Source organism: Arcticibacterium sp., assembly GCF_055134445.1.
In genome coordinates, this window is sequence record NZ_JBSRVI010000062.1 from 57,672 (window position 1) to 115,342 (window position 57,671).

The 57,671-nt window shown below is 37.8% G+C and carries 53 protein-coding genes and 1 pseudogene (2 of these 54 cut by a window edge); 45 read left to right on the forward strand and 9 right to left on the reverse strand.

Features of this window, described 5'->3' with window-relative positions; all coding sequences use genetic code 11:
• Positions 1 to 2,146: the 5' portion of a SusC/RagA family TonB-linked outer membrane protein gene (locus ACTBZY_RS08430; protein ID WP_463045947.1), read on the reverse strand. The gene continues 1,001 nt to the left of window position 1, outside the view; the window shows 2,146 of its 3,147 coding nt (coding positions 1-2,146); it begins with the start codon at positions 2,144 to 2,146; the stop codon falls past the left edge of the window.
• A gap of 347 nt (positions 2,147 to 2,493) precedes the next feature.
• Between ACTBZY_RS08430 and ACTBZY_RS08435 the strand changes: the two genes are divergently transcribed.
• From ACTBZY_RS08435 to ACTBZY_RS08490, 12 genes are all read left to right on the forward strand, one after another.
• Positions 2,494 to 3,312 carry a 3-keto-disaccharide hydrolase gene (locus ACTBZY_RS08435; protein WP_463045889.1) on the forward strand — a complete coding sequence of 273 codons (819 nt, stop codon included), beginning with the start codon at positions 2,494 to 2,496 and terminating at the stop codon, positions 3,310 to 3,312.
• 32 nt (positions 3,313 to 3,344) lie between these two features.
• Entirely contained in the window at positions 3,345 to 4,007 is a 663-nt protein-coding gene (locus ACTBZY_RS08440; protein WP_463045890.1) for a heme exporter protein CcmB, read from the forward strand.
• Between the two features lie 39 nt (positions 4,008 to 4,046).
• The gene (gene ccsA, locus ACTBZY_RS08445) at positions 4,047 to 4,715 is read left to right on the forward strand and encodes a cytochrome c biogenesis protein CcsA (protein ID WP_463045891.1); all 669 of its coding nucleotides are present in this window, start codon (positions 4,047 to 4,049) and stop codon (positions 4,713 to 4,715) included.
• Complete coding sequence (locus tag ACTBZY_RS08450; protein ID WP_463045892.1) at positions 4,716 to 4,904, forward strand: CcmD family protein; 189 nt, start codon at positions 4,716 to 4,718, stop codon at positions 4,902 to 4,904.
• 5 nt (positions 4,905 to 4,909) lie between these two features.
• Complete coding sequence (locus tag ACTBZY_RS08455; protein ID WP_463045893.1) at positions 4,910 to 5,350, forward strand: cytochrome c maturation protein CcmE domain-containing protein; 441 nt, start codon at positions 4,910 to 4,912, stop codon at positions 5,348 to 5,350.
• 9 nt (positions 5,351 to 5,359) lie between these two features.
• The gene (locus tag ACTBZY_RS08460; RefSeq protein ID WP_463045894.1) at positions 5,360 to 6,556 is read left to right on the forward strand and encodes a chorismate-binding protein; all 1,197 of its coding nucleotides are present in this window, start codon (positions 5,360 to 5,362) and stop codon (positions 6,554 to 6,556) included.
• A 246-nt stretch (positions 6,557 to 6,802) separates the two neighbouring features.
• On the forward strand, positions 6,803 to 8,305 hold the full coding sequence (gene rpoN, locus ACTBZY_RS08465) for an RNA polymerase factor sigma-54 (protein WP_463045895.1): 1,503 nt from the start codon (positions 6,803 to 6,805) through the stop codon (positions 8,303 to 8,305).
• A 70-nt stretch (positions 8,306 to 8,375) separates the two neighbouring features.
• Entirely contained in the window at positions 8,376 to 8,999 is a 624-nt protein-coding gene (locus tag ACTBZY_RS08470) for a phosphatase PAP2 family protein (protein WP_463045896.1), read from the forward strand.
• A gap of 2 nt (positions 9,000 to 9,001) precedes the next feature.
• Positions 9,002 to 9,922 carry a hydroxymethylbilane synthase gene (hemC, locus tag ACTBZY_RS08475; protein WP_463045897.1) on the forward strand — a complete coding sequence of 307 codons (921 nt, stop codon included), beginning with the start codon at positions 9,002 to 9,004 and terminating at the stop codon, positions 9,920 to 9,922.
• The gene (locus tag ACTBZY_RS08480; protein WP_463045898.1) at positions 9,919 to 10,641 is read left to right on the forward strand and encodes a peptidylprolyl isomerase; all 723 of its coding nucleotides are present in this window, start codon (positions 9,919 to 9,921) and stop codon (positions 10,639 to 10,641) included. Before hemC ends, ACTBZY_RS08480 begins: the two co-directional genes overlap by 4 nt.
• A gap of 14 nt (positions 10,642 to 10,655) precedes the next feature.
• Complete coding sequence (locus ACTBZY_RS08485) at positions 10,656 to 11,555, forward strand: SDR family oxidoreductase (RefSeq protein ID WP_463045899.1); 900 nt, start codon at positions 10,656 to 10,658, stop codon at positions 11,553 to 11,555.
• A gap of 87 nt (positions 11,556 to 11,642) precedes the next feature.
• Entirely contained in the window at positions 11,643 to 13,262 is a 1,620-nt protein-coding gene (locus ACTBZY_RS08490) for a M1 family metallopeptidase (protein ID WP_463045900.1), read from the forward strand.
• Between the two features lie 61 nt (positions 13,263 to 13,323).
• Here the strand turns inward: ACTBZY_RS08490 and ACTBZY_RS08495 are convergent, their stop codons facing one another.
• Positions 13,324 to 13,995, reverse strand: coding sequence for a porin family protein (locus ACTBZY_RS08495; protein WP_463045901.1), 672 nt, complete (start codon positions 13,993 to 13,995; stop codon positions 13,324 to 13,326).
• Positions 13,996 to 14,196: 201 nt separating this feature from the next.
• Between ACTBZY_RS08495 and ACTBZY_RS08500 the strand changes: the two genes are divergently transcribed.
• From ACTBZY_RS08500 to ACTBZY_RS08530, 7 genes are all read left to right on the forward strand, one after another.
• Positions 14,197 to 14,628, forward strand: a complete 432-nt coding sequence (locus ACTBZY_RS08500; protein WP_463045902.1) for a MarR family winged helix-turn-helix transcriptional regulator — start codon at positions 14,197 to 14,199, stop codon at positions 14,626 to 14,628.
• Positions 14,629 to 14,856: 228 nt separating this feature from the next.
• Positions 14,857 to 16,164 carry a gluconate:H+ symporter gene (locus ACTBZY_RS08505; RefSeq protein WP_463045903.1) on the forward strand — a complete coding sequence of 436 codons (1,308 nt, stop codon included), beginning with the start codon at positions 14,857 to 14,859 and terminating at the stop codon, positions 16,162 to 16,164.
• 446 nt (positions 16,165 to 16,610) lie between these two features.
• Entirely contained in the window at positions 16,611 to 17,567 is a 957-nt protein-coding gene (locus ACTBZY_RS08510; RefSeq protein WP_463045904.1) for a Fic family protein, read from the forward strand.
• 56 nt (positions 17,568 to 17,623) lie between these two features.
• Entirely contained in the window at positions 17,624 to 18,238 is a 615-nt protein-coding gene (locus ACTBZY_RS08515; RefSeq protein WP_463045905.1) for a Pr6Pr family membrane protein, read from the forward strand.
• Between the two features lie 150 nt (positions 18,239 to 18,388).
• Positions 18,389 to 19,390 (forward strand): sugar phosphate isomerase/epimerase family protein, encoded by a 1,002-nt coding sequence (locus ACTBZY_RS08520; protein ID WP_463045906.1) that lies wholly within the window; start codon positions 18,389 to 18,391, stop codon positions 19,388 to 19,390.
• A 161-nt stretch (positions 19,391 to 19,551) separates the two neighbouring features.
• Positions 19,552 to 19,920, forward strand: a complete 369-nt coding sequence (locus ACTBZY_RS08525) for a VOC family protein (protein WP_463045907.1) — start codon at positions 19,552 to 19,554, stop codon at positions 19,918 to 19,920.
• 25 nt (positions 19,921 to 19,945) lie between these two features.
• Positions 19,946 to 21,880: an SGNH/GDSL hydrolase family protein gene (locus tag ACTBZY_RS08530; RefSeq protein WP_463045908.1), complete on the forward strand. Its 1,935-nt coding sequence runs from the start codon at positions 19,946 to 19,948 to the stop codon at positions 21,878 to 21,880.
• Between the two features lie 7 nt (positions 21,881 to 21,887).
• On the opposite strand, the gene ACTBZY_RS08535 is transcribed toward ACTBZY_RS08530, so the two are convergent.
• On the reverse strand, positions 21,888 to 22,484 hold the full coding sequence (locus ACTBZY_RS08535; protein WP_463045909.1) for a trimeric intracellular cation channel family protein: 597 nt from the start codon (positions 22,482 to 22,484) through the stop codon (positions 21,888 to 21,890).
• A gap of 175 nt (positions 22,485 to 22,659) precedes the next feature.
• On the opposite strand from ACTBZY_RS08535, the gene ACTBZY_RS08540 reads away from it, so the two are divergent.
• The 3 genes from ACTBZY_RS08540 to nadE all read left to right on the forward strand — a co-directional run bounded on the left by ACTBZY_RS08540 (position 22,660) and on the right by nadE (position 26,045).
• Positions 22,660 to 23,433: a carboxylesterase family protein gene (locus ACTBZY_RS08540; RefSeq protein ID WP_463045910.1), complete on the forward strand. Its 774-nt coding sequence runs from the start codon at positions 22,660 to 22,662 to the stop codon at positions 23,431 to 23,433.
• 38 nt (positions 23,434 to 23,471) lie between these two features.
• A complete protein-coding gene (locus tag ACTBZY_RS08545; RefSeq protein WP_463045911.1) occupies positions 23,472 to 23,933 on the forward strand; it encodes a RidA family protein in 462 nt (153 codons plus the stop codon).
• Between the two features lie 87 nt (positions 23,934 to 24,020).
• A complete protein-coding gene (gene nadE, locus ACTBZY_RS08550) occupies positions 24,021 to 26,045 on the forward strand; it encodes an NAD(+) synthase (RefSeq protein WP_463045912.1) in 2,025 nt (674 codons plus the stop codon).
• Here the strand turns inward: nadE and ACTBZY_RS08555 are convergent.
• The gene (locus tag ACTBZY_RS08555) at positions 26,042 to 27,073 is read right to left on the reverse strand and encodes an endonuclease/exonuclease/phosphatase family protein (RefSeq protein ID WP_463045913.1); all 1,032 of its coding nucleotides are present in this window, start codon (positions 27,071 to 27,073) and stop codon (positions 26,042 to 26,044) included. The two genes, nadE and ACTBZY_RS08555, sit on opposite strands and share 4 nt — an antisense overlap.
• Before the next feature lie 253 nt (positions 27,074 to 27,326).
• Between ACTBZY_RS08555 and ACTBZY_RS08560 the strand changes: the two genes are divergently transcribed.
• From ACTBZY_RS08560 to ACTBZY_RS08595, 8 genes are all read left to right on the forward strand, one after another.
• Entirely contained in the window at positions 27,327 to 27,788 is a 462-nt protein-coding gene (locus ACTBZY_RS08560; protein ID WP_463045914.1) for a ribosome maturation factor RimP, read from the forward strand.
• A 17-nt stretch (positions 27,789 to 27,805) separates the two neighbouring features.
• On the forward strand, positions 27,806 to 29,050 hold the full coding sequence (nusA, locus tag ACTBZY_RS08565; RefSeq protein WP_463045915.1) for a transcription termination factor NusA: 1,245 nt from the start codon (positions 27,806 to 27,808) through the stop codon (positions 29,048 to 29,050).
• 64 nt (positions 29,051 to 29,114) lie between these two features.
• Positions 29,115 to 32,105, forward strand: coding sequence for a translation initiation factor IF-2 (infB, locus tag ACTBZY_RS08570; RefSeq protein WP_463045916.1), 2,991 nt, complete (start codon positions 29,115 to 29,117; stop codon positions 32,103 to 32,105).
• A 132-nt stretch (positions 32,106 to 32,237) separates the two neighbouring features.
• Entirely contained in the window at positions 32,238 to 32,879 is a 642-nt protein-coding gene (locus tag ACTBZY_RS08575) for an O-methyltransferase (RefSeq protein WP_463045917.1), read from the forward strand.
• 1 nt (position 32,880) lies between these two features.
• Positions 32,881 to 35,004 carry a LysM peptidoglycan-binding domain-containing protein gene (locus tag ACTBZY_RS08580; RefSeq protein ID WP_463045918.1) on the forward strand — a complete coding sequence of 708 codons (2,124 nt, stop codon included), beginning with the start codon at positions 32,881 to 32,883 and terminating at the stop codon, positions 35,002 to 35,004.
• 59 nt (positions 35,005 to 35,063) lie between these two features.
• Positions 35,064 to 35,627, forward strand: coding sequence for a DUF3109 family protein (locus tag ACTBZY_RS08585; protein ID WP_463045919.1), 564 nt, complete (start codon positions 35,064 to 35,066; stop codon positions 35,625 to 35,627).
• The gene (locus tag ACTBZY_RS08590; protein ID WP_463045920.1) at positions 35,578 to 35,940 is read left to right on the forward strand and encodes an MGMT family protein; all 363 of its coding nucleotides are present in this window, start codon (positions 35,578 to 35,580) and stop codon (positions 35,938 to 35,940) included. The genes ACTBZY_RS08585 and ACTBZY_RS08590 overlap by 50 nt, the downstream gene beginning before the upstream one ends.
• Before the next feature lie 130 nt (positions 35,941 to 36,070).
• Positions 36,071 to 36,541 (forward strand): Lrp/AsnC family transcriptional regulator, encoded by a 471-nt coding sequence (locus tag ACTBZY_RS08595; protein ID WP_463045921.1) that lies wholly within the window; start codon positions 36,071 to 36,073, stop codon positions 36,539 to 36,541.
• On the opposite strand, the gene ACTBZY_RS08600 is transcribed toward ACTBZY_RS08595, so the two are convergent.
• A complete protein-coding gene (locus ACTBZY_RS08600; RefSeq protein ID WP_463045922.1) occupies positions 36,538 to 37,764 on the reverse strand; it encodes a tetratricopeptide repeat protein in 1,227 nt (408 codons plus the stop codon). The two genes, ACTBZY_RS08595 and ACTBZY_RS08600, sit on opposite strands and share 4 nt — an antisense overlap.
• A gap of 95 nt (positions 37,765 to 37,859) precedes the next feature.
• Here ACTBZY_RS08600 and hpt point away from each other — a divergent pair, with 95 nt between their 5' ends.
• Entirely contained in the window at positions 37,860 to 38,390 is a 531-nt protein-coding gene (gene hpt / locus ACTBZY_RS08605) for a hypoxanthine phosphoribosyltransferase (protein ID WP_463045923.1), read from the forward strand.
• On the opposite strand, the gene ACTBZY_RS08610 is transcribed toward hpt, so the two are convergent.
• Entirely contained in the window at positions 38,391 to 39,371 is a 981-nt protein-coding gene (locus ACTBZY_RS08610; RefSeq protein ID WP_463045924.1) for an ABC transporter ATP-binding protein, read from the reverse strand. It lies immediately after the preceding gene.
• A gap of 100 nt (positions 39,372 to 39,471) precedes the next feature.
• Here ACTBZY_RS08610 and ACTBZY_RS08615 point away from each other — a divergent pair, with 100 nt between their 5' ends.
• Positions 39,472 to 40,179, forward strand: coding sequence for an NUDIX hydrolase (locus tag ACTBZY_RS08615; protein WP_463045925.1), 708 nt, complete (start codon positions 39,472 to 39,474; stop codon positions 40,177 to 40,179).
• A 305-nt stretch (positions 40,180 to 40,484) separates the two neighbouring features.
• On the opposite strand, the gene ACTBZY_RS08620 is transcribed toward ACTBZY_RS08615, so the two are convergent.
• A complete protein-coding gene (locus tag ACTBZY_RS08620) occupies positions 40,485 to 40,640 on the reverse strand; it encodes a hypothetical protein (RefSeq protein WP_463045926.1) in 156 nt (51 codons plus the stop codon).
• Positions 40,641 to 40,875: 235 nt separating this feature from the next.
• On the reverse strand, positions 40,876 to 42,078 hold the full coding sequence (locus ACTBZY_RS08625; protein ID WP_463045927.1) for an OmpA family protein: 1,203 nt from the start codon (positions 42,076 to 42,078) through the stop codon (positions 40,876 to 40,878).
• Positions 42,079 to 42,193: 115 nt separating this feature from the next.
• Between ACTBZY_RS08625 and ACTBZY_RS08630 the strand changes: the two genes are divergently transcribed.
• The 11 genes and pseudogenes from ACTBZY_RS08630 (at position 42,194) to ACTBZY_RS08680 (ending at position 51,757) form a co-directional block, all read left to right on the forward strand.
• Entirely contained in the window at positions 42,194 to 43,921 is a 1,728-nt protein-coding gene (locus ACTBZY_RS08630; protein WP_463045928.1) for an IlvD/Edd family dehydratase, read from the forward strand.
• Between the two features lie 89 nt (positions 43,922 to 44,010).
• Complete coding sequence (locus ACTBZY_RS08635; RefSeq protein ID WP_463045929.1) at positions 44,011 to 44,985, forward strand: GSCFA domain-containing protein; 975 nt, start codon at positions 44,011 to 44,013, stop codon at positions 44,983 to 44,985.
• 86 nt (positions 44,986 to 45,071) lie between these two features.
• Positions 45,072 to 46,163, forward strand: coding sequence for an Mrp/NBP35 family ATP-binding protein (locus ACTBZY_RS08640; protein ID WP_463045930.1), 1,092 nt, complete (start codon positions 45,072 to 45,074; stop codon positions 46,161 to 46,163).
• A 68-nt stretch (positions 46,164 to 46,231) separates the two neighbouring features.
• The gene (locus ACTBZY_RS08645) at positions 46,232 to 46,480 is read left to right on the forward strand and encodes a NifU family protein (RefSeq protein ID WP_463045931.1); all 249 of its coding nucleotides are present in this window, start codon (positions 46,232 to 46,234) and stop codon (positions 46,478 to 46,480) included.
• 99 nt (positions 46,481 to 46,579) lie between these two features.
• Positions 46,580 to 47,024, forward strand: a pseudogene (locus ACTBZY_RS08650) (D-alanine--D-alanine ligase); the annotation flags it as partial.
• Between the two features lie 32 nt (positions 47,025 to 47,056).
• Positions 47,057 to 48,343, forward strand: coding sequence for a D-alanine--D-alanine ligase family protein (locus ACTBZY_RS08655; RefSeq protein ID WP_463045948.1), 1,287 nt, complete (start codon positions 47,057 to 47,059; stop codon positions 48,341 to 48,343).
• A gap of 1 nt (position 48,344) precedes the next feature.
• Positions 48,345 to 48,974, forward strand: a complete 630-nt coding sequence (locus ACTBZY_RS08660) for a ribonuclease H1 domain-containing protein (RefSeq protein WP_463045932.1) — start codon at positions 48,345 to 48,347, stop codon at positions 48,972 to 48,974.
• Positions 48,974 to 49,672, forward strand: coding sequence for a tRNA1(Val) (adenine(37)-N6)-methyltransferase (locus ACTBZY_RS08665; RefSeq protein WP_463045933.1), 699 nt, complete (start codon positions 48,974 to 48,976; stop codon positions 49,670 to 49,672). Before ACTBZY_RS08660 ends, ACTBZY_RS08665 begins: the two co-directional genes overlap by 1 nt.
• Before the next feature lie 30 nt (positions 49,673 to 49,702).
• On the forward strand, positions 49,703 to 50,662 hold the full coding sequence (locus ACTBZY_RS08670; RefSeq protein ID WP_463045934.1) for a glycosyltransferase family 2 protein: 960 nt from the start codon (positions 49,703 to 49,705) through the stop codon (positions 50,660 to 50,662).
• Positions 50,634 to 51,206, forward strand: a complete 573-nt coding sequence (locus tag ACTBZY_RS08675; protein ID WP_463045935.1) for a hypothetical protein — start codon at positions 50,634 to 50,636, stop codon at positions 51,204 to 51,206. Before ACTBZY_RS08670 ends, ACTBZY_RS08675 begins: the two co-directional genes overlap by 29 nt.
• A 14-nt stretch (positions 51,207 to 51,220) precedes the next feature.
• Positions 51,221 to 51,757, forward strand: coding sequence for a hypothetical protein (locus ACTBZY_RS08680; protein ID WP_463045936.1), 537 nt, complete (start codon positions 51,221 to 51,223; stop codon positions 51,755 to 51,757).
• 45 nt (positions 51,758 to 51,802) lie between these two features.
• Here ACTBZY_RS08680 and ACTBZY_RS08685 read toward each other — a convergent pair whose 3' ends face one another.
• A complete protein-coding gene (locus tag ACTBZY_RS08685) occupies positions 51,803 to 53,068 on the reverse strand; it encodes a replication-associated recombination protein A (RefSeq protein ID WP_463045937.1) in 1,266 nt (421 codons plus the stop codon).
• Positions 53,069 to 53,200: 132 nt separating this feature from the next.
• Here ACTBZY_RS08685 and ACTBZY_RS08690 point away from each other — a divergent pair, with 132 nt between their 5' ends.
• A complete protein-coding gene (locus tag ACTBZY_RS08690; RefSeq protein ID WP_463045938.1) occupies positions 53,201 to 54,862 on the forward strand; it encodes an AMP-binding protein in 1,662 nt (553 codons plus the stop codon).
• Positions 54,863 to 54,977: 115 nt separating this feature from the next.
• On the forward strand, positions 54,978 to 57,671 hold the 5' portion of the coding sequence (locus ACTBZY_RS08695; protein ID WP_463045939.1) for a ThuA domain-containing protein. The gene runs 609 nt beyond the window's last position; only the first 2,694 of its 3,303 coding nucleotides appear in the window; the start codon lies at positions 54,978 to 54,980; its stop codon lies beyond the right edge, outside the window.

The following is a 57,671-nucleotide window of genomic DNA, read 5'->3' on the forward strand; positions in this document are numbered from 1 at the left end:
GAACTCGCGTTTCAAACAACGTTTTGGTTTCTGAGTTATTAATAATGTAACTGTTAAAACCATAAGTAGACAAGAACTGATACTCTTGTAGAACGCCAAAGTATTCAATATTATCATTCCCCATTTGTCCCCAAGAACCTCTCAATTTCAAGAAGCTAATGGCAGGAATATTTTTAATAAAGCTTTCTTCAGACATCACCCAACCCGCCAAGAATCCAGGAAAAAACCCAAATCTTGTCTGCTCTGGGAAGATATAAGAACCGTCATTTCTCCAAAGAAACTCAGCTAAATACTTCTCTTTATAATTATAGGCTATTCTACCAAAATAATTTAAACGTGCTTTCTCAAAAGCACCACCGCCATTATTCTTCTCTAAGTCACCACCAGCAAAAATTTGGTCAATGGCTGGCGAAAGGAAATATCTTCTATAAGCATTAAAGTTATCTCCCTCAATGGTCTCTCTGTTAACCCCCGCTAATATAGTAGCAGAATGCTCGCCCCATTTCTTCTCATAAGTACCAATTCCTCCTAATAAGATATTAAGCTGATTTGAATTACTTTGAGACAAGTTAGGCTCGGCAGGTCCTCTTTTATTAGGAACCAACACTGGCGTCACACCATCAGCTTCAAAACCATTTCCTTTTTCATATAAGGTCCAAGGTATTTGCCATCTTTTTGTTGTTGTTATAGACTTATCAATGGCCGCAGTACCTGTAAACTTAAGACCTTCAACGCCCGGAATTCTAATGTTTAAAGAGCCGTTAGTTTGAATATAGTCTCTTCTGTCTCTATCATAACCCGTCAAATCTGTGGTAACAACCACTGGGTTTTGACCGTTCTCTATATCTGGACCTGGCTTACCATTTGGCCAAAATGCTGGCTGATTTGGCTTACCTCTCATTGACATTCTAAAGATAGCATTGGCAGACTCTGTAGGATAATGTCTATATTCTTCACGAAGAGCCGCTCCAATTTGTAAATCAACATACTTATTAATATTGGCATCCAAATTAATTCTCATGTTGTACTGCTCGTAACCTGTCGCAGAGTTTTTATAATAGGCATCCTGCTTCTGATAACCAAGAGATGTCATGTATTTCACATTCTCTCCACCACCTATAAGCTGAATGTTATGCTTCGACTGTGGAGACCATTTTTTCAATGTTTCACCATACCAATCGGTATCTGGATGTCCCCATGGGTCAGAACCATTAGAATAAAGCTCCATATCTTCCGGAGAATAAGGTGCAGTACGGTCACCATAAGCACCCGTAGCTTTGTAGGCATCGTTTGCAGCTTGCCATTGAGAAGTAGGAAGCTCATACACACTTAAATCATTGAGCATCTCTGCGTATTGTCTGGCATTGGCTAAGTCTGGCACCTTTGTAGGTTGCGAAAAACCTTGGTTAAACTGATAAGATAAAGCAGGCTTACCGTCTTTACCTCTTTTAGTTGTTACCAGGATAACGCCATTGGCAGCTCTAGCTCCATAAATGGCCGCTGAAGCATCTTTAAGTACAGAAATGCTTTCGATGTCGTTTGGATTTAAACGCTCAAATCCACCTGCTCTGTCTGGAATACCATCAATGACCACTAAGGCACTGTTGTTTCCTAAAGTATTGGAACCACGAATCCTGATTTGAGAACCATCTGCACCAGGCTCACCGCTTCTGTTCACAGCCACGACACCTGGTATTCTACCAGCAATAGAGTTGGAAACATTGACAGCAGGCGATTTAATCAAGTCTTCTCCTTTTACAGAAGCCACAGCCCCAACCACGGTCTCTTTCTTTTGGGTACCATAACCTACCACAATAACCTCATCTAAATGAGAAGCGTCAGGCTCTAAAGAAAGATTGATTTTTGTTTGGTTACCAACCACAATTTCTTGCGTTCTGTAACCAATAAAAGAAAACACCAGTACAGATTTGGAATCCGAGGCTTCGAATTTGAAATTACCTTCCAAATCAGTAGATGTCCCTCTGGTGGTTCCTTTTTCAATAACGGTAACGCCGGGAAGGCCTTCACCATTTTCGTCGGTTATTTTTCCAGTAACGCTTTGAGCAGCATTAACCTGAAACACAATCAATAGAAGGCATAGAACAGAAAATAAATTCTTGAGGGTTGAACTTTTACAAGAATGCATTACAAGTCCTCTACCTACTTTAAATAAAGTAGTTTTTTTTGTCATATCAACAAATGTTTAGAGTGTATTTATTGTCTTGTAGGCCCTCTTAAGTAGTAATAGGTGCCACAAAGATAGTAAGATTTCAATATAAAAGAAGACTTTTTACATACAGGTGTAAGCTAATGAGATACCTATCTAGTTTCCATACAGATAGCACCTTTAATATTTATATGTTGATAAAATTCACTTATAATTGCGGTTGTAATGAGTTAATAGTTACTCTTACTCGCTAACTCTACCTGTATACGTAAGCCTATTTGTCTTTATTTTTCAATTCGTTCTCAAAAGCCCTTAAAACAATATTCATGAAATATTTAAGTATTCTTTCACTGCTCTTTCTTTTCCTAACTGCTTGCCAAAATGAAGAACCTAAAGAGGAATGGGTATCTCTTTTTAATGGTAAAAATCTAGACGGATGGGACATTAAAATATCTGGTCATGAACTCAACGACAACTATAAAAACACTTTTATTGTAGAAGACAGCATCATTAAAGTTAATTATGCTGAATATGATACTTTCACGCATGAATTTGGGCACCTATACTACCATGTACCTTATTCAAAGTATAGATTAAGAATGCAATACAGGATTTTTGGAGAGCTAACACCCGGTAGCCCATTTTATGCTGAGGCCAACAGCGGCGTAATGCTTCATGCCCAATCTGCCGCTAGCCAGCAATTGAATCAAGACTTTCCTGCATCTATAGAAATGCAGTTCCTCTCAAGAATAGATAGCAACGATAGAGCCACAGGTAATCTGGCATCACCTGGAACACATGTAGTACGTGACAACAAACTTTATACGGACCATATGATGTATTCCAGTGGTAGAACATTTGAAGATCAATGGGTCAGTGTGGAAGCCATAGTGTTAGGAGATTCCATAGTTCATCATGTGGTAGAAGGAGATACGGTACTGACCTACTATAAACCTCAAATTGGCGGTTGGGAATTGGACGAAACCGACCGATGGTTAAAGGACAAAACATGGGCTAAAAAAATGGCTGGGACTCTTTTAAAGGAAGGTTATATAGCACTTCAAGCAGAAGGTCATCCAGTCTGGTTTAGAAATATAGAAATATTAGATCTATCGAAACCTGCTAAAAGTAATGGTTCAAAGTAATTTGTGAAGTACATTTGCCCTCAGAAGAGCGTATGAAAGAGATATTGGCACTTTTGGGAAAAGAATTCACTTTGGAATGGCGGAACAAATATGCCTTTAATGGCATGATTCTGTACTTAGTTTCCACTGTTTTCATCTGTTATCTTAGTTTCAGAATAAAGTCAAACTCCTTAACACCACCGGTTTGGAACACACTTTTTTGGATAATCATTTTATTTACGGCCATTAATGCTATTTCTAAGAGCTTTGCTCAGGAACATAAGAATAGACACCCTTACTACTACTCTTTAGCAAACCCAGAATCCATCATTCTTTCCAAACTTATTTATAATTTCCTTTTGATGCTTCTCTTGGCATTTATGGGCTTCGGAATTTATACTTTATTTTTAGAAAATCCGGTACAAGACCTACCTTTGTACTTACTCTCTTTGGTTCTTGGAGCATTGGGCTTTTCTGGTGTTTTAACTTTGGTGGCGGGAATTGCCTCAAAAGCAGAAAATTCAGGCTCCCTTATGGCACTTTTAAGCTTCCCTATTATCATACCGATGCTTTTAATGCTGATGAGGCTTTCCAAAAACGCGATGGACGGCTTGGCTTTTTTTGTAAGCAAAGATGAAATTTTCACTTTGGCAGGAATAGACGCTATAGTGATAGCGTTAAGTTATATACTCTTCCCTTTTCTATGGAAGAGCTAAATTGTTTTTTAGACTTAAGAAATTTGTAATAATACTCATATGACGTTTAAAAATACTTGGTGGAAAATCCTAGGATCCGTAATACTGGTTTATGTTTCAGTGGCTGGATTAACTGGTGTAGTTCCCCGCCTACCCATCCTCAACGAAACCATTAGAAATACCTATTTCCATGTACCGCTCTGGTTTGCCATGATGACCTTAATGACCGTTTCTATGGTTAAATCATTTCAATATCTATTTAAAGGAGATATTAATTTTGACCATGCTGCTTTGGCACATGCTAATGTGGCGTTCGTTTTCGGAATTCTTGGTTTCCTTACAGGTGCCGTATGGGGTTACTTTACTTGGGGTTCTGCATTACCTATAGATCCAAAACTAATAGCCGTAGAAATAGGTATGCTTATTTATGCAGCATATTTTATCCTTCGTGGGTCTTTTGAAGACGAGCAGAAAAAAGCGAGACTTTCAGCGGTTTATAACATTTTTGCCTTTGCCGCATTTATGCCCTTAGTCTGGATTTTACCTAGAGTTACAGATTCATTGCATCCCGGAAACGGAGGGAACCCCGCTTTTGGAAAATTTGACATGGATAACGACATGAGAATCGTTTTCTATCCCGCTATCATTGGTTGGATATTAATTGGTTTATGGATAAGCAATTTGAAATATAGAATACAAAAATTAGAATACGCTAAACAAGATAAATAGATGTTATTATCAATATTATTAAGCTTAATGCTTCAGCAAGACGTGGAAATGGCCGACCAACTTCGTTCAGACGGAAAGTTTTGGGTGGTTATAGCAGTAGTTGCCGTGGTTACTATTGGAATTATGGTGTACTTATTTATGTTAGATAAGAAAGTTAGAAAACTAGAAGAGCAAGCTAAAACGAATTAGTAGATATGAAAAAATCACATATTATAGCATTGGGTGTCATTGCTGTTGCCATTGTCATGATTATCTCCACTGTAGGAGATGCTAGTACTTATTCAGACTTTAATGAGGCCAAGATAATGGCCGAAGAAGGCTCAAGTGGTTCTGTACATGTGGTGGGAGAACTAAAAAAAGACCAGGCTGGAAATATTCAAGGCATGAAATATGAGCCTTCTATAGACCCAAACAAGTTTGAGTTTATGATGGTAGACTCTATGAATTTCGAATCTAGGGTGGTTTATCTTAAAGCCAAACCTCAAGACATGGAGCGTTCTGAAAAGGTAGTAGTGGTCGGAAAAATGAATATTGAAAAGAACTACTTCTTAGCAGAACAGATTCTTCTTAAGTGCCCTTCAAAGTATAATAATGGGGATATGGATTCAAATCAACAAACAGCAATTCTTCGCTAATCATCTTCAATGACGGAAGAAAATATCAAGGAAATATCTCAATTAGCCATCCAAGATGTTTTTGAACAACTTATAGTTGGCCATTTACCTTTTGCCATTTGGCGTATGCCAAATGCCGAAAACGTTTATAACTGTGTAATTTCTACAAATAAAGAAGCCGTTTGGCGTAAAATTGATTTAGAAGAACTAGGCTCAGGCTTCGCTTTTGCTCCGTTTAATTACGCTGATTCTAACAAATCTTTGTTTATCCAAAACGACCTGTCTTTTAGTTTTTCTAGTTTTGATGATGCCTTAAGTCAGGAAGCGGAAGATGCCTTAGCATCCTATATTGACATCCATATAGGTGCTAAACCAAAGAAAAAACCACAAAACGCATTCCGCTTTATTCTGGATGAAAATACGGACGAAAAGAACAGATTTATTCAAAATGTAGCTAAAGCCATTAAAACGATTAAGGAAGGTTTTTTCGACAAAGTGGTGCTTTCTAGACAAAAAGAAATAGCTAGAACTGAAGATTTTTCGCCTATAAAACATTTCATTAAACTTAGTCAGAAGTATAGTAGCGTTTTTTGTTCTCTTACTTATTTGCCCTGGCAAAATGAGATCTGGATGGGTGCCACGCCAGAAAGCTTAGTAGAACAAGACGAAAGCGGCATTTTTAGAACTATGGCTCTTGCCGGAACCCAATCTTCAACCGATACCGATGGTCAGGAAATTTTAACCGCTGATGCACTTTGGCGACAAAAAGAAATAGAAGAACAGGCGTTTGTATGCCGATATATTATCAATTGTTTAAAGAAAATAAGAGTTAGAGAATTCACAGAAATTGGCCCTAAAACCATTAAAGCAGGCAATCTACTCCACCTTCAAACCGCTTTTGAAATAGACACCAAAGCCATAGAGTTCCCACAGCTTGGCTCGGTGATGATTGACCTGCTTCATCCCACATCGGCCATTTGCGGAATGCCAAGAGAAGCTGCTCATACTTTCATACTGGAGACTGAAGATTATAATAGATCTTTTTACAGCGGCTTTTTAGGCCCTGTAAACATCCAAAATAAAACCAATCTTTTCGTAAATCTTCGAACACTCAAGGCCTCATCTGATAAAATCACCCTGTATGCAGGTTGTGGAATCACTGGCGATTCTAACCCTGAAAAAGAGTGGAAAGAAACCGAATTTAAGCTGAAAACAGTTATCGCCTAAGGGGATAATTGTGCTATAAAGTGACAAAATCCCTTTTTTTTTGTATCATTATGAAAGAAATAAGGCACGGATTTTGATTATTTCATAACACACTATAAATGAGAGTAATAAATAAATTCACTATACCTAAACCCGAAGAAATACATCAAATATATCGCCTAAAAAAAGGGTTTGAAAAATATTTGGCATGGTTCATGTGAAAGTGTTGGTATCCAACTTACTTATTTACTCAATAAATGACTTACGATGCAAAAACTTTCCTTAAATCAATCTTTACAGCAGCGACTTTCTCCGCAGCAGATTCAGTTTATAAAGCTCTTGCAAATTCCTACAGCAGAGTTAGATCAAAGAATTGAAGAAGAGTTAGAAATCAATCCAGCCCTTGAAGAAGGAATGGAATTTCAGGAAAAAACTAAAGAAGAAGAATACGGGTCTTCGGACGAATATGATTCTGACGAGTATAGTTCTGAATATGATGAATATGGTGATGACTTCACAGATTACGAAAGCTTGAATTATCAAGAAAAAGTAGATGTGTCGGATTACCTGAACAAGGACGAATATGCAGGTTATAAGATGCAAAGTGATACATGGGATGAAGATAGAGAAAGCATGCCGGTTATTGCGATGGATACTTTGACGGAGACCTTAAATCAGCAGCTTGGATTTCTTAAGTTAGATGAAAAACAAACCGCTATTGGTTTACAATTAATAGGAAGTATTGAGGATGACGGCTACATCAGAAGACCCATCAGATCTATCTGTAACGATTTAGCCTTTGGTCAGAACCTTTATGTGTCTGAAGAAGAAGTTATCAATGTATTACACAAAGTTCAGTTATTTGAACCAGCGGGTATTGGCTCTAGGACATTACAAGAGTGCCTTCTACTCCAGATTGAGCGTTTAAATTGTCAAACGGTAGCATGTGTAAATGCAAAGAAAATTTTAGAAAGCTATTTCGATGAGTTTACAAAAAAGCATTTTGATACGATTCAAAAGAAGCTCGACACGGACCACGACACCTTAAAGGATGCCATTGCTCTTATTACAAGATTAAATCCTAAGCCAGGAAGTGTTGGAGCTTCCGGAGCCACCGCCACCTATCTGATGCCAGACTTTATAGTTACGCAAGAGAATGGCAAACTAGACATAATTCTAAATTCTAAAAATGCTCCAGAACTAAGAGTAAGCAGATCTTTTTCAGATATGCTAGACACTTATGACAAAAGCGACAAAAAAAATAAGCAAATAAAAGAAACGGTCACTTTTGTAAAACAAAAGTTAGATGCCGCCAAATGGTTTATTGATGCCATAGTGCAGCGTCAACAAACGCTTTTAAGAACCATGGAGGCCATTGTAAAATATCAGCAAGAGTTCTTTTGGGAAGGCGATGAAAGCAAACTAAAACCAATGATTCTTAAGGACATTGCAGAGAAAATTGATATGGATATTTCTACCGTTTCTAGGGTAGCAAATAGTAAAGCGGTTCAAACAGACTTTGGAATTTATCCCTTAAAATACTTTTTCTCTGAAGGTATCTCTACAGAATCTGGCGAAGATGCGTCTAGCAGAGAAGTTAAAAACATACTGAAAGAGCTAATAGACTCTGAGCCAAAACACGCACCTCTTTCTGACGACAAGTTAGAAAAGCAGCTAAAAAAACGTGGGTATCAAATTGCCAGAAGAACAGTGGCGAAATACCGTGAGCAACTGAACATTCCAGTAGCTAGACTTAGAAAACAATTATAAAATTTAGGCTTTAATAGTTAATTCTGATGCTATATTTGCAGAAATACAAGCATCAGAATTTTTACTTTTTGTGAGCAAAAAACTGGCTAATTTCTTTTCCTACGCATTTCATCCTGGCATTATGCCTGCGGTCTTACTGGCTATATTATACTTTTTCACGCCGTATATAGTCGGAATAGATGGCACCTCACCCAAAGCCAAAATCATTTTATTAGGTTTTGTTTTTGCATACACTTTTTTGTTTCCCTCATTACTCATTTTTTGGCTTTATAAAAGAGGTGTTGTAAAAAGCATTAAACTAGAGCATTTATCGGACAGAAGAATCCCCTATTTATTCTCTATAGCTAGCTCTGGCTTTTTAAGCTACTTTCTATTTCAAAAAGGCCCACAGTTAGAGGCCACGGGAATTATCATTGGTTTTATAACGCTGGTTATCATATTGGTGGCTTTAATAAGTCTCAAATGGCAAATTAGTGCACATTCTGCCGGAATTGGTGGTGTTTTGGGAGCATTATTGATGCTCAAAATTAGATATGACGAAAATCTACTCACCATACCTTTTCTTATCGCTCTTTTAGCAGCTGGGCTTATCATGTCTGCAAGACTGAGATTAAACGCTCACACCTTACTACAAGTTATTGCGGGCTTATTTATTGGATTATTTATTAGTATTATTGGCTCTATATTTATTTAGATATGCATATTAAAATAGGAACAAGAGGAAGTAAACTAGCCTTGTGGCAGGCATATCATGTGGAAAACAAACTGAAGGCTGCTGGTGCCACCACAGAGGTCATCATCATACATACTAAAGGTGATAAAATTCAAGATAGATCTCTATCAAAAATTGGTAGCAAAGGAGTTTTCACAGAAGAATTAGAAGAGCAGCTACTCGATGGGAGTATTGATATCGCAGTACATAGTGCTAAAGATTTACAATCCGACATTGGTGAAAATTTCAATATCATAGCTTTCTTAGAAAGAGAAAAAGTAAACGATGTGTTGGCTAGCCATAAGAAGTTAAGCCTATCCGACGAAATAGTGATTGGCACTTCCAGTACAAGGAGAATTGCGATGTTAAGAGCATTTTATCCTAAAGCCTCTATTGTAGACATGCGTGGGAATCTGCAAACCAGAATAGCAAAAATGGAAAGTGGAGCATGCGATGCCCTACTGCTAGCCTATGCAGGCGTGCATAGAATGGAATACCATGACATCATCCAAGAAGTAATTGACAATAAAACCTTTACGCCAGCGGTTGGGCAAGGTTCTGTGGCTATTGAGTCAGCCAATAATTTAGATAAAAGCAAACAGGAATTCGTTAAAGAAGCCTGCAATCATTCTGATACAGCCACCTGTTTACGAACAGAGAGAGCCTTCCTTAAAACCATGAATGGTGGATGCTCTATTCCTGTTTTTGGCCTAGCTACATTAACGGCAGACCAAGAGATTCAACTCAATGCCGGTATTATAAGCCTAGACGGGAAAGAGGTTTTGAGAATAACTGAAAAAGGTAAAAATCCAGAAGAGCTAGGCGAAAAGGTAGGTATGGAGCTTTTAAATAATGGGGGAAAAGAAATTTTAGAACAGATTAGAAGAGAAATAGATAAATCATGAAGCACGTTTTAAGTATTCTTTTAACCATGTGTTTTTTAAGCACAATGGGTCAAAAAGTAAGTAAGAAAGACTATCTGGTAACCATGGAAACTAGCAAAGGAACCATGCAAATCATCCTTTTTGATGAGACACCATTACATAAAGCCAACTTTATCAAATTGGCAGAAGATGGTGTTTATAATGGCACAGTATTCCATCGGGTTATTAACGAATTCATGATTCAAGGTGGTGACCCTAGCTCTAAAAATGCAGAAAGAGGAACGAGACTAGGAAGTGGTGGTGAGGAATATGCTAAAATTCCATATGAATTTACGCCAGAACACATACATACTAAAGGTGCTTTAGCGGCTGCTAGATCAAACAATCCAAAAAAAGAATCTTCAGGTACTCAGTTTTATATAGTTACTGGAAAAAAATACTCCGCAGAGCAAATAACTATGATGGAGTCTAGCATGGCATCTAAAGAAGAAGGTAGAGAACCACTTAAGTATACAGACGAACAGAAAAAAACATACCAGGAACTAGGCGGAACGCCATTTTTAGATAATAATTATACTGTTTTTGGTACAGTGATATCAGGAATAGCAATTGCGGAAGATATAGAAAAAGTGGATAAAGACAGGGCAGACAGACCTACAGATAATGTTTCTATGAAGCTTGCCGTTAAAAAGATGAGAAAGAAAAAGATCACTAAACTTTACGGCTACCAATTTCAGTAAAACACACTAAAAACATGAAAAAAGTTCTTATTACAGGTTCTAATGGTCTTTTAGGCCAAAAACTAGTTTCTCTATTAATTGAAGAGGGTAAATCAGACGTGATTGCCACTGCCAGAGGCGAAAATCGTCTTCCTTTTACAGATGGTTACACTTTCTGTACCATGGATATCACCAAGCAAGAAAACGTAAACAGCGTAATAACCGAACAACAGCCAGATGTTATAATTCATACCGCTGCCATGACCAACGTGGATCAATGTGAGGCAGAGAAAGAAGACTGCTGGGCTCAAAACGTAACGGCAGTAGAATATCTGGTAAATGCCTGTGAAAAGAATAATACTTTTTTACTTCATCTTTCTACCGACTTTATTTTTGATGGCTCCGACGGACCTTATGACGAAAAAGCTGCGGCCAACCCTATTAGTTTTTATGGTTGGAGCAAATTAGCGGCAGAGCATCTTATCACAAATTCTAATATAAAATGGGCCATTGCCCGAACAGTTTTGGTTTATGGCATTGCTCATGATATGAGCAGGTCTAACATTATTCTTTGGGTTAAAAAATCTATAGAAGATGGTAAAACCATTAACGTAGTAAATGACCAATGGAGAACTCCTACCCTTGCAGAAGATTTGGCAAAAGGCTGTGCTCTTATTGCAGAGAAAGAAGCAGAAGGCATTTTCAACATTTCGGGTAAAGATTTACTAAACCCTTACGAAATGGCCATCATGACGGCAGATTTCTTTAAGCTAGATAAATCTTTTATTAAAGAAGCCACCGCAGCCACATTCTCTCAGCCTGCCAAAAGACCGCCTCGTACTGGTTTCAATATCGACAAAGCAGTGAATGACTTAGGCTACGATCCTGTTTCTTTTGAAGAAGGCATAGCATTTTTGGCTAAGCAAATTGGCTAAAATTCGGCTTTGGAAGATTAAACCTTACCGAAGCCTTATATTTGCTTTTTTCGAATATCATTATTTAGAATATTTAGTAAAAGCTTCATGACCAGATTAAAAGGATTTATTGCTTTTCTATTTTTATTGGTTAGTTTTCTAGCCCGTGGCCAGTACACGCACGAAGATTCCCTAAAAGGCAGTATTACCCCTGAGCGTGCATGGTGGGATTTAAAATACTACGACCTATCGGTCAATGTAGACATAGAAAATCAGTATTTCAAAGGCCAGAATACCATCTATTATCAAGCCATAGATAAGGGTCAAACGCTACAGATTGACCTACAGGCTCCTATGACCATTACCGCGGTTCGACAGTCGGATTTGGCAGTAGAAATCACCAAAGATGGAGAGAACACTTATCTCATTAAGCTAGCCGAACCTCAGGTGAAAGGACAAATGGGAGCTATTACGGTTTACTTTGAGGGTAAACCAAAAATAGCACCAAAAGCCCCTTGGGATGGTGGTGTAACCTGGAAAAAAGATAGTCATGGAAGACCTTTTGTAGCTACAGCAAACCAGGGGATTGGAGCCAGCGTTTGGTGGCCATGTAAAGATCACATGGCAGACGAAGTAGACAGCATGCAGATAAGCGTGACGGTACCAGACGGACTTTGGGATGTTTCTAATGGCAGACTAAGAGCCATGAAACTTAATGAAGACGGCAGTAGGACCTGCACTTGGTTTGTCAACAATCCCATCAATAATTATGGTGTCAACATTAACATAGCCGACTATGTGAGTTGGAAAGATGTTTATCAAGGAGAAAAAGGTCCCTTAGATGTATCATTTTATGTTTTACCAGAAAACCTTGAGAAAGCCAAACGGCATTTCAAAGATGCATACAGAACGTTGGAGGCTTTTGAGCACTGGTTTGGCCCCTACCCTTTTTATGAAGATGGCTATAAATTAGTGGAAGTGCCCTATTTAGGAATGGAGCATCAAAGCTCGGTCACCTATGGAAACGGATACAAAAATGGATACAAAGGGACAGACCTCTCTGGTACGGGATGGGGACTAAAATGGGATTTTATCATTGTCCATGAAAGCGGACATGAGTGGTTTGCCAACAACATCACTGATAAAGACAAAGCAGACATGTGGATTCATGAAAGCTTTACCAATTATGCCGAAAATCTTTTTGTGGAATATTTCTATGGCAAAGAAGCTGGTGCCGAATATGTGATTGGTACCAGAGCAAGAATTCAAAACGATACGCCCATCATTTCAGATTATTATGTCAATACCTCTGGCTCTTCAGATATGTATTATAAAGGTGGAAATATGCTGCATTCTTTACGTCAATGGATAAACAATGACGAATTATGGAGAGATATTTTAAGAGGTTTGAATAAAGATTTCTATCACCAGACGGTAACTACCGCACAGATAGAAAATTACATTGCCGAGAAAGCCAACTTGAATTTAGAGCCTTTCTTTACACAATACCTGAGAACCATATTGGTACCAACATTAGAAGTAAATAGGAAAGGGAAAAAGCTACGATATCGCTATACCAATACGGTTAAGGGGTTTGAAATGCCTTTACGTGTTTCCATTGACAATAGAAAAAACGAAGACATTACTCCTACGGATAAATGGAAGAAGATAAAAGGGAAATACCTTCAAGTAAATCCTGATTATTACATATTTACCAAAAAGATATAAATAAAAAAGCTGCTAACCTTGACGATTTAGCAGCTTTTTTTTCAATTAGTCCAGCTTAATGCTAGATAGCAAATTTGATACCCATTCCTCCTGAGAGAGTCCTGTTTCTTACTGGAAGTTCAAAAAGGGGAGCATCAATAACCCTGGTAAAGCCATGCTGATAGCGACCTTCTACAAAAGCCTTCATTCTAGGAGCCACCGGCAGTTCAAAACCCATGGCAGCCACACCACTTAATTCAAAATCTTTATAAATATTATTATTTAGGTTTGTTCTTATTGGGAAAATATCCAGAACCCTCACTGTCATGTTGGCGTCTGCCATATAACCTAAGGATGGTCCAACGGCCACATAATAATGTGCCGCTTCTTTATCTCCAATATGATATTTGAATAAGACAGGAAGCTCTATATAGTTGGTTTTAAAACTCACTTTACCTTTTAAAGGAATGTTTACCCCTAAAAACTCTCCGCCTACCTTAAAACCCTCTTCTATTTTAAAACCTTTCTGAACAAAAGCCAGCTCAGGCTGAATAGATAAATTGCCTTGAAGTGGAATCTCCATAAAAATTGCGGCACTTCCTGATGGTAAAAATTTAAAGTCTGGTGTTACGTTTTCAATCAAATCGAACTTTGTCATCGTTGATGATGTAAATGCTCCTCTTACCCCGATAGCGTTTTGTGCCATGCCGGCAGATGTGATAATAGTGAATAGTAATGCTAAGATATTTTTCATTGTATTGGTTTGTATTATATGCCTCTTAGATGCTGAAAACCGCTTCTGAGTTTTCTCTTTAAATGTTAAGGCTTCGTTAAGAGGCAAAATTATCTATCTTATATATTTTTCAATATTTTCTGAATATTTACTTATTACAATACTTTCAGTAATATAAAATTCAACTTATGTTCTATATTTGCCAGTCGCAACGAATACAAAATGACCAAGTCAGACCAAAAAGCCTACTTTTTCAAAATTGATACCACTGTCAAAAAAGTAAGGAATTACCTCCAGAATCAGCTCCTGAGTGCAGGTTTAGACCTTACCGTAGACCAGTGGGTGGTCTTAGATCATCTGGTTCCTAGCCCTGGCATTTCACAAAACGACCTGGCTGTAGCCACCGCCAAAGACGCTCCCACCATTACTAGAATTTTAGGTATTCTTATAAAAAAAGGTTTGGTAGAAAGAAAAACCGCTAAACTAGACCGGAGAAAGCAAATGCTGTTCATTACACCTACGGGCGAAAGCATTCATACAGAAGCGTTTCCAATAGTGGCTGACATGAGAAAAAAAATGTGGGAAAACATCAGCGATGAAGATTTCCAAAGCCTTGTAAGAATTGTAGATATTATCTACACCAATGTAGAATAATCCAATTATACCATCACCCTATCGTTCCTCTCCCTTCACATTCCCATTAAAAATTATTCTGACTCATTTTGCTTGTCAAAAAACAACTCTAAACTTAGTTAGCACGCCTTTAATCGATAAAATAGCTTGAACACAAAGGATTCCTAAAGGATAAAAGCTTGAAAGATTGCACTTATAAATTAATTGTGCTTTTTTAGATAGTTCGTATAATAACCCTAAAATAAAAACATGCCTTTAGTTATTGCCCTCCTCGGAATTTTAGCTTTAATCCTCCTTATAGCTGTTGTAAAATTAGACACCTTTTTATCTTTCGTAATTGTATCGCTTGGGATAGGAATCGCCAGTGGTTTAGATGTCGTGGAAGTGGGCAATGCCATCCAAAGTGGAATAGGCGGAACCTTAGGTGATTTGACCTTAATCATTGGTTTCGGTGCTATGCTCGGTAAGTTAGTGGCAGAGAGTGGAGCAGCCTCTAAAATCACCGACGCCCTCCTGGATAAAGTAGGCACTAAAAACCTCCAATGGGGACTGGCACTCGCTGGTTTCATCATCGGTATTCCTTTATTTTACAATGCCGGTTTCATCATCGTTATTCCTTTAATCTTTGCCGTGGCTCAGGCCTCTGGCTTTAATATGCTCTACGTGGGTATTCCTATGTTGGCTTCCCTTTCTGTGGCTCATGGTTATTTACCTCCACATCCATCGCCAGCCGCCATTGGCATTCAGTTAAACGCTGACTTAGGTAAAACTTTAATTTATGGTTTAATAGTAGCTATTCCTGCCATTGCCATTGCTGGGCCTATTTTTGCTAAGACTTTGAAAAATTTCGATATCACGCCAGACCCAACTATTTTTGGTTTCAAACCCGTTCCTAAAGAACTTCAACCAGGTTTAGGTATTAGCCTGTTGGTGGCTTTAATGCCAGTTATTCTGCTTTCTGCGGGCTCAGTGATTAAAGGATATTTTCCAGACAACCAGTTTATTCTTTTAATGGCTCAGCCATATTTTGGCATGTTGCTATCTGTATTTTTTGCTATCTATTTCTTAGGTATCAAACAAGGCAGAAACTTGGAAGATATTTCTAAATCACTTGCCGATTCTTTTAAAGACATCGCCGTGATATTATTAATTATTGCGGGTGCAGGAGCCTTGAAAGAAATTCTTTCTGCTTCAGGTACCAGTACTTATATCGGTGAATTGTTACAAGGTGTAAACATTAATCCATTACTATTAGGATGGGCTACAGCAGCTTTTATTAGAATATGTGTTGGTTCTGCCACCGTTTCGGGATTAACAGCCGTAGGAATCTTAGCTCCACTTTTTGGCTCTCAGCCAGACTTTCAACCAGAATTAATGGTACTAGCCATAGGCTCAGGTAGTTTAATAATGGGTCACCTAAATGATGGTGGCTTTTGGCTTTTCAAAGAATACTTCAACCTATCCGTTAAAGACACCCTAAAAACTTGGACAGTAATGGAAACACTAGTTTCTGTGGTCGGTTTGATTGGTGTTATGCTTTTGAGCTTGGTGGTTTAGTATCCATCAACGGATTTAACTATCTATCAGGATGGCTTTTTCCTTTATAACTATATTACCGATTTCATTGTTATTAATCCCTTTTATCTTTCACCTAGTTTTAGGATCTCAAAGTTAAAAAAAGGTTATTGATTTACCATTTTGGATAGTCTCAATATACTCTATCTTCTTAGAATTGATAAATGATATACATTGGGTTTCTCTCTCATTTCTATAAGGTCAATTTATGCATGAGATAATAAGCTTATCTCCTGGTATATTAGTCTTCGGTTTTATCTCATGCATTTTCCTAAATGTTTTTATTATTATTTTATATTTTTCAAAGAGTGAGAAATTGAAGTGAAATAACTAGGAAATAGACGGATACAATGACATGATATCTCAACAATCTCAACCAAAACCACTACCTTTGATGGTATCATATGATACTATCATCGTCAGTTTGAATGAGACCACCTTATACCATAACTGGGAAAATTTTAAAGTTAGTTGCCTCCATTTCCGAGAGAATTGGTGAGGTAAATGCAGCCCATTTGAGTAAACCACCCACCGAATTAAGAAAGAAAAACAGAATTAAAACCATTCAGGCCTCCTTAGAAATTGAAGGAAACACACTTACCATTGAGCAAATCACTGCCATTGTTGAAAACAAAAACGTTCTTGGCCCAAAAAAAGACATCCTAGAAGTTAAAAACGCCATTACTGTTTATGACTACTTAGATAATCTAAACCCTTTCAGTTTCGATTCGTTTTGCGAAGCTCACGGACTTTTAATGGATGGGCTTGTAGATTCGGCAGGCAAACTTCGACGTAAATCTGTTGGAATAGTCAAAGGGGCAGAGCTTACGCATATTGCCCCGCCTAGTGAAATGCTAAAGCCTTTAATGAATGATTTGTTTAATTATTTAAAGAACGAGAACGACCTCGTTCTTATCAAAAGCTGTGTATTTCATTACGAAATGGAGTTTATTCACCCTTTTATTGACGGAAATGGTAGAATGGGACGCCTATGGCAAACTTTGATTTTAAAAGACGCTTATCCCGTCTTTCAATATTTACCTATTGAAACATTAATAAAAGAGCGACAAGAAAAGTATTACGAAGTTTTAAGAAAGTCTGATTCCGCAGGAGAATCGACACTTTTCATAGAATTCATGTTAGAGATTATTCTTGAATCTTTAAAAGAGCTATTGAATATTCAAAATGTAAGCCTATCAAACATAGATAGAATCAACCTATTCAAAACCACTATTAAAGAAGCCTTTTTTACACGTAAGGAGTACTTAAAGAATTTTAAAGAAATATCACCAGCCACTGCTAGTAGGGATTTGAAATTCGCCGTTGAAAACGGAATCGTTGAAAAACATGGAGACAATAACACCTCCAAATACAAATTCAAGTAATCAAAACACAACCCAAATTTCATTAAGTTTACTAACCCATCCATATAAACCTCACCATGAAAAAGAATCTCGCCATTGCTTTTGCCTTAATCGGTTGGTTTGCGGTTATCGCTCAGTACGTTTTGATGATAGAAAATCGGGTAACATCTACCACCGAGGCTACTATCCGTTTCTTTAGCTTCTTTACTATTTTGACGAATACACTCGTCGCTATCTACTTTACTTATGTAGCATTTGGAAAAAACTCGAAACTCCTCAACAAACCAGGTTCATTGACAGCTATTACCGTATACATTTTAGTAGTTGGCTTGGTTTATCAGCTGGTACTTAGAGCTATTTGGGAACCTACTGGTTTACAGAAACTGGTAGACGAACTTCTACACAGTTTAGTACCACTCACCACCCTGATTTTCTGGTATTTCTATGAACAGAAAACACAAGTAAAACTAAAAAGCATTGTTAATTGGCTTATATACCCTTTGGTTTATCTGGTATTTATATTGTTACGAGGTAGCATTTCCACCTTTTACCCCTACCCTTTCGTAAACGTGATGGAGATAGGTTTGCCCCAGGTCTTGATAAATTCGGTAATCTTACTCCTGGTCTTTATTGTTCTCTCTGGCATTTTAGTTTTCGTAGGTAAAAGACTTTCAAATCGAAAAAGTATCTAAGTGTTATAAATCAGCATCAATAGGCTTTATTGACTCCGTTTGTAACATTAAAGATTTCGAGGTACTTTCGTCTCTTCAAAACCCCATTAGCCTTTCTTTAAAAGCTAGGAAGTTTTTGAACAGAACCAACTCTTTAAAATCATTCTTAAAATGAACAAAAAAAACTATTCGCTTTTAGTACTTTTTGCAGCCTTCACCCTCATTTTTTCTGCCTGTAAAACCAGCACAGAAACTACGGAAGAAACTGTAACGACGCCAGACCTTCAAATCTCTTTGGCACAGTGGTCTCTTCATAAATCTTATTTTGGAGATGCCCTAAATGGTGACTGGGAAAGCTTTGGAAGACTTCTTCGTGAAAACCCAGATTCTTTATTACAAGGAACTATTGACCCGGCAGACTTTCCTACCTTGGCAGCTAGCTACGGTGTAAACGTCATTGAACTGGTTAATACTTTTTATTACAGCAAAGCTCAAGATGATGCTTACTGGACCACTTTCAAACAAAAATGTGATGACGCAGGCGTAAGCGTAGGCTTAATCATGTGCGATGCTCTTGGAGACTTAGGAGATGCTGATTCTGTATCAAGAATGACGGCTGTAGAAAACCACTACAACTGGGTAAAAATTGCTAAAAAATTAGGAGCAAGCACTATCAGAGTAAACGCAGCGGGAGAAGGTTCTGCTGAAGAAGTGGCGGCCAATGCCGTAAAAGGATTATCAAAATTAGCCGAATACGCAGCGACTCAGGGTATCAATATAGTCGTAGAAAACCACGGAGGATACTCTTCTGATGGTTCTTGGTTAGCAGGTGTGATGGAGGCTGTAAACATGGAAAACGTGGGTACATTACCAGATTTCGGAAACTTCTGCATGGAAAGAACACCAGATGGCTGTGCTAAAGAATACGATAGATATAAAGGGATAGCTGAGTTAATGCCGTATGCAAAAGGAGTTAGTGCTAAAACGAACAACTTTGACGCCGAAGGAAACGAAACCGCATCTGATTATCTTAGAATAATGAAGATTGTTAAAGATTCGGGTTTTAAAGGCAATATTGGTATTGAGTATGAAGGCACAGCCATTTCTGAAGACGAAGGTATCAAAGCTACAAAAGCTCTTATTGAGAAAGTGCTTAAGGAACTAGAAGGTTAATTCCAATCTTTCTTAAAAGGAGTCCGCAGTAGAATATTCTACCGCGGACTTTTTTTGTTCTATTTTAAGATTCCTTCTAAGGCTGAAGCAATAGATTTACCACAATCTTTTTCTAAATTTATAGCACTTAGATATTCTGAAAAATAATTCTACTTTAAGAAATGGCTTTTCAATCCAAATCAATTCGAACTTTCATCGGAGCCAAAGACTTCTCTGTTTCCTCTGATTTTTACAAAGACTTAGGTTTTGAAGAAGTTAAAATAGACAACACAATGTCCTACTTTAAGGTAAACGAAACCTTAGGCTTCTATTTACAAGACTACTATGAGAAGAAATGGGTGAACAATTCCATGATATTTTTAGAAGTAGACGATGTAGAAAAATGTCAGACAGAATTACTTTCCAAAAACCTTCCTTCAAAATACAAAGGTGTGAGATTTACAGAAATCGTTAAAAACCATTGGGGCGAAGAAATATTCATGCACGACCCTTCAGGCGTTTTATGGCATTTCGGTAAATTCTATCATTAATTATTATTACGCATTCAACCTAAAAATGACCAAGTCCGTTATCATTAGCCTTATCTTTTTTTGTTTTTCACTTTCAAGTTTAAATGCCCAAAATAATTGGAAAGGCTTTGATAGAAAAGATTTCAAATTTCAAGAAAAAGAAGCCAGAATTATCATCCCAAAGCATGCTGCGAACGGAAATCCATGGATTTGGCGAGCTCGTTTTCCTGATTGGCATACCGAGGCAGACAGCATTTTAGTGGCAGAAGGTTTTCACTTAGTCTATGTAAACACCGATAATAAATTTGGCAGCCCTGATGCCGTGAAAGTTTGGGATGAATTTTATGCTTACCTCGTCCAAACTTACGCTCTTCAAAAGAAAGTAGCCCTAATGGGTGTCAGCAGAGGCGGTTTATTTGTGTACAACTGGGCAAAGCAAAATCCGGAAAAAGTGGCTTGTATTTATGCAGAAGCTCCCGTTTGCGATTTCAAAAGTTGGCCAGCGGGCTTTGGTGAGGGCAAAGGCAGTGAAAAAGAATGGGCGAAATTAAAGGTGGAATACGGCTTTAGTAGCGACGATGAAGCTAAAAACTATAAGAACAATCCTTTAGATGGCTTAGAAAATCTTGCTAAAGCAAAGGTTCCCATCCTACACATGATAGGTTTGGAAGACAAAGTAGTCCCACCTGCAGAAAACAGCCTTATACTTATCAATAGGTACATTAAACTTGGAGGAATAGCCACTGTAGTACCTTGCACGGAAGGAAAACAAGAATTAGAAGGTCATCATTTCGACATAGAAACGCCTAGGTATGTGGCCGATTTCATAAAGTATAATGCATTAAAAAGTGGTAAACTAAATTCAGAAACCTATCATAATCTTGGCAATGGGCTTAAAAACAGCCATATCAAATTTGAAAAATATAAAAAAGGCAGAGTAGCTTTTTTAGGTGGTTCCATTACGTATAACCCAGGATGGAGAGATAGCGTATCTCATTATTTGACCGAAAGGTTTCCAGAAACAGAATTTGAGTTTATTGCTGCAGGAATACCTTCTATGGGCACTACTCCAGCAGCATTTCGACTTACCAGAGACATCAAGGACTTAGAAAATGTTGATTTACTCTTTGAGGAAGCCGCCGTAAACGACGCATCAAACGGAAGAAATGCTTTAGAGCAAACACGTGCTTTGGAAGGGATTGTGAGACATCTCAAAAAAGAAAATCCTGCCATAGATATCGTTCTCATGCACTTTGTAGACCCAGACAAAATCAAAGATTACAGTAATAACAAAGAACCAGAGGTTATCCAAAACCATAACAAGGTGGCCATGTACTATAATCTACCCATTATCAATCTGGCAAAAGAAGTAAGCGATAGGATTAACAATAAGGAGTTTAGCTGGACAGAAGACTTCAAAAACCTTCATCCCTCCCCATTCGGTCAAGGCATTTACGCCAGTTCCATACTACAGTTTTTAGATAAGGCGTATAAATCGCATATAGATGCCGATGACAAAATAATTGCTCAAAATGTACCCCGTGCTTTAGATGCTTACGCTTATGAAAACGGCAAATTGATTGATATTAAAGAAGCTAAACTGTCAAAAGGTTGGGGTATTAACGAATCGTGGTCACCTTCTGATGGAAAAGCGGTAAGACCAAACTACCATAATGTTCCCATGCTCATCAGTGAAAAACCTGGAAGCAAACTAAGCTTTAATTTCACAGGAAAGGCGGTTGGAATTGCGGTAGCCGCTGGTCAAGATGCGGGTACTATTGCATATAGAATAGACAATGGGGATTGGCAAGAATTAAACCTATATACCCAATGGAGTTCTTTTTTACACCTTCCGTGGTATTACACGCTAAGCTCTGAACTGGTAGACAAAAACCACAAACTCCAGATTAAAATTTCTGAAACCAAAGATGCCAAAAGCAATGGTAATGCCTGTAGAATAAGGTATTTCTATGTCAATTGAGAACACCTTATATCTTCAAAGACCAGTTGTTTTTCACTGAAAAATATCTAATTATAACCACCACTAGCATAGAAATGCCCATATTAATGGTAAGGGCATTTGAGAATTGTTCCAATGCCAGAAACACCAACGCTCCTACCAAACAGGCGGTAGCGTAAATTTCTTTTCTAAAAATAAGTGGCACTCTATTGGTCAAAACATCCCTGATGATACCACCGAAAACAGCGGAAACAATACCCATCATCACTGCAAAAGGTACTTCCAAGCCCGCATTTAGTGTTTTCTGCAATCCTAAAATAGTAAAGAGACCAATACCCATAGTATCGAAAAAGAACATACTTCTTCTAAGCGTAGCTATGTATTTCTTAAACACATAAGACAGAATTACACCTGCCAGCATAGCCCACAAATAACTGGTATCTCTCATCCAACCCACAGGGGTCTGTCCTATCAGCATATCTCTTAAAGTTCCTCCACCAACGGCAGTTACAATACCTATAATGGTAGAACCCACCACATCAAATTCATTATCCATTGCGGTCATAACGCCACTTATGACAAAAATAACGGTACCAAGAATCTCAAAAAAATAAATCCAATTCATCTGTTTTTGTTGATGTCAATTTTGACTGTAATCCGTAACAAGAAAAAGGCTAACCAATTACAATTCAAATATGTTCATAAAGCTACAAAAAATCCATTTCTATAGAACTCTTATGGTTTGCCATACTCAAGGAATAAACCGATATTTGAACACAGATAAACCTTCTCAAATTCAAATGAAGAAACCATTTTTAACTCTTTTACTTTCTTTCTTAGTCATTTCTGGCTTTAGCCAGAACGAAAAGTACGATTCCGCAAAATTTATCGACAGTAAAGGAACAGAGATTAGCTATAGAATTTTATATCCCGAAAATTATGACGCTTCGCAGAAATACCCATTGATTTTATTTCTGCATGGAGCAGGCGAAAGAGGAGATGATAATGAGTCCCAATTAAAACATGGTTCTTGGGTTTTTACAGATAAACTCAAAGACAATCCAGCCATTGTCATCTTACCTCAGTGTCCTAAAGATGGTTATTGGGCTTCTGGAAAGTTTACGAGAGATCAATATCCCTTAGATATTGATTTCAACTACAGTTACCCAGAAAAAGAAGCCCTTCATGCCAGTATTGAACTCGTAAAAAGCTTTATCAATAATAAAAAAGCAGATAAAAAACGCGTTTATATCACTGGAATGTCCATGGGAGGCATGGGCACTTTTGAAGCGGTATATCGCTATCCTAAATTATTTGCGGCTGCCATGCCTATTTGTGGTGGTGGAGATATTTCGGCCTATGGCAAGAAGCAAGCAAAAATTCCATTCTGGATTTTTCATGGAGATGTGGATGGCGTGGTTCCTGTTAAAAATTCACAAGAAATGTATAAGAAATTACAAGCACTGAATGCCAACGTAACCTACACCGAATACCCTGGCGTGAATCATAACAGTTGGGACAATGCCTTTAAAGAGGTCTCCTACCCCACTTGGTTCTTCCAGTTCAGCAAATAAGTTTATCATAAGTATTAATATTCATATATCAGCAAGCAATGATTTTAGACGAAGTTTTTGAAAAATACGCCCACAAAATTCCTCCAGCACCAGCTCCTGGAGGTGTTTACAAACCGCTCATTATTGTAGGAAAAATGGTTTATGTGAGTGGCCATGGCCCAAACTTACCAGACGGCAGCCAGCACACTGGAAAAGTTGGTTCTGATGTAGACGAAGCTTTTGCTAAAGAGGCCGCGTTCCAAACAGGTCTAACCATGCTAGCAACGCTTAAAGCCGAATTCGGAAGTTTAACTAAAGTTAAAAGAGTAGTTAAATTACTAGGCATGGTTAATGCCCACCCTGACTTTGAGAGTCATCCTAAGGTTATTAATGGCTGTAGCGAACTTTTTGAAGAAGTCTGGGGCTATGAAAATGGTTTAGGCTCTAGGAGTGCCGTAGGTTTTGGCTCTCTTCCTGGAAGAATCACCGTAGAAATAGAAGGTCAGTTTGAGATTTATTAAATCTTGCGTCTCGACCTATTAGTATCATATTTTTAGCTGAGCTAGGTATTTTAAAACTTTTTTAACTCAATTTCTTTTACACCGTTTATGAAAATCCTTAAAGTAGCTTCTGGAGCACTAAACCAAACTCCCTTAGATTGGAATCAAAACACGCAAAACTGTATTGATGCCATTGAAGCTGCTAAAAAAGAGCAGGTCAGTATTTTATGCCTGCCAGAATTAGCTATAACAGGTTACGGCTGCGAAGATGCTTTCTATGCTCCTGACTTACAGCAAAAAGCACTGGAATGCCTCGAAGATATAAAAAAACATACCGCAGGAATGGTGGTTTGTGTGGGATTACCATTAGAAATAAACAATAAACTTTTCAATGCCGCCTGCTTACTGGTAGACAAGACTATTCTTGGGTTTGTCTGCAAAAGGCACTTACCAAATTATGGTCTGTTTTATGAAGACAGATGGTTTCATAGATGGCCTTCTGGTTTAAAAGACGAAGTGAGCATCAACGACTTCAAATACCCCGTTGGTGATTTAACCTTTGAAATTGATAACATAAAAATAGGTATTGAAATCTGTGAAGACGCATGGGTGCCGAATAGGCCAGCCGAGGGATATTTTGAAAACGGTGTAGACATTATTCTAAACCCAAGTGCGTCACCGTTTGAGTTTCATAAATTTAGGACTAGAGAAAGACTCATTATTGAAAGCTCTAGGAGTCACTCTTGTAGCTACATTTATACCAATTTATTGGGCAACGAATCTGGCAGACTTATTTTTGATGGCGATGCACAAATTGCTTCTAATGGTGTCTTACTGAAATCAAGCAATAGGTTCAGTTATGCCTCTTACACGCTTAGCACGGCGGTAATTGATACGGATATAACGGCCATAGACTTCACCAAAATAAAGGAGAAGCCAAAACCTACAAGCAATAAAGTTACCTATAGCCTCAGTTTTCCTGAGGATGTCAAACCCAGCTATGAAGAAGCAGACTTAGAAGCTTTTGAAAGCGGTGGATTTTTAAAAGAAGAAGAATTTGCCAGGGCCGTTTGTCTTGGGCTATTCGATTACCTTAGAAAATCTAGGTCTCAGGGTTTCACTATCTCGCTCTCTGGCGGAGCCGACTCTAGTGCTTGTACGGCTCTTTGTGGTTTAATGATTCGTTTAGGAGATGAAAGCATTGGCTTTGAAAACTTAAAGAAAAGACTTGGGCATATTGCCAAAATACAGGATTGTAAAACAGAAGAAGAAATTTCAAACAAACTCATTCATACCATCTATCAAGGGACCGAAAATAGCTCAGAAGAAACTAGACAATCTGCCAGAGCTTTAGCCGAGTCTATGGGAGCACAATTTTATGATGTCAACATCAATGGCCTTGTGGAACAATACACGGGTATGATAGAAGGACAAATAGGTCGTGAGCTCTCTTGGGCTACAGACGACATAGCTCTTCAAAATATCCAAGCTCGTGTTAGAGCCCCAGGCGTATGGCTTTTAAATAACATTACAGGACATCTACTACTTTCTACCTCTAACAGGTCTGAGGTGGCCGTAGGCTACTGCACCATGGATGGAGACACTGCCGGAAGTTTAAGTCCTATTGCGGGCATTGACAAGCACTGGCTTAGGTCATGGCTAATTTGGTTAGAAAAAACGGGTTGTCATGTTAAAGGGAAGCACATTAAAATAGACGGTTTAAAATATGTCAATGCATTGAATCCTACAGCAGAATTAAGACCGAAAGACCAAATGCAAAGTGATGAGAAAGATTTAATGCCTTATGATGTACTAGATGCTATCGAAAAAGTAGCGATTAAAGACAAAAAATCACCAACAGAGAGCTTCCGTTATATGGAAGTACTTTGGGCAGAAAAATACGACCGAAAGGATATTTTCAATTGGGTTACACGTTTCTTTAAACTATGGAGCAGAAACCAATGGAAAAGAGAAAGATATGCACCCTCTTTTCATTTAGATAACAGAAATTTAGATCCGAGAAGCTGGTGTAGATTCCCTATTCTAAGTGGGGGATTTGAAAAAGAACTCGACGAATTGAAGGATTATTTTGAAGGTAAAGCTCAGCCTAAAAGGAAGAAAATAGGCTTTTAAGATTGTTTGATTCCGAAAACTGCTTTTATTGGATAGTGATCAGAATTACCAAGGTCTCTAAATGTTTTAAAATTCAGTATTTCAAATTTATCTTGGGTATAAAACACATTGTCTATTCTTAAAAAGCTAAGAATCCTGTGATAGGTAAACCCAAAACCAAAACCACCGTCTTCAAAGCCGTTATTCAGTAATTTCCGTACTCTTCCGTAAGCATATCCGTAAGGGAGTTCGTTAAAGTCTCCCGCTAAAATCACCGGATATGGACTTTTCTTTATCAATTCTTCTAATTCATCCACCTGTACGCCCCTGTCTTTAAAGCCATGTTTTAACTGGCTTAAAATATTCTTGGCTTCTTTATTTCTAACCACTTCATCTCTTGTAATGGCCTTCTGCACTCTTATCCCCATAGATTTCATTTGCACATTAAAAACCCTAATAGTGTCTTTTCGTACCACTATATCGGCTAGTAAAAGACCATTATTATTTGTTTTCCATGAGATCTCCTCTTTATAAATGATGGGGTATTTTGAAAAAATAGCGAGTCCAACGTTCCCTACTTTGCTATTCTCATCTATTTCTGAATGCATATAGGTAAAATGAGGATTATCGTGCTGCAAGCGTTCGAAAGTATTAAAGGAACGACTATCAGGCCTATTATACATTTCTTGAAAGCACTTAATATCAGCACCTAAAGTATCCAAATCATTCACCAAATCATTGATATTCCCCAATCCTTCTTTCGTACCTACCGAGCCATAATCACAGTACATGACATTATAGCTAAGCACAGATAAGCTTTTATTCAAAGAATTTTCATTCTCCTTTAAATTAAATTTCAAAGTTCTTTCCAAAAGAGGATAGCCAGCCACCAAAATCAATAGAGACAATATGAATTTCCATGATCTGGTAAAAATATAGGAAAACATAAAGAACAAGTTTACAGCAAAAGCCACTGGCACTGTAAGCATCAAAAATCCTACTGCCCAATGCTTAATATCAGCAGAATAGGACAACTGAAAAACAAACAAGGCATAAAGGCCTACTATAAAATTTAGCAGGAAATAAAATTTAATTATAAAGCTTTTCAGAAATGAAACATTTATGTTCAACGTAAAGATGCCGAAATATAGGAATTTTTAGCCTTAAGTGCAGTTACTGAGCCTAGTTTGAAAATAGAAGACAAAATTTGATAAAAAAGAAATATTAAAGTACCTTTGCAGCAGAATGGTAGCGAAAAGGAGGGTTAAAACCTCCTTTTTTGTTGCCAAAATTCTAACAATAATGCTTAATTCCGAACAAATCATCCCGATAGTTGAAGAACTTCTAGACCCCGAGTTACATTTCTTGGTGGACGTAAAAGCCTCTTCCTCTAAAATTAGAAATAAAATCACCGTATTAATTGATACGGATGAGGGGATTGGAATTGCGGATTGTAGCAGAATTAGTAGAGAATTGGCAAATAGGTTGGAAGAGTTAATTGAAGATGCCTATACCCTAGAAGTTTCTTCTCCCGGTTTAGATACTCCTTTGAAGATCAATCGTCAATATGTGAAAAATATAGGGAAGACCTTAAAATTCACATTAACGGATGGCACAGAAATAAAAGGAGAATTGCTAACTTACAGCGAGCAAGAAGTTTCAGTGTTGCCAGAAAAAAAGAAGAAAGAAAAAAAACAGCCAGAAACAGTTATTCTGGCATTTGAAAATATTAAAGAAGCCCGTGTACAAGTTTCTTTTAACTAAAATTTAAACCTTTTCTAATGGATAGTGGAGATTTAGTAGCGTCGTTTTCGGAGTTTGCTCGTGAAAAAAATATTGACAGACCTACCATGATTGCGGTCTTGGAGGACGTTTTACGTACAATGATTCGTAAGAAATATGAGGACGACCACAACTTTGATATCATTCTTAATGCCGAAACTGGCGATTTAGAAATGTGGCGTACGCGTGAAATTGTTGACGACAACTCTGAAGATATTTGGGATACGGATAAAATTCCGTTATCAGAAGCTAGAAAAATTGAACCCGATTTTGAAATTGGAGAAGAAGTCGCTGAAGAAGTTAAGTTAATTGACTTTGGAAGAAGGGTCGTACAGACTGCTCGTCAAACACTTATCCAGAAAATAAAGGATTTAGAAAAAGAAATGCTTTATGATCTTTATAAAGATCAAGTAGGAGAACTGGTAACTGTGGAAGTTTATCAAATATTAGGTCGTGAGGTCATTTGTCAAGATTTAGATGGCAATGAGCTTTCCCTTCCTAAATTCGAACAAATCCCTAAAGACCGATTCCGTAAGGGAAATAGTATTAGGGCTGTAGTACACAAAGCGGAATTAAATAATGGTAACCCTAGGGTGCTATTATCTAGAACCTCGCCGGTCTTCTTAGAAAGACTTTTTGAGCAAGAGATACCAGAAATTCTTGATGGATTGATCTCAATCAAGAAAATTGTTAGAGAGCCCGGCGATAGAGCCAAAGTGGCTGTAGAGTCTTTTGACGACAGAATAGACCCAGTAGGAGCATGCGTTGGTATGAAAGGGAGTAGAATTCACAGTATAGTACGTGAACTTGAAAACGAGAATATTGATGTAATTCAGTGGACTGATAATACGCACTTGTTTATTTCAAGAGCTTTAAGTCCAGCGAAAATTAGTTCTGTACAGATAGACGAGAATGGAGAAAGAGCTTCCGTATTCCTTAAGCCGGATCAGGTATCCTTGGCAATTGGTAGAGGGGGTTTGAATATCAAATTAGCTAGCCGCCTTATAGGAATGGAGCTAGATGTATTCCGAGATGTGGAGCAAGACTTCATCGAGGAAGATGTGGATTTAACGGAGTTTTCCGATGAAATTGACTCTTGGGTACTAAAAGAGCTTCATGGCATCGGTTTGGATACTGCAAAATCAGTATTGGCTCTAAGTAAAGAAGAATTGGTAAGAAGAACCGAACTTGAAGAAAGTACTGTTGTAGAGGTATTAGCTATTTTGGCAAGCGAATTCGAATAAAAAGGCTGTATCTTTACCCCTCAGAATCTATCTTCTAAAACAAAAAAAAGCGATAACCAGATTTATGGCAGAAAATAAAGTGATGCGATTGAGCCAAGTGGCAAGGAACTTAAACGTGAGTTTATCTCATGTGGTGGAAGCACTTGCCTCAGAAGGTCACAACGTAGGAACTAACCCAAACGCCAAGTTAAGCACAGAATTATTACTTATTTTACAAGACAAGTATGATTCTACGGCCTTAATTGGTGATAATAAGCCAAAAGCAGAAGATACTAAGCCTGTAAATCAGGATTCTGAAATACTTTATTTTAGAGAAGAGCCTGTAGCTACTGAAAAGCCAGAGATTGAGAAAATCAAGATCGAATCGAAATTAGATGGACCTAAAGTTCTTGGAAAAATAGATTTAAACGCTAAATCTAAACCAAAAACGGAAACTCCAACACCACCCGTGGCTGAAGAGGTTCCAGCACCAGCTCCTACACCGGAGCCTGTACCAGAACCTACTCCTGAGCCCACACCTCAACCTGAACCAGAACCTAAGGTTGAAGTTAAAGCTCCAGAGCCAGTAGTTGAAGTTAAGGCCCCAGAAGTTCCTGAGCCAACACCTGAGCCTATCGCTGAAGTAAAGGTTGAACCAGAGGTTAAAAAAGCCGCTGTGGAAGAAAAAGAAGTTGTTAAAGAGACTCCAACTCAGGAAGTTCCTAAGGAGAAAGAGCCGGAAGCTTCGAAAAAAATAGAAGAAACAAAAGAAGTTACTAAAGTTCAGGAAGCTGAAGTAGTGGTGGAAAAACCAAAAGAAGAAACTCCTGTAGATAATGTCATAAAGGCAAAAGGAGATAAATTAGCTGGGCTTAAAGTCCTAGGTAAAATTGAACTTCCAGTTGAGAAAAAACCGGAATCCAGTGTTGACCGTAAGAAAAGAAAACGTAAGCATGTTAGCCGAATGGGTAAGCTTACGGGTATTACGGATCAGCAGTTCTTTAAGAAAAAAGAAAGTGAAGGCCAAGCCGGAGATAAAAAGCCGGGTACTCCTGCCACCGGTTCTACTCAAGATAAAAGAGGACCTGCTAATCGCAATACTAATACGACGACCGGCAGGAAAAAAACTGGTGGAGGACGTAAAGAAGTAGTCAAAGAAGTTGATGTTAAAGACAGCATTAAGCAGACTTTGGCAAAAATGCAGTCTAGGGGCGGGCAAGACTTCGGTGCTAAGCAAAGAAGAGAAAGACGTAAAACTAGAGCTGAAAGGGCTGAACTAGATGAAGCTATCGAGCAACACGAAAGCACCTATCTGAAGGTAACAGAATTCATTTCTGCTTCTGAATTAGCTTCTTTAATGGATGTTTCTGTTAATGAGGTGATAGGTACGTGTATGGAAATGGGCATGTTTGTTTCCATTAACCAGCGTTTAGATGCAGAATCTATTCAGATGATTGCCTTAGAATATGACTTTGAAGTTGAATTCATTTCGGCGGAAGAAGAGATTCATGCTGAGAATCTTGAAGTAGAAGATGCAGCCGAGGATTTAAAACCTCGTGCACCAATCGTAACCATAATGGGTCACGTAGATCATGGTAAAACTTCTTTGCTAGATTATATCCGTACCACAAAAGTGGCTACTGGTGAGGCAGGTGGAATTACACAGCATATTGGAGCCTATAACGTAGAAATTCAAACTGGAGATAATAAGGGTAAATCACTTACTTTCTTAGATACTCCTGGTCACGAGGCCTTTACAGCCATGCGTGCAAGGGGTGCGAAAGTTACGGATATTGTTATCATCGTGATTTCTGCTGATGATTCTGTGATGCCACAAACACGTGAAGCTATTAATCACGCACAAAATGCTGGTGTTCCAATTGTATTCGCTTTGAATAAGATTGACAAGCCAGGTGCTAATCCAGATAAAATCAGACAGGATCTTTCTAAACAAAATATCCTTTTAGAATCTTGGGGCGGTAAATATCAGGAGCAAGAAATTTCTGCTAAAACTGGTCAAGGTATAGAAGAACTGATGGACAAAGTCCTTTTAGAATCTGAATTATTAGAACTAAAAGCCAATCCAAACAGAAATGCCAATGGAACCGTTATTGAAGCCACACTTGATAAGGGTAGAGGTTATGTAGCTACTATCTTGGTAGAAGCAGGAAGTTTGAAAGTTGGTGATATTATTCTTGCAGGTCAGTACTTTGGTCGTGTAAGAGCGATGATTGACGACCTAGGTGGAAGGATTAAGGTAGCAGGTCCATCGACACCAGTTCAGATACTTGGTTTACCAGGAGCTCCACAAGCCGGCGACAAGTTTAATGTCATGGAAACGGATAGAGAAGCTCGTGAAATTGCAAACAAACGTGAGCAAATAATTAGAGAGCAGAGTATCAGAGCCAAAAGACATATTACGCTGGATGAAATTGGTAGAAGAAAAGCCATCGGTACTTTCAAAGAGTTAAACGTCATTGTAAAAGGTGATGTGGACGGTTCTGTGGAAGCACTTTCCGATTCCTTACTTAAACTTTCTACTGATGAGGTTCAAGTAAAAATCATTCACAAAGGTGTAGGACAAATTTCTGAATCCGACGTATTGTTAGCGAGTGCTGCAGATGCCATTATCCTTGGTTTCCAAGTAAGGCCATCTTCTAATGCCCGTAGAATAGCAGACACAGAAGAAATCGAGATAAGACTTTACTCTGTTATTTATCAAGCAATTGATGAAATAAAAGATGCGATGGAAGGGCTATTAGCTCCTACTGAAGAAGAGTTTATCACAGGTAACATTGAAGTTAGAGAAGTATTCAAAATCTCTAAAGTTGGTACTATCGCGGGTAGTTTTGTAACAGATGGTTACGTCAAACGTGCCAACAATGTTAGAATTATTAGAGATGGTATCGTATTACATGAAGGCTCGATTGACCAGCTGAAACGTTTCAAAGACGACGTGTCAGAAGTTAAAAAAGGTTACGAATGTGGTATTAAAATCACTAAATTCAATGACCTACAGATTGGTGATATCATAGAATCTTTTGAAACAAGAGAAATCAAAAGAACACTAAAATAAACTAAAATAGGGCTCGCTTATGCAAGCCCTATTTTAAGGAATACTATTTTCAATATATTCTGAAAATATAATATTATTAATAACTTGCATAACTCCTTTTTTTGGGGTTAATTTGCTCCAAGTTAAAGTGCTATGCTAATAATCAATTCTGAAGCGGAAGCTTATTGTACATCAATAAGTGATTCTGAACCTCCTATTTTACAAGAAATCAGGAGAGATACCAATGCCAACGTTCTGCAACCCAGAATGCTGTCAGGGCATTTTCAAGGAAGATTATTATCTATGCTTTCGCATTTAGTTCGTCCAGATAGAATTCTTGAGATAGGAACCTATACAGGATATTCAGCCATTTGTCTGGCAGAAGGATTAAATGAAAATGGAAAAGTAATCAGTATTGATGTCAATGAGGAATTGGAGGACCGCATTAACTCAAATATTGAAATTTCAGGTTTTAAGGACCAAATTGAATTTGTTTCTGGTAACGCTCTTGAAATAATACCTACCCTTAAAGAGGAGTTCGACATGGTTTTTATTGATGCAAATAAGAGAGATTACGAAAACTATTTTGAAGCAGTTATAGATAAAGTTAAAAAAAATGGTTTAATCATTTCCGATAATGTTCTCTGGGACGGCAAGGTGTTTGACGATCAATCTCGCGACCTTACCACAAAAGCCCTAAGAAAATTTAATTTGAAGCTTAAGCAAGATAAAAGAATACAAAAAGTGCTGCTACCTATCCGTGATGGTTTATTGGTGGCAAGAAAAATTTCCTAACATGAAAAATATTTTATTTCTAATTCTATTATTTATCTCAATTGGTATTTCGGCCCAGACAGATTACAGCATGCCCGAAACGCCTAAAAGAATTGAGTTTGCGAACGTCATCGTAAACCTTGACATTGCCACTCAAAAAAGGGTGAACAATTACGTTGTCGGTTTATTAACACCTCAAAACTCCTATTTAGAAGGTAAACTGCAGCTCATGCAGTGGTATTTCCCTTATATAGAAGCCATACTTGAGAAAGAAAATGTACCCGACGATCTTAAATATTTGGCGGTTCAGGAAAGTGCTTTAAAACCAGATGCTCTTTCTTCATCGGCAGCTGTAGGTTTTTGGCAATTTAAGGAAGCCACTGGAAGAGAACTGGGTCTTACCATAGATAATAATATAGACGAACGGAAATACATTTTTGCCAGTACAAAAGCTGCGGCAAGTTACTTCAGAAAGAACAATATTATCTTTAAGAACTGGGTTTCATGTATTTATGCCTACAATCAAGGACCCACTGGAGCCACTAAAGATATCCCTGCCAGCTGGTCCTATGCCAGTGAAATTGATTTTGATGACAGCACGCCAGATTACCTTTTAAAAGCATTGGCTCATAGAATAGCTTTTGAACACCGCCTTAATAGATTAAAAAAATCTCCTAAAAAACTAATTGAATACCCAACCCGGGGTAAATCTTTAGCCGAAATCGCGGTAGAGCTTACGGTAGATCTAAGCGAACTAAGGGAGTACAATGCTTGGCTATATTCGGCATCCATTCCTACTACTAAAGATTATACGGTACTTATACCCATTAATGCATCTAGGGAACAGGAAATATTAGCACAAATTCAGAAAAGAAGAGAGTTAACCACTACGGACAAGGGATATCCTATTTTGGTAAGAAAAACATTGGTTACCACCTCCGATAACGACCCTATTCTATATGAAATCAACGAGAAAAAGGGGATATTGGCAGAGCCAGGCGATGAAGCCTCCCAACTAGCCAAAAAGGGCGATATTGTATTAAGTTACTTCTTAAAATTTAATGACCTTGACGACAAACACCTGGTTAAAACTGGTCAAGTTTATTACTTAGAACAAAAGTCAAAAAAAGGGCCTACACAATTCCATACAGTCAGTAAATCGCAAACTTTTTGGGAGATTTCTCAAATGTACGGCATCAGACTAAAGAACCTTTTAAAATATAACAGGTTAAAAAGCCCAGAAGATCTCCAACCTGGCCGTGTAGTATGGTTACAGAAAAAGAGACCTAAGAATCAGCCCGTTGAGATTATTCAAGAAGTAATTAACGAAGAACTTCCTTCTCTTCCAGTACAAACAAGATATAAAAGAGACGATGTGGTGTTATCCGAAGCGGAAACCAATACCACCAACAGCCGTACGAACACAGATGTCATAAAATTAAGTACACAAGTACAAGAGGAAGAAATTGACGACAAGCCAGTTGTGGTAAAAAGAGTGGAACGTGAGCCAGCCAGACCTGAAAAGGTAGAATCCAAACCCGTAACCGTTATTTCTAAACCTAACATAGAACCCTCAGAACCTGTAAGAGCATCCACTAGTTACTCCTTAAATCCTGCCAGTAAGATGCACTATGTTACACAGGGAGAAACGCTTTTTTCAATATCAAAGAAATACAATCTGAGTGTAGGCCAATTACGGAACCTGAACGGAATGTCTACAAGCGACATACTCCAATACGGTCAACAATTAATTGTAAGCGAGGCAGGAAGAGGAACAGAAACAAGGCCTACTACGGTAATTACGAGTTCTAAAAGACCTAACCAAGAGCTTTCCTATCATACAGTACAACGAGGAGAAACATTATATTCACTTTCCAAGCAATACAACACAACGGTGGTTAATATTCAGAAATGGAATAATTTATCTGGAACTGAAATATCTATTGGAGAACAACTCATAGTTTCTCAAGACGGCACTAATAGTACCTCCAATAACTCTCAGAGTGCTAGCACACATACTGTTAGTAAGGGAGAAACCTTATATAGCATTAGCAAAAGATATGACATTACACTGGGCAATTTAAAGTCTATGAATAACCTCTCTGACAATACCATTAGTGTGGGTCAAGTCCTTAGAATTAGATAATATAAATTTCTTCTTAGCATTAGTTCTATTTTGAAATATGGTATTGGTAATTTTACGGCATGATAGTAATAGATGACACCTGTATCAGTGATGATATAAAGGAGAAGCAGTTTATTTGTAACCTCGACAAATGCAAAGGAGCATGCTGTGTAGAAGGAGATTTGGGAGCACCCTTAGAGGAGTCTGAGCTACCCGTTCTTATAGAGTTGTATGAAAAAATAAAACCTTATTTATCCTTAGAGGGTATTCAGGCCATTGAAGAGCAAGGAATTTACATACAAGATGAAGACGGTGATTTCAGTACTACCACTGTAGATGACAAAGAATGTGCATATGCCATTTATGATAAGAAAGGTACTTTAAAGTGTGGCATTGAAGAGGCTTATAACGACAATGCCATTGATTTTAAAAAGCCCATCTCCTGTCACCTCTACCCTATCAGGATTACAAAATACGAAAGCTATCACGCCTTAAACTACGACCAATGGAGCATTTGCAGCGATGCCTGTGAGTTGGGAGAAAAATTAGGTGTACCTGTTTATAAGTTCTTAAAAGAGCCATTAGAAAGGGCCTATGGCGAAGAATGGTATCAAAAGCTCACCAAGGAAATTGAAGGAGAATAAATTTGAAGAAATTTATGACGTTGTAAAACTCATTCCAAAAGGAAAGGTATCTTCTTATGGTGTAATAGCAGCATACTTAGGTTCAAAAGGTGGAGCAAGAATTGTGGGATGGGCCATGAATGCTATTCATCACCGACCCGATGTTCCTGCCCATCGGGTGGTCAACAGAATCGGTCTTCTTTCAGGGAAAAATGCTTTTGATACGCCCACCACAATGCAACAAAAATTAGAAGCCGAAGGTTTGAAAATTGAAAACGATAAAATTCAAGATTTCGATAGACATTTCTGGAATCCTAACACAGAATTACTCTAATTTTCTTGTGTTTTCTTAATTAAAAGGCCTCTCCTTTTAAGAATATTAATTTTAGTTAATATAATATATAAAATCATTGTTTAGTTATTGTACCTTTATGCCAAATTAAATTCTGAATAAATACTTCACCATGGCAACAGGAAAATTAGACGTAATAGATCACAAACTATTAGAGATTCTTCAAACAAACGGAAAAATAACTAATGCACAGCTTTCTAAAGATGTTGGTCTTTCGCCAGCTCCTACTTTAGAGCGAGTAAAGAAATTAGAGCAGTCAGGAATTATAGAAAGTTATCATGCACAAATTAGCAGGGAAAAAGTAGGCTTAGGTGTACTTACATTTGTCCAAGTAACCCTTAAAGGTCATCAAAAAACAATTATAGATTCCTTTGTTGCCAAAATCAACAGCGTTCCCGAAATCATTGAGTGTCATCACGTTACGGGTTCTTGCGATTTCCTTTTAAAAGTTATTGCACAGGATATTAGTAACTATCAAGCACTTATAATGGACACCATAAATGACATTGAAGTGGTTTCAAGTACTCAAACCATGGTTATTCTGCAAACCATTAAGAATAGCAAGGTATTGCCAATTCCTTAGCCCTTTCTTTTTTTCTTTTTGGCTTCAGTAATTTTCTTTTTCAAAGTCTTAATCCGCTCTCTTGCAGTATTGTATGAAGCGGATTTTTTCTGTTTTGCATCTATAATTAATTTATACTTTCTAGCCGCTGTTAAAAAATCACCTTCATCCATGGCAAAATCACCCAAAGCCAACTGCGATCCTAAATAATAACCAGACTCTTCGGAGTCATTACTTTCTGCAAACTCGGTACATTTTTGATAATAAAACTTAGCCGTACCTATATCTTTATTATAGTTATGATTGATATAGCCTAAAATATATGCGGCATATCTGCCTTCATTAGCCCCATAACCATATTTTTCCGCAGCTATATTGTCTAGTAATTCTTTGGCAAACACTTCTGCCTCATTCATTCTACCTAAGACAAAACTACTTCTTGCCGCATATCTGTGAAAAAAGGAATTATTTGGGTATAAAGCGTGCATCATGTTTGACATCTGCCTGGCTTTATTGTGCTGGTTTTCCATAGCATAAATTTGAACCAAGAAATACCTAGCCTCCATTCTGGTATAGAAGGCATTTGAACTCACATTTTCAAGCTGAGCAATACCCAAATTCTTATCCCCTTTTCTGAAAAAAGTCAAAAGGGGTTTTAAAGATTTATAATTCTCATTAATCCACTTAGAATAAAAATTATAAAGTCCATCTCCAAAAATTAATTCGGGGTTAATATTATCATCTCCCCTACTGAGCTCCAAATATTTTAAAGACTGTTTTCCAGCCCACGCTGCTTTGAGCCAATTTTCTCTTTCGGCATATATCCTACCTTTAAAAGCGTATGAAGCCGCCATGAAGAAAGCGGCCTCTTTATTGTTTTTATCATCATCTAAAAGGTCGTCTGCCAGGTCGATGCTCTTATCCATATAATTATGAATAACGTCATCGTATTTTTTTATACCTGTATCTGGGACTATCCTCCACCAATAATTTAATCCTAGCAGAAAATGTCCAATAGGATGGTGTGGGTATTTCACCAAAAGCCATTTAAATTCCCTTTCAGACTCATAGAAATTAAAGTTATACATGTTATCTATGGCCGCCGTGGTCTCAATTTGAATACCTCTATCGGTAAGAAGTTTTGCAGGCTTTTCCTTCTCTTTCTCAAAAATATCGAAAAGCTGACTGTAACCATCAAAACTAATGATGGTTAATAGAACAAGCAGTTTTAAAAAAATCTTCATAAAATTTGACTCAACGAATCTATTTCAAATATGCGGTTATAAGCGAGAAATAAGTATTTTTTTCCTTTCTTGGCTTCATATATCAATTCATTCTAATGAGAACGATAAAAGACAGGCAGTTTGTACCTTTAATTCCAAAAGATGTTTTACAAAACAAAATCAAAGAATTAGCCAAGCGTTTAGAGCATGATTACGCCGACAAAAATCCGATTTTTGTGGGAGTTTTAAACGGGTCATTCATGTTTCTTTCTGAACTTTTCAAAGAAATTAAAATGCCCTGTCAGGTTAGCTTCGTAAAAGTTCAATCTTATGAAGAGATGAACTCTACTGGCCATGTGAAAGAACTTATTGGTTTGAGTGAAAACATTGAAGGCAGGCATGTCGTGATTGTTGAAGATATTATTGATACAGGGAAAACAATGACAGAAATTCTCCCTTCTTTTTACAAGCAAAATCCTGCATCTGTTACAATTTTAACACTTCTTCATAAGAAAGAGGCGACCCAATTTGACCTAAAAATTGACTATGTCGGTTTTGAAGTTGAAAACAAATTTGTCATTGGTTTCGGACTGGATTACGACGGCTTCGGAAGAAATATTGATGAAATAATGATATTGGCGGAGTAGTTAATTCACTTCGCCGTACTTAAGAATGTTAAATCGTATTAAGTCACCAATTTGAAAGTTCTGCATTGAAAAGGCTTTAAGAATCCTAGATTCTATGTCAATTATAATTTCTTTAAAAATACCGCGATCTATAACCGTTTTAACCCTCCCTTCAAACGCCCCCTCCGCAACAATTTCAATCGCCTCTGGCCTGATTAATATCCTTCTCTTTTTAGCGTCAATTTTAAATAATTGCGAAGCCTCGTCTTGGGAAAATAAAGTGAAATCTCCCGTGATAGACGCCTCATAAACTGACTTTGGCTTGTTATAAACCACTAATGGCTTCGTCTGCTGTGTAATTTTTCCTTTTTTTAGAATAGCCAATTCGTCAGCCGTTCCAAAAACGTCGGAAATGTCGTGAGTAACAAAAATACAAGCCATATCTTCTTCCGCTACGAGCTGCTTAACCTCTTCTTTTAGTGTACTCTTATTTCTATAATCCAAGTTACTAAAGGGTTCATCTAGCAACAATAAAGAAGGCTCATCTGCCAGTGCTCTAGCGATGGCGGTTCGTTGCTGCTCGCCTTCAGAAGAATGTCTCGGCAGTTGATGCTCAGCTTTTTTTAGTCCGGTAACTTTTAGGAGCTTTTCTACCCTTTGATTTTTATACTCATCATTAAAAAATCGGAGTTCGTATTCTATATTTTCTCTTAAAGAAATATTAGGAAAGAGTGGATTATCTTGGCGAACTATTTTGATCTTAGGATGTCCCGCAATGAGTTTTTCTGATGGCGGTACTATCCTCTCGGCACCAATGCTAAGTGACCCTGAATCTGGTTCAAGTAAACCTGCAATTAATTTTAAAATAGTAGATTTCCCAGAACCGCTTTGGCCCAAAAGAGCCAAAATTCTATGCTTTTCTAAGGAAATAGTTACATTCCTTACGATGGTTTTGTCTTCGATACTGAAATTTAGATTCCGTACCTCAAGTACTTTTGTCAAATGCTAACTTAAATAATTTCGGTAATAATAAGCAATTCCAATTTTGAAGTCTTAAGTTTAAAGCAAAATATTAAAAAAAAGACTGCCCACCTCCTTTCATATGTTAGAACAATACAGCGAACAAACTAAATGTTTGGTAGCACTAGATTCCATAATTTTTGGTTTCGACGGCTCTAAACTCAAGTTGTTATTAGTAAAAAGAGGAATTGAAGACAGTAAAAACATATGGTCACTTATGGGAGGCTGGCTTAAACCTAACGAAGGTTTAGATAAAGCCGCTTCTAGAATTTTAGAGGATCTGACAGGATTAAAAAACATCTATCTAGAGCAAGTAAGCACTTTTGGTTTACCAGATAGAGACCCTGTAGAAAGAACGGTTTCGGTTACCTACTTTGCCCTCATAAATGTGGATGACTACGAACGCTTCGATTCTAAAGATCATCAGGCACAATGGTTTGATTTTGATGAACTGCCCGAATTACTTTTTGACCATGGTCTAATGGTAGAAAACGCTATTCAAAGACTAAGAAATAAGGCTGCATTTCATCCTTTAGGATTTGAATTACTTCCCGAGAAATTTACGTTGCCGCAGCTTTTGACTTTATATGAGGCTATATTTGATTCTGCTTTTGATAAAAGAAATTTCAGTAGAAAAATTCTATCCAGTGGATGGCTAACGAAGTTAGATGAGAAACAAAAAGGATTTTCTAAGAAAGGAGCCTTTTTATACAAATTGAATACACAGGCTTCTAGCAAAGCTGCGAGTTCAAACTTGTATTTCGTCCCTAATATAGATTCTTTACTTTAAACTTTTGATATTCTTAAGTTGTACTGGAATAGAAACTGTAGGCTCGTGACCGTGAAAAGATGTCTCTGGTACATTAATCTATAGTACATCCATAGCGAGGCATAACCGTACCTTAAAGCTCTTATCACCTCCATGCTTTACAAACATCCACTTGACAGCTATAACTTGCAATTTGGGTCAGTTATGTTATCGTGGTTGTGGCCTTGCTTCAGTATGTCATTTAGGTATTGGTGATTATAACAACCGCTGTGCTAACCTATCACTCTCCTGAATCAATATCCGTACTTATGACCGACTAACTAATCCTAATAGGTACCATAATCCACTTTACCTAGCGTTACCACCATTAAGGCATCATAAACCACACTCACGCCTAATAGGCTGCCGGAAAAATATTCTATCCTAAAATGCAGATGAACTGCTCTATGGTCTTGAGAATCTGCCGTATCAATATATGCCATTTAATATTTAGCATATCGGTTAAGTGTCGATTCAAATATTGTCATTTTCATGGCAGCACGAAAGCAAAAAAAACATGCTACCAAATGAATTCGAAAAAAGCCAAGTTTGAAAATGCGGGATAAAACAAAGAAATGCCTGCTTGCAATACACAAACAGGCACTTTTAAAAATACAAAATAACTTATAGTCTATTGATATTCGTCACCATTAAAGGCTCATTAATATCAATTCTCATCTATTTAGTAACGATTCGAAGCTTTAAAAAATCGAGCTTCTCGGCATCCGAAATCGCATCAATTTTGATTGGATTTATCCCCTTTTGTTGCAATAATTTCTTAAGATGAAAGGCTCTTTTTATTCCCGTTTGAGAATTTCCTTTCGAATCCCCACCCTTGATTTGAATTTGAAATCTAGGATTGCTTTTGAACAGATTTGCTAAACTATCTATAATGGGATTTGAGCTATCCAAAAAGTCCACAGAACCCTCTGCAAAACTAAATGATTCCACTTTGACTTCATTATTTTGAGGAAGCAAACCACCGCCAACCAGCTCTTTAATGGCTAACCACCCTGGGTCTCCTACTATTACCGTATCAGCTGAATTGCTTAAGCTATCCGGACTAATTGCAAGCTCGTCATTTAACTCTATTACAGAAGACTCGTTTGGTACATCTGAACCAAATATTTCTTCTCGTGAGTCATACAGCAGATATCCTAACACACCTACTAAAATTAGCACTCCAATAATTAGAATCGTTTTTTTAGAAAAAAAGCTTTCCTCTTCATCATAACTAACCTCCTCATTATAAGAAGATTCGCTTATAACAATTCCTGCTTCTTCCAATGCTTCCTGCTGCTCTTTTTTCTTAGCAAAATGCATTTTCATATTTCTCAAATCATGCATGCCAAGAGCAGGTATCATCTTTTCCACCAAATTTTCTGGAGCTTTGGCAAATAGCGGGTCTCTATGCTCTTTCAGATAATTCATAAGGTCTTCTTTACTAGTACCTTCGTCTAACTTTTCAGCTAAAAAGCTAATCATCAAGGCATTAATAAAAGAAGCATATTTGGTTGTTTCTTGTTTGCTAGTTCCACTATGAGCAGTGACTAGATTAAGCAGCTGACTTTTGAAAGAAGGAAATATTTGACTCATATTCCTTTCTCCTACTTCAATAAAACCTGCTAAACTTTTAGTCGAGTCAAAACCCTTTTTGAGGTCAAAACCCGCCAAGTCCTTTTCATGTATTTTTTTAATTTGGTTTACCAACATGCTCGTGCTCATGTCGCTATTTGCTCGCCTAATAAGGCCAGCTAAAAGAGTATAGAAAATAGCATAAATTGCCCCTTTAGTATCGCCTAAATTTCTCTCCCCCAAATTTTTCAAGCTTTCTATCAATTCATCCGTTATGCTTTCATCAAATTTTTGGAACAATGTCATCTTCTCTGTGCTTTTTTGGTATTCAAATTCAAGTATTAGATTGCAAAAAAACAAAAAAAAGAGGTATTTGCAGTTAATTGGAATCAATAAATTCAACCCTAACAGATAATAATATATGCCTGTAGATAAAAAAAGCAAATTAAGAAGTCAAGAATGGTTCGGTAAAGAAGGCAAAGATGGTTTCATATATCGCAGTTGGATAAAAAATCAAGGGTACCCCGCACATCAGTTTAAAGGAAAACCTGTTATAGGAATTTGCAATACTTGGTCGGAGGCCACTCCTTGCAATGGTCATTTTAGAGAATTAGCTCAATTTGTCAAAAACGGGGTCTATGAAGCCGGCGGATTCCCACTAGAGTTCCCCGTAATGTCTTTGGGAGAAACCATTATGAGGCCAACGGCCATGCTTTACAGAAACTTAGCTTCCATGACTGTGGAAGAAAGTATCAGAGCAAACCCTTTTGATGCTGTGGTTCTTTTAACAGGTTGTGATAAGACCACCCCCTCTTTGGTTATGGGTGCAGCCAGTGTAGACATACCTTCCATAGTTCTTTCTGGAGGACCCATGCTTAATGGAAAATTTCGAGGCAAAGACTTAGGCTCTGGAACGGATGTGTGGAAATTTGACGCCGATGTTAAAGCTGGCAAAATGACCTTAGATGAAATGGAGGAAGCTGAAGCCTGTATGAGCAGAAGTATTGGGCACTGTAACACTATGGGAACGGCATCTACGATGGCCACTATGGTGGAAGCCTTAGGCTTAACTCTACCAGGTGTTTCTTCTATCCCTGCAGCCGACTCAAGAAAGAAAATGATGGCTCATATGACCGGTATTAGAGCTGTGGAAATGGTGAAAGAAGAATTGACTATTTCAAAAATTCTAACGAGACCTGCCTTTTTAAATGCTATTAAAGTAAACTCCGCAGTAGGTGGTTCCACCAATTTTGTGCTGCATTTATTGGCCATTGCCAAAAGAATGGAGGTTGAGCTTACGCTAGAAGATTTTGATATACACGGTTCTAAAATCCCATTTTTACTTAATCTTATGCCTTCTGGTAAGTATCTCATGGAAGATTACTATTACGCAGGCGGAATTCAAGTTATTCTAAAGGAACTTGAAAATCATTTAAGTGAGGAGGCCATTACTGTCAATGGTAAAACACTTATAGAAAATTCTCAAAAAGCTAGAAACTGGAATACAGACGTGATCAGACCCATTACTGACCCAATCCTTAAAGAAGGCGGTATTACCGTGGTAAAAGGGAATTTATGTACGGAGGGAGCAGTTATAAAAGTATCTGCCGCCACACCATCTCTTTTAAAGCACAAAGGAAGGGCCGTAGTTTTTGAAACCATAGAAGATTACCATGCCAGAATAGACAACCCTGATTTAGATATTGACGAAACCTGTATCATGGTTTTGAAAAATGTTGGACCAAAAGGTTATCCTGGTATGCCAGAAGTTGGAAACATGACTCTTCCGAAGAAAATCATTCAAAAAGGAATCACCGATATGGTAAGAATATCTGATGGGAGAATGAGCGGCACAGCTTTTGGAACAGTTTTCCTTCATGCTTCTCCGGAATCAGCTTTAGGAAGCCCTTTAGCATTGGTTGAAAATGGCGACATTATAGAATGTGACGTGCATGCCAAAACCATTCACCTTCATGTTTCTGATGAGGAACTAGCTGAAAGAAAGAAGAAATGGGAGCCTATTGACTTAGGATTTAACAGAGGTTATATAAAATTATATATCGACACCGTAAATCAAGCCCATGAAGGTGCAGACATGGATTTCTTGATTGGAAAATCTGGTAGTATCGTAAACAGGGAATCTCATTAAGTTTGCGTTTATATATTTGGGTAAACAAAAGAAACTCGCTACTTTTAAGGGTATTAGCCTAGCCAAACCCTTAAAAGTACTTGTCTTACATGAATTTTCGCACCGAAATCGAACTTTCGGAATTCCCTTTCAAAATTGAGCGGAATTCCAAGATATTGACCATCGGGTCATGTTTTTCCGACAATATTGGAAATTATTTATCTGACAATAAAATAGATTGTTTACACAATCCCTACGGTGTTGTGTTTAATCCAGTTTCCATTTTCAGGCTGCTCACCCATAGTATTAATCAATATCCAGTAAGAACAAATTATTTCACTCAAAATGAGGGTCTTTGGTATCATTATGATTTCCATTCAAGGCTCTCTAATGAGAATAAAAGTGATTTGGAGAATGAGTTAAACATCTTACACCAAAAAGTAAGAAATTTTCTAAAAAAGACTGACTATCTGTTTATTACGCTAGGGACAGCTTATGCTTATCGATTAAAACAGAACTCCTACATTGTTTCAAATTGTCATAAAAAAGAGTCTAGTCTTTTCCATAAGGAAATGCTTACCAATAAAGAAATTGGCATTAGATTCACTCAGTTTTATGAAAAAATAAAGCTCATTAACCCAAAAATAAAAATCATTTTTACGGTTAGTCCGGTTAGACATACCAAAGACACCTTACAAGGCAACAACCTCAGCAAAAGTATTTTAAGGCTAGCATCCCATTATTTTACACAAGACTTTAAGGATATCTATTATTTCCCTGCTTACGAAATTCTTCTAGACGACCTTAGGGATTATAGATATTATGCGGACGACATGATTCATGTCAACAGCACGGGTCAGCAGTATGTCATTGAACACTTTAGGAAAACCGCCTTTTCTCAAAAACTCAATGAATTTATTGACAACTGGAGTAAGGTTCAAAGTCAATTAAATCACAAGCCCTTTCACTCTGACTCAGAGGCACACCAAACCTTTTTGAAAAAGCTCATGATTCGCTTAGAAGAATTGAGTCATTCTGTCGATGTAGAACAAGAAATGGAAATAGTGAAGGCTCAGCTTATTTAATCTTACCACATTTTCTAATTTTGCAAAACTTTCCGCCCTACAAGTCTGTTGGGTAGTTAGGTCGTTTTCAAACAAAAAAAGTATTTGTGATTAACCAAGAAAGTGTTTTAGCTGCTCTTAGCAATGTCGAAGAACCGGATCTTAAAAAAGATCTAGTTACCCTCAATATGATTAAAGATGTTGAGGTTAATGGTTCCAATATAAAATTTACGGTTGTTTTAACTACTCCGGCTTGTCCTTTAAAAGAGGTTATTCGTCAGAGATGTATGGATGCCCTTCATAAAGATTTGGGCGAAGATATACAGGTAGAAATCACGATGACCGCAGAGGTTACATCCATAAGAAATAGTTCTCCGCAGCTGCCAGGTGTTAAAAACATTATCGCCATTTCTTCAGGAAAGGGAGGAGTAGGAAAATCTACTGTAACGGCTAATTTGGCTATTGCCCTTAAAAACTCGGGGGCTTCCGTTGGAATTATAGATGCCGACATTTTTGGACCTTCTATCCCTCTGATGTTTGGGGCAGAAGATATTCAGCCACTTATTTCTCAAAAAGATGGCAAAAACATGATTCACCCTGTGAATCAGTATGGCATTAAGATGATCTCTATTGGCTTTTTAACCCCTAAAGATAACGCTGTAGTTTGGCGTGGCCCAATGGCAAGTCAAGCTCTAAGACAATTTTTGGGAGATGTAGACTGGGGTGATTTAGATTATTTGTTGATTGACCTTCCTCCAGGAACCAGCGATATACACTTATCTTTGGTACAAACGGTGCCTGTCACTGGAGCGGTAGTGGTTACCACTCCCCAGAAAGTTGCTTTGGCAGATGCCACCAAAGGTTTGGCTATGTTTCAGCAGCCACAAATCAATGTGCCTATTTTAGGTGTAATTGAAAACATGGCCTACTTTACACCACTAGAGTTGCCAGATAATAAGTATTACATTTTTGGACAAGATGGCGGAAAAAATCTTGCAGAGAAGTTTGGTGTACCTTTATTAGGAAAAATACCTATTGTTCAAGGTATTAGAGAAGGAGGAGATGAAGGAAGACCCGTAATGATGGATGAAAATAATCCAGGAGCTGCCGCTTTTAAAGAAGCAGCAGAAGCACTGGCTCAGCAGTTGGCTATTAGAAATGCTTCTAAGCCCGCTACAGAAAGAGTTCAGATGGCGTAAAGTGTGGAATGTAGATTAGGATATTCTTCACTTGTGAAGTATTTTTGTACAAATAATAGTTTCAGAAAATGAGTTCTTTAAAAGAGCGTGTAGAGAAGGCTTTAGATTCTGTTAGACCTTATTTAGAGGCTGATGGCGGGAATGTAAATGTCGTAGAAATTACCGAAGATGGCACTGTAAAACTAGAGCTTCTAGGAGCTTGTGGTACTTGTCCTATGTCTACCATGACATTTAAGGCAGGTCTTGAGGAAGCCATTTTAAAATCGGTACCAGAAATAAAAAAAGTAGTTGCCCTTAACCTCACTCCAGCAGGATAAGAAATTATAAAGCATTTTATTTAAGCTACTTGCCGAGGTAAGTAGCTTTTTTATTTAAATTGCATAACAAACGTGTATCCTTTATAAACTTTACGTCCAATGACTACTAAACTAAAAGTTGGCATTTTTTTCGGAGGGCCTTCCAGAGAAAGAGAAATTTCATTTAAAGGTGGTAGAACAGCCTTTCAGCACCTTGACAAAAGTCATTATGAGCCTATCCTCATTTTTGTTGACAGCATTGGAAATTTCATTGAAATAAACCCAGAATATATTTATTCAGATGCCATTAAAGATTTTTATCCTTCAAAAAATCTTAATCACGGCTTCAGAGTATATATTGAGTCTCTGGGTGATTTAAATGAAACCCAACTTTACAAACTAATTTATAAAATAGGGAAGCAAATTAAAGTGGAGAAACTCTGCGAAAAAATAGACATCGCTTTCCCTGTCATGCACGGCCCTTATGCAGAAGACGGAAACATACAAGGTTTGTTTGAGTGGTATGGTATCCCTTATGTTGGCCCAAGTATTTTGGGTTCTGCCATAGGTATCAATAAGCCCTATCAAAATGCACTATTGTCCAAATCAAATGGGCAGCAAAAGAAAACCAGAGTTATTAGCAAAAAAGAGTGGGATACTACAGACCGTTCTGCCTTATTTAGTGAGCTTACTAAAACATTAGGCTTCCCTTTAGTGATTAAAGCTCCTCACCAAGGTTCATCTATTGGCGTAGGTATTGTGAAGAAGAGAAGCATGGAAGACTTCTCAAAAAAAATGAACCAATGCTTTTTCGATACCATCATAGCTCAGAAAGATTGGATAAAATTAAGTACCAGACAGAAAAAGAATATTTTAGAGAAAATGCTTAATCTGGGAGAAGGAATAGGATTCCCAGTCATTATTAATGGGGAAGAGAAAGCACATCCATCAGATTTAATGAAAGCATTAAACGAGTTTCTTAAAGACAATGAAGAGGTCATTCTTAGTTCTTCCAATTCGGAGGATTATGTTTTAATAGAAGAATTTATAGTGGGGAAAGAATTTTCTATGGGCATCATCCAAGATGAGGATTTCAACACTTTTGCTCTCCCTCCTACAGAAATCTATGGAGATATTGAAAGCTTCGACTTTAAGTCGAAATATCAATCTTCTGTTACCAAAAAGCGAATTCCGATTGACACCCATTTTGAGAATCTTCATAAAATAGAAACACAAGGTATAAAGGCCTTTGAAGACTTGGCCCAAAATGTGGTTTGTAGAATAGATGGATTCTTAACTGAAGACGATAAGGTCATTTTCCATGATCCAAACACGCTTCCAGGAATGTCTCCGAGTAGCCTTATATTCAAACAAATGGCAGAAATAGGTATCAATATTAGCCAATCCATAAATTACCTCATTCGGCAGTCCATTGTTCAAAGAATAAGAGAAGGAAAAAGAACACATAAATACAGAAACTTACTCGCAGAAATTGACAAGAGTATGGCTGCCGCCAAAACCTTGAGCAAGAAGAAAATAGCGATAGTTTTCGGAGAAAATGAAGACGAATACATTTCTGCTCAGCAAAAATATAATGAACTAGGAGCTTCTGAGGAAATGGAACCTACCTGTATTTGCTCATCAGAAAACGGCAATTACTATTTAATACCTATCACTTTGATGTTTAAAGCTAACATTGAGGAGTTTGGACAGGCTATTGGTGCTCCTAAACATCCATTTGTTCAGTCGCTTATTGATAAAACAGAAGGCATTAGAAAACTATACGCAGGCAATGTAAACTTCACGGTCAAGAAGATTAACGAGGCGGCATTGCAGTCATCATTTGACCAAATATTTTCAACAGCAAGCGAAGAAGTGGCCTAAAATGGCAAAAAAGAAAAAATTCTATGTAGTTTGGGAAGGAAGGCAAGCCGGAATCTTTTCTTCATGGGATGCCTGTAAAAAACAAATAGATGGCTTTACCGGAGCTAAATACAAATCCTTTGAATCTGAAAAGGAAGCTCAAGACGCATTTTCTAAAAACTATTACCAAGTAGTATCTAAAGGAGGAGGCTCAAAAAAGGCTGCTATTAACCCCAATGCCGCACCTCCAATTAAGGAAAGTATCGTGGTGGACGCTGCATGGAATACCAGAAGTGGCGACATGGAGTACCAAGGCTTTGATTTCAGAAATGGTAAACTACTTTTCAAAAAAGGACCGTATAGCGACGGCACCAATAATATTGGCGAATTTCTCGCAATAGTTCATGCTTTGGCTTTACTAAAAAAGCATGACATCAACATGCCTATTTACTCAGATTCTAGAACGGCCATGGCTTGGGTAAAAAAGAAAAAGGCCAATACCAAAATAGAGTGGACCAAAAATAACGCAGAACTTAAAGAACTTACCATCAGGGCAGAAGAATGGCTTCAAGCCAATACTTACACAAACCCAATCCTAAAATGGGAAACCAAAAGCTGGGGTGAAAACCCCGCCGACTTTGGAAGAAAGTAATGTTTAAATTTAAACAGTTTACGGTAGAGCAAGACAAATGTGGCATGAAGGTATGCATAGATAGCTGCATTTTAGGAGCCAGTGTCATGCTTAATGAAGAAGAGAAAACAGCCTTGGATATTGGCACAGGTACCGGCCTTTTGAGTCTCATGCTAGCTCAAAAATCTCCTTTACTAAAGATTGATGCTGTAGAAATCGACGAAAGTGCCTATTTACAAGCAAAGGAAAATTTCGTCAATAGTCCATTTGATTCTAGAATAACTATTTATCACTCCGATATAAAAGAGTTTGAAAGTGGCATGTATGACCTCATCATTGTCAATCCGCCATTCTATAAAAATGGACTCAACTCTCCTGATTCCCAAAAAAACCTGGCAAAACATCAACAAACATTACTTTTAGAAGATTTAGCTTTGGAAATTTCTAAGAGACTAAAGCCAGAAGGTAAAGTCCTAGTGTTATTACCTTCTCTAGAGATGAGACAAATGGAAAGCTTCATGCTGGCTCAGGATTTAAAGCCTTCTAAAAAGCTACATATCAGACATCAGAAGGGACATAAGGTCTTCCGGGAAGTAGTAACTTTTTCCTTTAAAACCGCCACTTTAGATCTGGCAGAAATCCATATTAAAGATGACAATAATGTTACCTATTCAAATGATTTTCAAGCGTTGATGAAAGATTACTACATTATTTTTTAAATTTGTTTACCAAATAAATGCTTTCCCGACATGTCAAACCCACAAATCAGCGTGCTGATTCCACTTTTAAATGAAGAGGAGTCTCTACCTGAACTTCATGATTGGATAGACCGAACGCTCCAAAACGCTGGTCTTTCTTATGAAATTTACTTCATTGACGATGGGAGTACCGATGACTCTTGGCGGGTTATTCAAGAGCTTAATAGTAGAAATGATAAAGTACATGGTATAAAATTTACCAGAAACTATGGCAAAACCGCCGCTTTAGACACGGGTTTTAAAGCTGTTTCGGGTGATGTTATCATTACCATGGATGCAGATTTGCAGGATAATCCTGAAGAAATACCTGAGCTCTATAAGAAAATTACGGAAGAGAAATACGACCTGGTGTCTGGTTGGAAAAAGAAACGCCATGACCCTATTCTTTCTAAAAATTTACCCAGTAAAATATTTAACTGGGCGGCCAGAAGAATCTCTGGTGTAAAGCTGAACGATTTCAACTGTGGACTAAAAGCTTATGACCGCAGAGTGGTGAAAAACATCAAAATCTATGGTGAAATGCACCGTTATATTCCTGTCATAGCCAAATGGAACGGTTTCGGAAAAATAGGAGAGCAAGTAGTTAAACATCAAGCAAGAAAATATGGCACCACCAAATTTGGCATTGATAGGTTTATTAATGGATTTTTAGATCTCATTAGCATTACTTTTGTCAATAAATTTGGTCGCAGACCCATGCACTTTTTTGGGGCGTTTGGTGTGTTTGGCTTTCTTTTAGGTTCTATTATTACGTTTTCCTTAATCTTTGAAAAACTCTATTATCTGTGGAAGGGACTTCCTTACAGAAACGTAACAGATAATCCCCTATTCTTTCTAGCCTTAGTGGCTATTATCATTGGTACGCAGTTCTTTCTAGCTGGTTTTCTTGGTGAACTATTTGTGAAACAAAACATCAACAAGAATGAGTACATCATTGAAGAAAAAATATAATAGACCTTTTCTATTTGGATTTTCCTTCGCGATGGCTTTGATGGCATTAGGCTCTTGCCAAGTAAAAGATCCCGAAATCCCTGAAGATTTATATGGCCGATGGAGGATAGAGAAAATTGACGCCTACCTAAAAGAGTCCTCCGCTCCCGCCCTTGCCAAAACACAAGATTACGCCGGAAAAGAACTCTACTTTGAATTTCTAAAGGATGGAAGGTTTGCGACAAATACCGATTTAGGCTTGAACATTATCCTCTTAGAAAGTGCTAATCCTATTTTGGGTAACTTTGACTTCTCTGAATCCGGAAATAAGGATATGATTAAACTTACATTTGATGACCGACAATATGATGCAACCGTCGAATTAAACTTTGAGGTGATTAATATCTCAACGGATAGCCCTTCGTTCCTGATGGATACGGTAAACTATGTTACCAGTTTAAGAAACTCTGGAAATAACATGAACGACATATTCAGAAGCAACCTTTATGATTTTAGTTACAGAATAAACGAGGCACGATTTTCGTGGACTTTTACAAAAATTTAAAATTATCTAACAGCATGAATAAAGTATTGAAACAGTTGGGTTTGCTTTTTATGGCATCTCTACTTTTTATCTCCTGTAGCAAAGACGATTCTGAAGAAGTAAAACCTGCAGAAATAAGCGGAAAATGGAATATTTCTAGTGCAGAATCTAATTTTGAAACCAAATCAAACGAAAACACAAATAGCACCTTTGATTTTAGTAAAGATAACCTATTCATAGAATTCAATGCAGACGGAACATACGCTTCAAATGCGGAATTTGGAATTGGTGAGCTTGGTTTAAACCCTAAAGGAACAGTGTCTAATTCCTATGTTTACAACAACGGAAGGTTAGAATTAAAACTTCTGGAGTCTTCTTTAAAAAAGGAAGTAATCCTATATTTCCGTACAGAGGATAGCTCAAATAGTCTAATTCTTAATTCAGATATAAACGACCTTTTGGATGCTTATAATGATCAGTCAGGTTCATTTGACCTCATTACAGGTTTGATCATTGATGCGACGATTAAAAACTATGCAAGACTTGATTTCAAAGTTACGCTTACGAAATAAGAACATTTCCTAAAATAGACTAAAAAGCCCCTTCTATGGGCTTTTTTAGTATCCATACCACTTGTCCCACCATTTTTGAAGGTTACGTCTGATATCATTTTCTCGTGGGTTATTACCTGGTTCATAGAGTTTTTGACCTTTAAGGTCATCCGGCATAAAATTCTGCTGAGCAAAACTCCCTTCATAATTGTGAGAATATTTATAAGATTTCCCATAACCAATTTCTTTCATTAGCTTGGTAGGTGCATTTCTGAGGTCAATAGGCACAGGCAAGTGTGAGGTTCGTTCTGCCAACGCCATAGCCGCATCTATAGCCATATAGGAAGCATTAGACTTGGCAGATGTAGCCAGATAAACCACTGTTTGAGAAAGGATAATTCTGCCCTCTGGGTAACCGATTTTCTTCACTGCATCCATACAGGTATTGGCCATAATAACCGCTGTAGGATTAGCATTGCCAATATCCTCCGAAGCTAAAATGAGCATTCTTCTGGCAATAAAGTTGGGGTCTTCCCCTGCTACCAGCATCCTTGCCAACCAGTATAAAGCAGCGTTTGGGTCAGAACCTCGCATAGATTTAATGAAAGCCGAAATGATGTCGTAATGCTGCTCGCCAGATTTATCATATCGAGCCATGTTTTTCTGGACGACCTCCTCAACCAAAACATCATTGATAAGCACTTCCGTGTTCCCAAACTGAGAATTGACCACCATTTCTAGCAAATTCAGTAGCTTTCTACCATCGCCTCCAGAAATCCTAAAAAGTGAGTCCGTAGTCTCTACTTTGATATTTTTCTCCCTTAAATGAGCATCTTCTTTAAGAGCCCTTTCCAATATAGCGTTCAGTTCCTTTTGACCAAAGGCTTCTAAAACATATACCTGACACCTCGAAAGTAAGGCTGAATTTACTTCAAAAGAAGGATTCTCTGTCGTGGCTCCTATCAGTGTTACTTTTCCCTTTTCTACGGCACCTAAAAGGGTGTCTTGCTGAGACTTATTAAATCTATGAATCTCGTCAATAAACAAAATGGGTGGAAACAAGCCGGAAGGCTTTTTGAGAATCTCACGTAAATCTTTTACACCAGAACTAATGGCAGAAAGTGAATAAAACTGTCTTTTAGTAAGTTCTGCCAACATTAAAGAAAGTGTAGTTTTACCCACACCAGGAGGGCCCCATAAAATCATAGAAGGCACTAAATTAGCCTCTAAAGATTTCCTTAAGGGTTTTCCTTTTCCGAGAATGTGTTCCTGACCTATATATTCGTCAAGGTTTTTGGGGCGAAGCCTCTCGGCCAATGGCATGTTCTGCATCCTGTAAAATTGGTGGCTTTATTTTCAAAATGAAAACAGCAGGCTTCCAATTTTCAAAAATGCTAGAAAAATAGGCAAACTGCCTTCTTCAAATATTCCTTATATTTAGTCTATCAATACCTATTTACCGCTATGGAAATCTCAAATAAAAAGACCTTTCTAGATTATTTATACCACTGGGAAAAAGAAAAACCCAATGAAATTTACCTTAGGCAACCCACTGGCGACACCTACAGAGATATCACATGGGCTCAGGCTGCCGATCAAGTGAGAAGGATGGCCAACTTCTTAAAAGCTCAAAAGCTACCCCCTAAAAGTAATATAGGTTTAGTTTCTAAAAACTGTGCAGAATGGATTTTGGCCGATTTGGCCATTATGATGTCAGATAACATTTCTGTTCCGTTTTACCCAACGCTTCTTGGAGACCAGATAAACCAAGTTTTAATCCATAGCGAATGTAAACTTCTATTTGTCGGAAAACTGGATCGCTGGCCAGAAATGAAACTTGGTATTCCCGATGAGCTTACTTGTGTCTCTTTCCCCGGATACAATCCAGATAAAGAACATCTACAGTGGAATCAAATTCTGAAAGAAAATGACAGACTAGAAGTTAATTTCTATCCTGATTTAGCTTCCATTTTTACCATTATTTATACTTCAGGCACAACGGGCAATCCAAAAGGCGTCATGTTGAAATATAAAGCGATGGCCGAAGGCATTTATAACACACGTCATTTGACCCATTTGAACTATAAAAACATCCGCTTCTTTTCTTATTTACCTCTTTCTCATATTGCCGAAAGAAATGTGGTAGAGGCTGGAGGGCTCTACTCTGGAGGTACAGTATATTTTGCAGAGAATCTCGACACTTTTGCGGAAAATTTAAGAAATGCATCTCCTACACATTTTTTGGCGGTGCCTAGAATTTGGACCAAATTTCAGTTGGGCATATTGGCTAAAATGCCTCAAAAGAGACTCAATTTGTTGCTCAACATTCCGGTCATTAAGGATTTGGTCAAAAGGAAAATCAAGAAAGGTTTGGGCTTATCGGAAGCCATATTTGTATTAACGGGGGCCGCACCAATGCCCATATCCCTTATAAAATGGTTTCGAAGAGTGGACATTCATATTCAAGAGGTATATGGTATGACAGAGAATTTAGGTGCCGTAAGTATGATGCCTCTTGACCATATGAAAGACGGAACCGTAGGTAAAGTATTTCCGGGTATGGAAGTAAAAATAGACCCAGAAAACGGAGAAATATTAACGCGTTCTGCTTGGATTATGAACGCATACTATAAAGAACCTGAAATTACCGCCAAAACTATAGACCCAGAAGGCTGGATTCATACAGGAGATGTAGGAGAATTGGATCAAGACAACTTTCTAAAAATAACAGGGAGAGTCAAAGAAATGTACAAAACCTCCAAAGGGGAATATGTGGCTCCTGCTCAAATAGAATTTGGCTTTGCAGATAATGAACTCATCGAGCAGGTGTGTGTGGTAGGTGAACTCCTGCCTCAACCTATCGCTTTAGTTATTTTATCAGAAATGGGTTTAAAGGCTAACAAAAAGTCTGTTAACGAGGCACTGGCTCAAAACTTGGAAGAGCTAAATCCCAAACTAAAATCATACGAAAAGATTAAACGGATAGTTGTTTTGAAAGAGCCTTGGGATGAAGCAAACAACTGTCTTACACCGACCTTTAAAATCAAAAGAATAAGTATAGAGAAAAAATTCGAATCCCGATTTCAAGAATGGTACGATCAAAAAGAGACCGTGGTATGGGAATAAAGTGTCGTAAACACACATATCCCGTCTCATTCCTTATTTTTGTGTTATTATTTCGACAACCATTACCTATGATCTTAAAATGAGAAAAATATTTTTGTCATCGTTATGTTTCTTCATGACGATTTCGCTCAGTTTTGCACAAAATCCCAAAGTGCTTGTTTTTTCAAAAACCGCTGGATATAGGCACAGTTCTATTGAACCTGCTCAAGCTTTTTTCAAAAAAATCAGTACCGCCGAAAAACTTGACTTTACCTTTTCAGAAAATGCAGTAGATATTAACGAGGGAAATCTAAAAAACTTCAATGCTGTGGTTTTCTTAAATACCACTGGAAATATTTTAGACGACAGACAGCAAGCTGATTTTGAAAGATATATTCAGGCTGGTGGTGGTTTTATGGGAATTCATGCTGCCGCAGATACAGAATACGAGTGGCCTTGGTATAATAAACTTGTAGGCGGCTGGTTTATGTCTCATCCGGGTGGTGAGGTTTCCAATGTACAGAATGGTGAAATGACTGTTACTGATAACACTCACCCAGCTACAAAACATCTTCCAAGTAAGTTTTCTAGAAAAGACGAATTTTACGACTTCCGTTCTTTTCAAAAAGATATTTTAAACGTTTTAGTGACCGTAGACGAAGATTCTTACAAGCAAGGAAAAATGGGTGATTTTCACCCGATGGCTTGGTATCATGAATATGATGGAGGAAAGGCCTTTTATACCAATTTCGGCCATGTGCATTCTACATTTGAAACAGAGGAGCCCATGCAAAAGCATATGATTGAAGGTCTTAAATCTGTATTGGCAGAAAAACTAGATTACGCTAAAGCATATAGAGAAAGAGCTCCTGAAGAAAATAGATTTGTTAAAATAATATTAGCTAGTAATCTTAATGAGCCTACAGAATTAGCCGCCATGCCTAATGGTAAAATCTTACTGGTAGAGCGAAGAGGTGACGTAAAAGTTTGGCTTCCGGAGAAAGAGGAATTTAAAACGGCTAATAGTTTAGATGTATTTAGTACTTATGAGTACGGTTTAATGGGTGTGGGTTTAGATCCTAATTTTAATAGAAACAACTGGGTTTATATCTATTACACTCCGAACACAGACGCTCATAATGAGCAATTTCTTTCTAGATTTACTTATGACCAAAAGAAAGACGAACTGGACCTAAGCTCTGAAAAGGTCATGCTAAAGATAAAAATAAAAGGTAACGAATGCTGCCATACTGGAGGCTCTATTGATTGGGACTCAAAAGGCAACCTTTATCTTTCTACCGGTGACGACACTAATCCATTTGCTTCTGACGGCTTTGGTCCTATTGATTTTAGAGATGGAAGAGAAGGCTGGGACGCTCTCAGCACTTCTGGCAACACCAATGACCTTAGAGGTAAAATCTTAAGAATAAAGCCCACGAAAGAGGGTTCATACACTATTCCACAAGGAAACCTATATCCAGAAGGTATCCCAAATGCCCGACCAGAAATATTTGTGATGGGCTGTAGAAACCCATACAGAATATCTGTAGACAAAAAAACCGACCGTTTATACTGGGGAGATGTTGGGCCTGATGCTGGCAAAACAATAGAAGGCAGAGGTTCAGAAGGTTTAGTGGAGTTCAATCAAACTACGGAGCCTGGCTTTTTTGGCTGGCCTATCATCGTTGGAAACAACAGACCTTACAATAAATATAATTTCGAGACTAAAGTTTCTGGAGAACCTTATGATGTTTTAAAACCGATAAACGACTCTCCTCATAATACTGGTCTTAAAAACTTACCTCCAGCCAGAGAGCCATTCATGTATTATGGATATGGTGCTTCTGAAGATTATCCACTTTTTGGTAAAGGAGGATGTAATCCAATGGCTGGACCTGTTTTTCATTCGGAAGACGCTGCGGTAGGAGAAAATACTTTCCCTACTTATTTTGATAACAAGCTCTTCCTTTATGAGTGGATTAGAGATTGGATAATGGTGGTCACTTTAGACAAAAATGGTAATTATCAAAGCATGGAGCCCTTTATGCCAAATACCAAATTTTATCACCCGATGGATATGACATTTAGCAAAGACGGTGTGATGTATCTGCTAGAATATGGTCCTAAATGGTCTGCTCAAAACGAAGAGGCTTCGCTAACAAGAATAGACTTTAATGCCCATAACAGACCTCCTCTTGCTGTTGCATCTGTAGACAAGCCCGTGGGTAAGGCTCCCTTAAAGGCCAATTTCAGTTCTGAAGGCACTATTGATTACGATGGTGACGACTTAACATATGCATGGGACTTTAATGGTGGTGCAGAAAACAGCACGGCTAAAAACCCTTCTGTTACTTTCAAAAAGCCTGGTGAATATCTTGTAACACTCTCTGTCTCTGATACGGCGGGAAAAACGGGTAAGAAAACCTTAATTGTAAAAGTAGGAAACGAGATACCTGATATCGCTATAAACGTGACCGGAAATCAGAGTTTCTATTTTGGAGACGATAAAATAAACTACAAGGTCAATGTAAAGGACGCTGAAGATGGCACTATAGGAAAAGGCATTAAAAGCGAAGACGTGGTGGTGAGTATAGACTATCTAGAAGGATATGATAAAAATGCTGTGGCTCAGGGGCATCAGAGAAGTGTAGCCAATGCTAGTGGAAGAAGGTTGATAGCAGATGCCGATTGTTTCGCTTGTCATACGGTAGACCAAAAGTCTATTGGGCCGAACTATAAAAGTATAGCTACAAAATACCCTTTAAATAATACCAATGTAGGTAAGCTTACCGCTAAAATAATTTCTGGCGGTGGTGGTGTATGGGGAGAA

What these genes read in the sequence shown, in the direction of transcription:
- ACTBZY_RS08435 (WP_463045889.1), top strand. Translation starts at nt 2,494, where the DNA reads ATGAAATATTTAAGTATTCTTTCACTGCTCTTTCTTTTCCTAACTGCT.
- ACTBZY_RS08440 (WP_463045890.1), top strand. Translation starts at nt 3,345, where the DNA reads ATGAAAGAGATATTGGCACTTTTGGGAAAAGAATTCACTTTGGAATGG.
- ccsA (WP_463045891.1), top strand. Translation starts at nt 4,047, where the DNA reads ATGACGTTTAAAAATACTTGGTGGAAAATCCTAGGATCCGTAATACTG.
- ACTBZY_RS08450 (WP_463045892.1), top strand. Translation starts at nt 4,716, where the DNA reads ATGTTATTATCAATATTATTAAGCTTAATGCTTCAGCAAGACGTGGAA.
- ACTBZY_RS08455 (WP_463045893.1), top strand. Translation starts at nt 4,910, where the DNA reads ATGAAAAAATCACATATTATAGCATTGGGTGTCATTGCTGTTGCCATT.
- ACTBZY_RS08460 (WP_463045894.1), top strand. Translation starts at nt 5,360, where the DNA reads ATGACGGAAGAAAATATCAAGGAAATATCTCAATTAGCCATCCAAGAT.
- rpoN (WP_463045895.1), top strand. Translation starts at nt 6,803, where the DNA reads ATGCAAAAACTTTCCTTAAATCAATCTTTACAGCAGCGACTTTCTCCG.
- hemC (WP_463045897.1), top strand. Translation starts at nt 9,002, where the DNA reads ATGCATATTAAAATAGGAACAAGAGGAAGTAAACTAGCCTTGTGGCAG.
- ACTBZY_RS08480 (WP_463045898.1), top strand. Translation starts at nt 9,919, where the DNA reads ATGAAGCACGTTTTAAGTATTCTTTTAACCATGTGTTTTTTAAGCACA.
- ACTBZY_RS08485 (WP_463045899.1), top strand. Translation starts at nt 10,656, where the DNA reads ATGAAAAAAGTTCTTATTACAGGTTCTAATGGTCTTTTAGGCCAAAAA.
- ACTBZY_RS08490 (WP_463045900.1), top strand. Translation starts at nt 11,643, where the DNA reads ATGACCAGATTAAAAGGATTTATTGCTTTTCTATTTTTATTGGTTAGT.
- ACTBZY_RS08495 (WP_463045901.1), bottom strand. Translation starts at nt 13,995, where the DNA reads ATGAAAAATATCTTAGCATTACTATTCACTATTATCACATCTGCCGGC.
- ACTBZY_RS08500 (WP_463045902.1), top strand. Translation starts at nt 14,197, where the DNA reads ATGACCAAGTCAGACCAAAAAGCCTACTTTTTCAAAATTGATACCACT.
- ACTBZY_RS08505 (WP_463045903.1), top strand. Translation starts at nt 14,857, where the DNA reads ATGCCTTTAGTTATTGCCCTCCTCGGAATTTTAGCTTTAATCCTCCTT.
- ACTBZY_RS08510 (WP_463045904.1), top strand. Translation starts at nt 16,611, where the DNA reads ATGAGACCACCTTATACCATAACTGGGAAAATTTTAAAGTTAGTTGCC.
- ACTBZY_RS08515 (WP_463045905.1), top strand. Translation starts at nt 17,624, where the DNA reads ATGAAAAAGAATCTCGCCATTGCTTTTGCCTTAATCGGTTGGTTTGCG.
- ACTBZY_RS08520 (WP_463045906.1), top strand. Translation starts at nt 18,389, where the DNA reads ATGAACAAAAAAAACTATTCGCTTTTAGTACTTTTTGCAGCCTTCACC.
- ACTBZY_RS08525 (WP_463045907.1), top strand. Translation starts at nt 19,552, where the DNA reads ATGGCTTTTCAATCCAAATCAATTCGAACTTTCATCGGAGCCAAAGAC.
- ACTBZY_RS08530 (WP_463045908.1), top strand. Translation starts at nt 19,946, where the DNA reads ATGACCAAGTCCGTTATCATTAGCCTTATCTTTTTTTGTTTTTCACTT.
- ACTBZY_RS08535 (WP_463045909.1), bottom strand. Translation starts at nt 22,484, where the DNA reads ATGAATTGGATTTATTTTTTTGAGATTCTTGGTACCGTTATTTTTGTC.
- ACTBZY_RS08540 (WP_463045910.1), top strand. Translation starts at nt 22,660, where the DNA reads ATGAAGAAACCATTTTTAACTCTTTTACTTTCTTTCTTAGTCATTTCT.
- ACTBZY_RS08545 (WP_463045911.1), top strand. Translation starts at nt 23,472, where the DNA reads ATGATTTTAGACGAAGTTTTTGAAAAATACGCCCACAAAATTCCTCCA.
- nadE (WP_463045912.1), top strand. Translation starts at nt 24,021, where the DNA reads ATGAAAATCCTTAAAGTAGCTTCTGGAGCACTAAACCAAACTCCCTTA.
- ACTBZY_RS08560 (WP_463045914.1), top strand. Translation starts at nt 27,327, where the DNA reads ATGCTTAATTCCGAACAAATCATCCCGATAGTTGAAGAACTTCTAGAC.
- nusA (WP_463045915.1), top strand. Translation starts at nt 27,806, where the DNA reads ATGGATAGTGGAGATTTAGTAGCGTCGTTTTCGGAGTTTGCTCGTGAA.
- infB (WP_463045916.1), top strand. Translation starts at nt 29,115, where the DNA reads ATGGCAGAAAATAAAGTGATGCGATTGAGCCAAGTGGCAAGGAACTTA.
- ACTBZY_RS08575 (WP_463045917.1), top strand. Translation starts at nt 32,238, where the DNA reads ATGCTAATAATCAATTCTGAAGCGGAAGCTTATTGTACATCAATAAGT.
- ACTBZY_RS08580 (WP_463045918.1), top strand. Translation starts at nt 32,881, where the DNA reads ATGAAAAATATTTTATTTCTAATTCTATTATTTATCTCAATTGGTATT.
- ACTBZY_RS08585 (WP_463045919.1), top strand. Translation starts at nt 35,064, where the DNA reads ATGATAGTAATAGATGACACCTGTATCAGTGATGATATAAAGGAGAAG.
- ACTBZY_RS08590 (WP_463045920.1), top strand. Translation starts at nt 35,578, where the DNA reads ATGGCGAAGAATGGTATCAAAAGCTCACCAAGGAAATTGAAGGAGAAT.
- ACTBZY_RS08595 (WP_463045921.1), top strand. Translation starts at nt 36,071, where the DNA reads ATGGCAACAGGAAAATTAGACGTAATAGATCACAAACTATTAGAGATT.
- ACTBZY_RS08600 (WP_463045922.1), bottom strand. Translation starts at nt 37,764, where the DNA reads ATGAAGATTTTTTTAAAACTGCTTGTTCTATTAACCATCATTAGTTTT.
- hpt (WP_463045923.1), top strand. Translation starts at nt 37,860, where the DNA reads ATGAGAACGATAAAAGACAGGCAGTTTGTACCTTTAATTCCAAAAGAT.
- ACTBZY_RS08615 (WP_463045925.1), top strand. Translation starts at nt 39,472, where the DNA reads ATGTTAGAACAATACAGCGAACAAACTAAATGTTTGGTAGCACTAGAT.
- ACTBZY_RS08620 (WP_463045926.1), bottom strand. Translation starts at nt 40,640, where the DNA reads ATGGCATATATTGATACGGCAGATTCTCAAGACCATAGAGCAGTTCAT.
- ACTBZY_RS08625 (WP_463045927.1), bottom strand. Translation starts at nt 42,078, where the DNA reads ATGACATTGTTCCAAAAATTTGATGAAAGCATAACGGATGAATTGATA.
- ACTBZY_RS08630 (WP_463045928.1), top strand. Translation starts at nt 42,194, where the DNA reads ATGCCTGTAGATAAAAAAAGCAAATTAAGAAGTCAAGAATGGTTCGGT.
- ACTBZY_RS08635 (WP_463045929.1), top strand. Translation starts at nt 44,011, where the DNA reads ATGAATTTTCGCACCGAAATCGAACTTTCGGAATTCCCTTTCAAAATT.
- ACTBZY_RS08645 (WP_463045931.1), top strand. Translation starts at nt 46,232, where the DNA reads ATGAGTTCTTTAAAAGAGCGTGTAGAGAAGGCTTTAGATTCTGTTAGA.
- ACTBZY_RS08660 (WP_463045932.1), top strand. Translation starts at nt 48,345, where the DNA reads ATGGCAAAAAAGAAAAAATTCTATGTAGTTTGGGAAGGAAGGCAAGCC.
- ACTBZY_RS08665 (WP_463045933.1), top strand. Translation starts at nt 48,974, where the DNA reads ATGTTTAAATTTAAACAGTTTACGGTAGAGCAAGACAAATGTGGCATG.
- ACTBZY_RS08670 (WP_463045934.1), top strand. Translation starts at nt 49,703, where the DNA reads ATGTCAAACCCACAAATCAGCGTGCTGATTCCACTTTTAAATGAAGAG.
- ACTBZY_RS08675 (WP_463045935.1), top strand. Translation starts at nt 50,634, where the DNA reads ATGAGTACATCATTGAAGAAAAAATATAATAGACCTTTTCTATTTGGA.
- ACTBZY_RS08680 (WP_463045936.1), top strand. Translation starts at nt 51,221, where the DNA reads ATGAATAAAGTATTGAAACAGTTGGGTTTGCTTTTTATGGCATCTCTA.
- ACTBZY_RS08685 (WP_463045937.1), bottom strand. Translation starts at nt 53,068, where the DNA reads ATGCAGAACATGCCATTGGCCGAGAGGCTTCGCCCCAAAAACCTTGAC.
- ACTBZY_RS08690 (WP_463045938.1), top strand. Translation starts at nt 53,201, where the DNA reads ATGGAAATCTCAAATAAAAAGACCTTTCTAGATTATTTATACCACTGG.